Origin of the sequence: Streptomyces sp. MspMP-M5 (assembly GCF_000373585.1) — a bacterium.
Lineage (GTDB): Bacteria > Actinomycetota > Actinomycetes > Streptomycetales > Streptomycetaceae > Streptomyces.
Genome location: NZ_KB891882.1, coordinates 1 through 57182, shown reverse-complemented (window position 1 = coordinate 57182; position 57182 = coordinate 1). Strand labels below are relative to the sequence as shown.

The following is a 57182-nucleotide window of genomic DNA, read 5'->3' as shown; positions in this document are numbered from 1 at the left end:
GGCGACGGCGTGCGGGTTGCCCATGTTGACGTTGCGGGCCGGCCAGCTGCGTCCGCCGACCTCGACCACCACGCCGTCCTCGGGGAGCGCGGCGCGCCCCATGGCGACGGTGACGTCGCCGGACTTGGCGAGGTGCACCCGGAGCACCCCGGCGCGGGTGGCGACGGCCAGGTCGCCGGCCTCGACGAGCCGGGCGTGCAGGAGGTACCGGGCGAAGACCCGCAGGCCGTTGCCGCACATCTCGGCGATCGAGCCGTCGCCGTTGCGGTAGTCCATGAACCACTCGGCCTCGTCGGCCATCGCCCGCGCCTCCGGGTGCGCGGCGGACCGGACGACGTGCAGCAGTCCGTCGCCGCCCACTCCGGCGCGGCGGTCGCAGATCCGGGCGACGGCGGTCGCGGGCAGATCGAGCCGGCCGTCCGGGTCCGGGACGATCACGAAGTCGTTCTCGGTGCCGTGGCCCTTGAGGAAGGCGATGCGCTGCGTGGTCACTCCTGAATCCTACGGGGGAAGCGGAGCGTCGGCCCGGTCGGGGCCGTGCCCGGCAACGGGCGGGGAGCCGGGCCGGGCGAGGTGCCTCAGCGGAGGCGGGCCACCCGCCAGATGGCGAGTGCGGCGGGGACGGCGACCGCGCCGGCGTACAGGAGCACCACCCGCCAGCTGGGGCGGCGCCCGGAGCCGCGGGCCGGGAGGCCGGGCCAGGTGTGGCCGACCCGGCGGGCCGCCATCATGCCGGCGCCGGCCGCGCAGCAGCACAGCAGCAGGCCGAGCATGGCGATCACCGCGCCGCCGTCGGCGCCGAACTCGAAGGCCAGCGGGAAGGCGAACATCAGGGAGCCGAGGGCGGCCAGCGCCACGATGGGGGCGAGCTGCCACAGCCGCAGCCGACGGGGCGGGCGCAGGTCGCGGAAGGACTCGCCGCCCTCGGGTGCCGGGCCCGGCTCGGCGTCGGGGCCGTCCGAGGCGTCGAGGGTGGCGGGGTGGCCGTCGGGGATGCCGTCGTCGGACGCGTGCACGCGGTCGTGCGGTTCGTCGTGGGCGCCGTCCACGGCCGGGCCGTCCGTGGCCGGCGGCGGCGCCGCGGCGCCGTCCGCGTCCGGTTGCTGGGCTCGGTTGCGAGGGCCGGCCTCCATTGCCACGCGCCCTCCCCACTGCCAGATTGCACGCCTCGATCGAAGGTCGATGATGACACGCCCTCAGCGGCCCGGATGACGGCCGGAGCGTCCCGATGCCATGACGTGATCAGGCTGTGACCGGTCGTTCGAGCAACGCCAGTGCCAGGGCCGGGAGATCGGCCCGACGGTCGGCGGCACCGCTGAGCCAGTGGACCCGTGGGTCCCGGCGGAACCACGAGTCCTGACGGCGCGCGAAGCGCTTGGTGGCGCGCACCGTCTCGTCGCGCGCCGCCTGCTCCGTGCACTCCCCCGCCAGGTACGCCAGCACCTGCTGGTAGCCGAGCGCCCGGGAGGCGGTACGGCCCTCGCGCAGCCCCTCGGCCTCCAGCCGGCGCACCTCCTCGACCAGGCCGGCCTCCCACATCCGGTCGACCCGTACGGCGATCCGCTCGTCGAGTTCGGGGCGCTCGACGTCCACGCCGATCTGGAGGGTGTCGTAGACCGATTCGTGGCCGGGGAGGCTGGCGGTGAACGGGCGGCCGGTGAGCTCGATGACCTCCAGGGCGCGCACGATCCGGCGGCCGTTGCTCGCCAGGATGGCGCGGGCCGCGCCCGGGTCGGCGGCGGCGAGCCGGGCGTGCAGCGCGCCGCTGCCCAGCTCGGTGAGTTCGGCCTCCAGGCGGGCGCGGACGGCGGGGTCGGTGCCGGGGAACTCCAGGACGTCGAGGGCACCGCGGACGTAGAGGCCGGAGCCGCCGACCAGGACGGGGGTGCGGCCCTCGGCGAGCAGCCGGTCGATCTCGGCGCGGGCGAGCCGCTGGTACTCGGCGACGTTGGCCGCGCGGGTGACGTCCCAGATGTCGAGCAGGTGGTGCGGGACGCCCTGCCGCTCCTCGGGGGTGAGCTTGGCGGTGCCGATGTCCATGCCGCGGTAGAGCTGCATGGAGTCGGCGTTGATCACCTCGCCGTCCAGGTGCCGGGCGAGCGCGACGCCCAGATCGGACTTTCCGGCCGCGGTGGGGCCGACGACGGCGATGACCCGCGGTGCGGGGGCGACGGTGTTCACCCCGTCAGTCTCGCAAACCTCACGGTGCCATCTCGAACGAGCGACGTGACGAGGCACCCACGGCCTCGTTGCCTGTTGCGAGATCCCGAACGCCGGTGCGCTGCCGGGGCCCGTCGGGCGGCGCAAGCGGACGCTCCGGGCGACGAGGGATTTCGCCCACAAGAGGAGCGTAGGAGCAGTTATGGGCGTGTTTTCGCGGTTCCGTCGGCGCAAGTCCGACGTGGCGGAGGAGAGTGCCGCCGCGGCGGTGGCGGAGGCTGCGGCAGAGGAGGAATCGGGGGCGGACGAGGGCGCGGCCCCGGAGGCGGCGGGGTCCGCGGCCGAGACGCCGGCGGAGGCGGCGTCGCCCGCGACGGATGCCGACGCGGAGTCCACGGCGGCGGAAGAGGCCACGGAAACGGAGCAGGCGCCGGCGGACGGGGCGGCGGCCCCGTCCGGGGAAGGGGCGGCGGACGACCCGGCGGAGAGCTCCGGGGCGGCCGCCGAGGAGACGGAGCCGGGCCCCGCGCAGCCGGACGGCGCGGCGGCGGAGGCGGCCGCGGACGGCGATCCCGAGTCGGCGCCCGCCGCGGCACCGGCCGCGGACGCCGCCGCCGGGATCCCACGGCAGCAGGGCGCGGAGCGGGCGGTGGACAGCGACGCCGGGGACGGCGCGCGGAAGTAGCCGGTCCCCCGGCGACGGCGGCGGCGCGGCGGACGCGGGGTGCCACGGCTCCCCGTACCCGCCGCGCCGCGGCATGTCCGGTCGTACGCGGCCCGGCGGGGGGCCGCGTCGTGCGGCGGACTACGTCCAGGCCGCCACGGCGTAGCCGACGCCGTACGGGGCCTCCGCGCACAGCAGTTGGCCGCGCAGCCCGGCGCCCTCGGCGGCGCCCGCCAGGGTCTGCCAGCAGGCCCGGCCGGACACCAGCAGATCGGCGGCGAGCCGCTCGTCCAGGGCGGCCAGGGCGGCGGTGTCGGCGGCTCCCAGGGCGCGGGCCGCGGCGGCGTCGAACGGCTCGGCCCGCTCGTCGAAGTAGCCGGGCGCCTTGACCGAGCGGCGGGCGCTGCCGTCGCCGAGCACCAGCAGCGCCACCCGGGGCGCGGAACCGGCCAGTTCCCGGCCGTGCGCCCGGCAGTGGTCGCCGGACCGCCGCTCGGCCACCCCCAGTCCTTCCACGGGCGCGTCGGACCAGGTCGTACGGGACAGCAGCCAGGCGCCGACGGCCAGTGACGGCGGCAGCTGCGGCCCGGCCGCGGGCTCCGGCCCGGCGGCTCCCAGCGTCACGTCGAGGTCCACCCCGAAGCCGCGGAACGAGCCGGGGGCGCCCTGCGGGTACCGTCCCGCGCCGGCCTCGTCGGCCGGACCGAGGACCAACAGCCGGTCCGGGCGGGCCGCGGCGAGCACCCCGATCGCGTCCAGGCAGGCGGCGCGCACCGGGTCCAGCTCCGGTGCGGCGCCCGCGGCGACCTCGGGGACCAGCAGCGGCGGGCAGGGGCAGAGGGCGGCGGCAACGAGCATGCACGCAGCGTAACCCCAGGTCCGCGGGGCCGGTCCCCGGGCCGGAAGGGGTCAGTCGCAGCCGCAGCCGGGCGCGGCGGCGGCCGGCAGCGGCTCGGGGACGCCGATCTTCGGCAGGCCCAGCATGACGCCGGCCGGCTTGGCGGCCTCGGCGGCGGTGCGCTTCTCCCAGGCGTCGCCGGCACGGGTGCGGCGCACTCCGAGCACCGGGCCCTCGGCGAGGAGGTGGTGCGGGGCGGCGTAGGTGACCTCGACGGAGACCACGTCGCCGGGGCGCACCGGCTCGTCGGGCCTGGTGAAGTGGACCAGGCGGTTGTCGGCGGCGCGGCCGGAGAGCCGGTGGGTGGCGTCGTCCTTGCGGCCCTCGCCCTCCGCGACCATCAGCTCCAGGGTGCGGCCGACCTGCTTCTTGTTCTCCGCCCAGGAGATCTCCTCCTGGAGGGCGACCAGGCGCTCGTAGCGGGCCTGCACGACCTCCTTGGGGATCTGGCCGTCCATCTCGGCGGCCGGGGTGCCGGGCCGCTTGGAGTACTGGAACGTGAACGCCTGGGCGAACCGGGACTCGCGGACGACGTGCAGGGTCTGCTCGAAGTCCTCCTCCGTCTCGCCGGGGAAGCCGACGATGATGTCGGTGGTGATCGCCGCGTGCGGGATGGCGGCGCGGACCTTCTCGATGATGCCGAGGTAGCGCTCCTGGCGGTACGAGCGGCGCATCGCCTTCAGGACGGTGTCGGAGCCGGACTGCAGCGGCATGTGGAGCTGCGGCATCACGTTGGGCGTCTCGGCCATCGCCGCGATCACGTCGTCGGTGAAGTCGCGCGGGTGCGGGGAGGTGAAGCGGACCCGCTCCAGCCCGTCGATCTTCCCGCAGGCGCGCAGCAGCTTGCTGAACGCCTCGCGGTCGCCGATGTCGGAGCCGTAGGCGTTGACGTTCTGGCCGAGCAGGGTGATTTCGGAGACGCCCTCGGCGACCAGCGCCTCGACCTCGGCGAGGATGTCGCCGGGCCGGCGGTCCTTCTCCTTGCCGCGCAGCGCCGGGACGATGCAGAAGGTGCAGGTGTTGTTGCAGCCGACGGAGATGGAGACCCAGGCCGCGTATGCGCTCTCCCGGCGGGTCGGCAGCGTCGAGGGGAACGCCTCCAGGGATTCGGCGATCTCGACCTGTGCCTCCTCCTGGACGCGGGCGCGCTCCAGGAGGACCGGCAGCTTGCCGATGTTGTGCGTGCCGAAGACGACGTCCACCCAGGGCGCCTTCTTGACGATGGTGTCGCGGTCCTTCTGGGCCAGGCAGCCGCCGACCGCGATCTGCATGCCGGGGCGCCGGGCCTTGACCGGCGCGAGCCGGCCGAGGTTTCCGTACAGCCGGTTGTCGGCGTTCTCGCGCACCGCGCAGGTGTTGAAGACGACGACGTCGGCCTCGCCCTCGCCGGTGCCCTCCGGGGCCCGTACGTAGCCCGCGTCCTCCAACAGGCCCGAGAGCCGTTCGGAGTCATGGACGTTCATCTGGCACCCGTAGGTGCGCACCTCGTACGTTTTCACTTCGGCCCCTGCTCCGCCGGCCACGTCGTTACCGCTCACCCGTCCAGGGTAAGGGCTCCGGCGGGGGTGTCCGGCGGCCGTCCCCGCGGGCGGGGGCACGGCGGCGGGCGCGGGCTCAGGCCGCGGCGAAGCGGGCCCGCGGCTCGCCGTGCAGCCGGCCCGCCGGGAGCTTCCGGCCGAAGGCGACCAGCAGGAGGTCCTGGGCGGCGCCGCGCAGCGGGGCGCCGGTGCCGTAGGACCAGTCGAGGTCGTCGGCGTGCAGGGCGACGCCGTCGAGGGCCGCCCCGAAGAACTTCGCGCCGCGCGGGGTGATGCCGGCGAGCAGGACCCGCAGCCGGTCCTCGGGGACGCGGCGGTCCAGGCCGAGCGGTACCGCGATGTCGAGGCCGTGGACGACGTCGTGGCCCAGGGCCGATGCGAGGCCGCCGACCGGCGGGGTCCAGGGGTGGTGGGCGTTGTCCCGCAGGGCCGCGGCGAGGGCGGCCGGCGGGAGGGCGGTGGCGTCCCTGCGGGCGCACCGGTCGGTCATCCGGTGCAGGCTGCCGCGGGCCTTGAGCAGTTCGGCGGCGACCCTGGGCAGGGAGTAGCGGAAGCCCAGGGACATGTGGGCGGCCACCTCGCGGACCCGCCAGCCGGCGCACAGCGAGGGCGCGTCCCACTGCTCGGGCGTCAGGGCGTCCAGCATGTCGGCCAGCTCGCGGCGTTCGGCGGCGATCGCGGCGCGGAGGTCCATCGTTGCTCCCCTGTCCGGTCCGTCCCGGTGGACGGTCCGGTTCCAGGATCTTGACGGCGCGGCCATAAGTCCAAGAGTTTGGGCTTCTCGTCTCTAGAATTACTGGTTATGGAACTTCGGCAGCTCCAGTACTTCGTCGCGGTGGCCGAGGAGGCCAACTTCACCCGGGCCGCGGCCCGTCTCCACCTGGCCCAGCCGGGCATCAGCGCCCAGGTGCGGCATCTCGAACGGGAGCTGGGGCAGCCGTTGCTGGACCGCTCCGGCCGGTCGGTGACGCTGACGGAGGTGGGGGCGGCCGTGCTGCCGTACGCGCGGGCGGCGCTGGCGGCCGTCGAGGGCGTGCGGGAGACCGTGGCGGAGTTCACCGGGCTGTTGCGCGGACAGGTCACCCTCGGGCTGGTGTCGGGCGCCGACCCGGTGCGGGAGGAGGAGGCGGTGTCGCTGCTGGCGGACTTCCACGACGCCCATCCGCAGGTGGACATCGCGCTCACCGAGGACAGTTCGGAGCGGATGCTGGCCGCGTTGCAGTGCGGTGAGCTGGACATGGCGCTGCTCGGGACCGCCGAGGAGGAGCCGCCGGCGGGGCTGTCGTTCCAGATCGTGGTCGACGAACCGCTGGTCGCGGCGGTCGCGCCGGGCAGTCCGCTGCTGGCGGCCGCGGCCGGCGGGCAGATCCCGTTGACGGCGCTGCGCGACCTGCCGCTGATCAGCCTGCCGCGCGGCACCGGGATCCGCGGGGTGCTGGAACGCGTCTGTGCCGACGCCGGGTTCCGGCCGCGGATCGCCTTCGAGGCGGCCGCGCCGAAGCTGCTCGCGGGGCTGGCGGCGCGCGGCCTGGGCGTGGCGGTGGTCCCGGCGGCCGCCGCGGCGACGACCGGCGGGCTGCGGACGCTGGAGTTCCGCGGGGCGCGGCCGCGTGGCCGGATCGCGTTGGCCTGGCGGGCGGACGGACCGGCCGGCCCGGCGGCCCGGGCGCTGCTGGGGCGACTGCGGCGGGCCCTGGGAACGGCGGCCCGGGACGAGGGCCGGGCGGCTGCCGAGACGTGACCTCCCGGCCCCTCCCGTGGGCCCGGCCGGGCTGGCAGGATCCGGCCCATGGCGATACTCCCCCGTTCCGGCCGCGGCCGGGCGCTGACCGCGGCGGCCGCGGCGCTGGCCCTCGTCGGGCTGGCGCTGTGGTGTGTGCGGCCGGGCGGGGCCTCGGCACCCCAGGGGCGGGTGACGCTGGCGACCGGCGTGCCGACCGGGGTGTACGCGCTCTACGGGGAGCTGCTGAAGGAGGATCTCGCGCGGGATCTGCCGGGGGTCGACCTGCGGCTCCAGCGCAGCGAGGGCTCGATCGACAATCTGCGTCGACTGGCCACCGGGCGCGCGGATTTCACCATCGCCACGGCGGACGCGGTGGCCGCCTACCAGGCGCGGCACGAGGCCGGCGCGGACCGGCTGCGGGCCTGCGCCCGGCTCTACGACGACTACATGCAGCTGGTGGTGCCCAGGGGCTCCGCGGTGCGGTCGGCCCGCGACCTGCGGGGGCTGCGGGTGGGGGTCGGCGCGGACGGGTCGGGGGTCCAGCTGATCACCCGGCGGCTGATGGCGGCGGCGGGGCTGGACTTCGACACCGGCATCGTGCCGGTGCGGGTGGGCATCGACCGGATGCCGGGGATGCTGGAGCGCGGCGAGCTGGACGCGTTCTTCTGGTCGGGCGGGCTGCCGACGCTGGCGGTGCAGCGGCTGGCGCGGGCGTACCCCGTGCGGCTGGTACAGCTCGGGGACCTGATCCCGGCACTGCACCGGCAGGGCCGGCGGACGCGCTACTACCGGGCGGCGGTGATGCCCGCCGACGCCTATCCGCAGGTCCAGGACGGGCAGGCGGTGAAGACGATCGCGGTGGCGAACCTGCTGGTGACCACGGACCGGGAGGACGCGGGCCTGACGTTCGGGATCACCCGGACCGTCATCAACAGCCGGGACGCGATCGGGCACGTGGTGCACGCCGCGCAGAACGTGGACCTGCGGACGGCGGTGTTCACCGATCCGCTGCCGCTGCACGCCGGGGCCCGGGAGTACTACCTCTCGGTGAAGCAGTGAGGGGCGGGTGCGGTCGGCTGTTGCACGTTGCGCGACGGGCAACTCGGTGCAATGGGCGGGGCGATGGCGCGATTGCCTCGGTGCAATGCGCCGGAGTGTGCCGGACGGCACCGGGCACCGTGCCGAGCGCAATACCGCGTGCCGTGCCGAGCGCAATGTGCGCAATGCCGCGCGCGGGTCACGGTGCGCTGCGCGGCACGGAGACGGTGACCGTCAGGCCGTGCGGCGGGTGCGGTGCGTAGGCGATGGTCGCGCCGCCGGCCGCGAGCAGGGTGCGGGTGATCGACAGGCCGAGGCCGGAGCCGGAGACGTTCTGGTGGCGGCCGCTGCGCCAGAACCGGTCGCCGATCCGGGCCAGTTCGTCCTCGGCGAGCCCGGGGCCACGGTCGGCGACGGTGATCGTGACGCGTTCGCCGTCGGGGGCCACCGCGACCGTGACCGGCTGCCCGTCCGGGGTGAACTTCAGGGCGTTGTCGACCACCGCGTCCAGGGCGCTGGAGAGGGCGACCGGGTCGGCCCAGCCGGTGACCGCGGGGAGGCCCTCGTAGCCGAGGCGGACGCCCTTGTCCTCGGCCAGCGGGCGCCAGGCGTCGACGCGTTCGGCGGCCAGCGCGGCCACGTCGGTGAGCTGGAGGTCGGCCTCGGCGTGCTCGGCGAGCGCGAGGTCGAGGAGGTCGTCCAGGACCCGGGCGAGCCGTTTGCCCTCGGTGCGGACCGAGGCGATCTCCTCGTTGCCGTCGGGGAGTTCGAGGGCCAGCAGCTCGATCCGCAGCAGCAGCGCGGAGAGCGGGTTGCGCAGCTGGTGGGAGGCGTCGGCGACGAAGGCGCGCTGCTGCTCCAGGACGTCCTCGACGTGGTCGGCCATCTCGTTGAACGAGCGGGCCAGCCGCCGGAGTTCGGGCGGCCCGGCGGTGGCGGCGACCCGCGCGTTCATCCGGCCGGTGGCGATGTCGTGGCTGGCCGTATCGAGCACCCGGACCGGCCGCAGCACCCAGCCGGTGAGCCGGAACGCCGCCGCGACGGCGACCAGCATGGCCGCGCACTCGCCGGCCGCGATCAGCACCCAGCCGTGCAGGATGCGCGAACGCATCTGCCCGGTGGGCGAGTCGGTGACGACCACGGCGACCACGTCGCCGTCCCGGATGACGGGCGAGGCGACCGGGATGCGGCCGGTGTCGTCCCAGGGCCAGATCTGGTGCGGGTCGTGGCTGCGGCGGCCGGCGAGCGCCTCGCTGAACGCCTGGGCGCCCTCGCCGCCGGTGGGCACCGCCAGGTCCCGCGGGGCGGCGGCCATCGGGGTGCGGTCGCGGTAGAAGACGCCGGCCCGGATGCCGTAGAGCTCCTGGTAGCGGGCGAGTTCGGCCCGGAGGGCGGCCAGCCGCTCGTCCTCCTCGGGGGTCTTGCCGCCGTCGGCGGCGCCGGGGCGGGCGGTGACGAACTGGGCGAGGGAGGCGAACCGGGCGGCGTCGTCGATCCGGTCGACCACCACCCGCTGCTGCTCCACCCCGGCGGTGATGACGCCGAGCGGGAGGCCGAGCGCGAGCAGCACGCCGGCCATCAGGACGATGAGGAGCGGGAGGAGTCGGGTGCGCACGGGCCGGGCAGCCCGTCAGGGGGCCGGCGGGCGGGCGCCCGGGGCGGGGCCGCCGGCCGGGACGACCAGGCGGTAGCCGACGCCGCGGATCGTCTCGATCAGCGCCGGCATCCGCAGTTTGGCGCGGAGCGAGGCGATGTGGACCTCCAGGGTGCGGCCGGTGCCCTCCCAACTCGTCCGCCAGACCTCGCTGATGATCTGCTCCCGGCGGAAGACCACCCCGGGGCGCTGTGCGAGCAGGGCCAGCAGGTCGAACTCCTTGCGGGTGAGCGGGACCACCGTGCCGTCCACGGACACCTGGCGGGTGGGGAGTTCGACGGCGAGCGGCCCGAGCCGCAGCGGCTCCCGAGGCTCGCTCTCCTCGGCCGGCTGGTCGCCGCCGCCCCCGGCGGTGCCGGTGCGCCGGCTCACCGCATGGATACGGGCCAGCAGTTCACCGGTGTCGTAGGGCTTGACGACGTAGTCGTCGGCGCCGAGGTTGAGGCCGTGTATCCGGGAGCGGACGTCGGCGCGCGCGGTGACCATGATGACCGGGGTCGAGGAGACCTTGCGGATCCGGCCGCACACCTCGAAGCCGTCCTGGTCGGGCAGTCCGAGGTCGAGCAGCACCACGGCGAACGGCTCGGCGTCGTCGGGCAGCAGGGCCCGCAGCGCCTCCGCGCCGCTGCGGGCGTGCACGACGGTCAGGCCGTGCCGGGACAGCACCGCGGACAGGGCCGCGGCGACATGGTCGTCGTCCTCGACGAGCAGCAGTCTCATCCGGCCCCTCCTTCCGGTGCGCGCGTGTGGGCCACAGGGCATATACGGCGATGGGCGGCCCGCCCGTCAAGAGGCGGCCGCCTCCGGGCCGCCATCCGTTACCCACCCGGTACGCCCCGAAGGCATACCGTCGGTAACCACGCTCCGCACCGGACCGTCCGCCGCCTTCACCCTGAGTGTCCGTCCGCGGCCGGATCGTTATGCTCAATTCTCGCTCAGATGTGATGACGCTGGTCGCAGGCCGTCATTAGGGTCCTCCCAACCGAGGAGGACGGAGCTGTACGCCGATGAGCGAAGTACCGGTGACCAAGAACGCCGGGGGCGCTGCGCCCACGGGAGACCCGTTGGTCGTACTGGACAACGTGAACAAGCACTTCGGCGCGCTGCACGTGCTCCAGGACATCGACCTGACGATCCGGCGCGGCGAGGTGGTCGTGGTGATCGGGCCCTCCGGGTCCGGCAAGTCCACCCTCTGCCGCACCATCAACCGCCTGGAGACCATCGACAGCGGCAGCATCGGCATCGACGGCAGGCCGCTGCCGCAGGAGGGCCGTGAACTGGCCCGGCTGCGCGCCGACGTGGGCATGGTGTTCCAGTCCTTCAACCTCTTCGCGCACAAGACGGTCCTGGAGAACGTCGTGCTGGGCCAGACCAAGGTCCGCAGGACGGACCGGACGACCGCGGAGAAGAAGGCCCGTACGCTGCTCGACCGGGTCGGCGTCGGCGCCCAGGCGGAGAAGTACCCCGCACAGCTTTCCGGCGGCCAGCAGCAGCGGGTGGCGATCGCCCGCGCCCTGGCGATGGACCCGAAGGTGATGCTCTTCGACGAGCCGACCTCGGCACTGGACCCGGAGATGATCAACGAGGTGCTGGAGGTCATGCAGCAGCTCGCCCGGGACGGGATGACGATGGTCGTGGTCACCCACGAGATGGGGTTCGCGCGCTCCGCGGCGAACCGGGTGGTCTTCATGGCGGACGGCAGGATCATCGAAGAGGCCGAGCCGAACCAGTTCTTCAGCAATCCGCGCAGCGACCGGGCGAAGGACTTCCTGTCGAAGATCCTCCATCACTGAGGCCGCAGTTGGGCCACCATGTTTGCCAACACCTGTTGAACCAAAGGAAGTTGACCATGAGGATGCGTAAGACGGCTGCGGCGGGCGCGATGGTGCTCGCGCTGGCGGCGACGGCGACCGCGTGCGGGGGCCAGGCCGGTTCGGCGGGCGACAAGCAGCCCGGCAGCGATGTCTACAGCGGCGATTACACGGTCGCCAAGGATGTGAAGGTCGACTCGCCGACCCTGAAGAAGGCCCAGAAGGCCGGCCAGATCACCATCGGCGTCAAGGCCGACCAGCCGTTCCTGGGCTTCAAGGACCCGGCGACCAACAAGTACTCCGGCTTCGACATCGAGATCGCCAAGATGGTCGCCGCCGACCTGGGCTTCTCCGAGAAGCAGATCAAGTTCCAGACCATCGACTCCAACGTCCGTGAGACCGCCATCTCCAGAGGCCAGGTCGACTACTACGTCGGTACGTACACCATCAACGACGAGCGCAAGAAGCAGGTCAGCTTCGCGGGCCCGTACTACACCGCCGGCGCCGACCTGTTGGTGCGCCAGGACGACAAGGCCATCACCGGGCCGGACGCCCTCCAGGGCCGGAAGGTCTGCTCGATCGTCGGCTCCACCCCGCTCCAGGAGATCAAGAAGCCCAAGTACGGGGCGCACACCACCGAGCTGTCGAAGTACTCGGACTGCGTGAAGTCCCTGCTGGACGGGTCGGTCGACGCGGTCACCACCGACGACGCGATCCTCAAGGGCTACGCCGCCCAGCGGCCGGGCAAGCTCCGGGTCGCCGGCAAGCCGTTCACCAAGGAGCCCTACGGCGTCGGCCTCGCCAAGGACGACAAGGCCCTGCGCGACGCGATCACCACCGCGCTGGAGAACCACATCAAGAACGGCGACTACAAGAAGGCGTACGAGGGCACGCTCGGCAAGTCCGGCTCCGCCTACGTCGCCCCGGAGACGCCGCTGCCGCGCTACTGACGGCCCGCGCACGCACCGGACCGCGCCGCCCCGTACGCCCGCCGCGACGGGTGTACGGGGCGCGCTGTCTTCCGCACGCCCGCCGGCCCGCGCCCGCCGACTCGCGGGCGGCGCAGCGCAGTTGCCTGTTTTGCCGCGCCGTTGCCTGCCGTTCCGTGCCGCCCCCTGCCGTTTCCCGCCGCCGACCCGACCGCTACCGCGGAGACCCCATGAACGTACTCCTCGATTATCTGCCCGAGTTCCGGGACGGGTTCCTCGGAACCCTGGCGATCACCGCGTCCGCCGCGCTGCTCGCGCTGGTGCTCGGCGTGCTCATAGCCGGTTTCCGGGTCTCTCCGGTCCCGCCGCTGCGCGCCTTCGGCACGGCCTGGGTGACGGTGCTGCGCAACACGCCGCTGACGCTGCTGTTCCTGGTCGCCTTCTTCGTCGTGCCGCAGATCCTCTTCCAGGGCGCCAGCCCGTACGTCCTGGGCACGCTGGCGCTCGGCTTCTACACCTCCTCGTTCGTGTGCGAGGCGGTGCGGTCCGGCATCACCACCGTGCCGCTGGGCCAGGCGGAGGCGGCCCGCAGCCTGGGCATGACCTTCTCCCAGACACTGCGGCTGATCGTGCTGCCGCAGGCGGCCCGTACCGTGATCCCGCCGCTGAGCAGCATCATCATCGCGCTCACCAAGAACTCCGCGATCGCCGGCGCGTTCGGCTACGGCGAGCTGTTCAACGTCTCCAAGCTCCTCAACGACCGGGGCTACCCGATCGCCTGGATCTTCCTGTGGACGGCGCTGGCCTACCTCGTCATCACCTTCGCGGTCAGCGGCCTGTTCCGGCTGCTGGAGCGCCGGTTGGGGGTCGCCCGATGAACGGATGCGGCAACCGGGACACCAGGAACGACACATACGGACGGGCGCCGTGGCCGCGCACCGGCGGGACGGGACGAAGCGAGGTAGGGGCATGAGTGGCGCGAGCGTTCTCTACGACGTGCCGGGGCCGAGGGCGAGGGCCCGCAACCGCGTCTACAGCGTCCTCGGCGCGCTGGCGGTGCTGGGGCTGATCGCCTTCGCGGTCCTGCGGCTGGACGCCAAGGGCCAACTGGACCCGAAGGTCTGGGAGATCTTCAACTACGCCGGGGTGCGCACCAGCATCCGCGACGGCATCCTGACGACCCTTCAGGTCTTCGCGGTGGCGGCGGTGCTGTCGCTGGCGCTGGGCCTGCTGCTGACGGTCGCCCGGCTCTCCGACCACAAGCCGATCCGCTGGCTGGCCACCGGTTTCATCGAGCTGTTCCGCGCGGTGCCGCTGCTGATCACGATCTACGCGCTGTGGGTCGTCCTGCTCAGCAACCGCGACGCCCTGGGCCTGACCGGCAGCCAGCCGCAGTTCTGGGCGCTGGTCGCGGGGCTGACGGTCTACAACGGCGCGGTGCAGGCGGAGGTGTTGCGGGCCGGCATCAACGCCGTGCCCCGGGGCCAGCGGGAGGCCGCGTACGCGCTCGGCATGAGCAAGACGCAGGTGATGACGACCGTGCTGCTGCCGCAGGCGATCCGGGCGATGCTGCCCACGATCATCAGCCAGCTGGTGGTGACCCTGAAGGACACCTCGCTCGGCTACATCATCACCTTCGAGGAACTCCTCTACACCGCCCGCCTGATGAGCACCAACATCATCGTCAACGGGAACGACACCTACATCCCCGTCATCATCGTCGTCGGCAGCATCTACGTGGCGATGTGCCTGGCGTTGTCCGCGCTGGCCAACTGGATCGAGCGGCGCGGGCGCCGGGCCCGGACCGGCATCGGGGTGGCCCCGGCCGCCGAGCCGGTGGCCGCCGCGGACGCCGCGGAGAGCGCCGCGGCACCGGCCGGCACCAAGGACTGACGGCAGGTCCGGCCGCGCGCGGCCGGTACCGGACCGTCCGGAGGCGGTGGCAACGGCGCCACCGCCTCCGTCACTTGACGGCGGCGGCCGCAATGGGTTGCATACGCTGTGTGATCACGCACCGGCCCCCCTCTGCCCGTTCCCGCACGTCCCGTACGTACCGCCGGATCCGGGGAGCCGCCCCGTGGAGCCGGTGATCGTCGCCGGGGCCGGCCCGGTCGGTCTCGCGCTCGCCCTCGCCCTGACCCGGCACGGCGTGCCCGTCGTCGTCCTCGACGAGACCGGCGGCGAGGAGGAGGACCGGCCCGCCCGCACCGTCGTACTCCGCCCGGACACCGCGGCGTTCACCGCCCGGCTCGGCTGCGCGGACACCCTGGCGGGCGCCGGTGCCCGCTGGTCGGCGTGGCGCACCATGCGCCGCCGCCGGCTGCTGGAACGGGTCGCCTTCGCCGGCGCCCAGGACGGCGCGGAGGGTGCGGACGGCGCGGCCGCGGATGCGCCCCCGGTGCACCTCCCCCAGCACGCGCTGGCCCGCGCGCTGCGCGCCGCGCTGGCCGGCGAACCGCTCGCCCAGGTCGTCTCCGGCAGCCGGCTGGCCGCCGTCGAGCAGGACGAGAAGGGTGTCAGCGCCCAGACTCGCGGCGCCAACGGCACCTGGTGGCGCGGGAGTTACCTCGTCGGCTGCGACGGCCCGCGGTCCACCGTGCGCAAGCTGCTGGACATCCGCTTCCCCGGCCGCACCGCCGTCGAACGGCACGCGGTGGCCACGCTGCGCACCGAACTCCCCTGGCCCGGCGAGGCGCTGCTGCACCGCTCGCCGGCCCGGCACGGCGGCGGCCGGTTCAGCGAGGTCGCCGCCCGCCCGCTGCCCGGCGGGGTCTGGCGGCTGGACTGGCTGCTGCCCCCGGGGCGCGATCTGGTGACCCCGGACGCGCTGGTGGCCCGGATCCGCGACTCGCTGGCCGGCTGGGCGGCGGAGGCGGCGGCCGGGTCCGCCGGCGAGGGCGGCGCGCCGGCCGGACATGGCCACACCGGCCTGGTCCCGCCCTACGAACTCCTCGACACCGGCGTCCACACCGTCCACCACCGGCTGGCGCGGACCTGGCGGCGGGGCCGCGCCTTCCTCGCCGGCGACGCCGCCCATCTGCTGGGCGCGCTGGGCACCCAGGGCCTGGACGAGGGCCTGCGGGACGCCGAGAACCTCGCCTGGAAGCTGGGGCTGGCCTGGCACCACGGCGCCACCGACACCCTGCTGGACAGCTATCAGGCCGAGCGCCGGGCCGCGGTCGCCGCCCGGCTGCGGGCCGCCGACTCGGCGCTTCCGCTGCTCCGGGACGGTGGTGCGGTGCGCTGGCGGACGGTGCTGCCGGGGGCGGCGCGCGGGCGCAGCACCCTGCTGACCGACGGCCACCTGGGCCGCGGCCCGCTCGGCGCGCCCCCGTCCTATCCGCGGACACCGTTGGCGGCGCCCCCGGACCTGCCCGGCGGGACGGCGGTCGGCACCTTCCCGGGGGCACCGGTGGTGGACGTACCGGTGACCGCCTCCGACGGCGCGTCGGAGGGGCTGCGCGACCGGCTCGGCCGGGGGCTGCTGGTGGTGCTGGTGGCGCCCGGCACGGGGGTGTGGGACCAGCGGCACTGGCAGTCGGCGGGGCTGATGCCCCGTCTGACGGAGGCGGTGGCCGCGCTGCCGATGCGGGCGGAGGTCCTGGTCACCGAGGCGTATCCGGGCGCCGCGGCACACACCGTGCTGGTGGTACGGCCCGACGGCCATCTGGTCGCCGCGCTGTCCGGGGTGCGGCCGGACGAACTCGCCGCCTGCGCGGACGCGGTGCGCGGCGGGGCCGCGGCGGACCCGGCGGCCGGCCCGGCACCGGCACCGTGGCCGGTTGACCCTCCCGGAGACCCCGTGCTTGACTCCGAGGGTGACTGAACACAGCTCGCGGTTCTGGCGGAGGGTCCATCTGGACCTGCTCCGCTATGCGGGCTGCATGTGTCGTCCGTCCTGTTGATCCCCACCGCCCCGGCCGTGCTGCCGCGGTGGCCCTCCCCGCGCGGCAGTTGCCCGGTATCCGGCGGCCGCGCTCCGCACGATCACTCAGGACGGTTCCCGTGCCCGATGTACACACCCCTGCGCGGCCGCGTGCCCGCGCTCAGGACGGCGGCCCCGGCGCCGCCGAACTCCTCGACTTCGTCCGCCGTACCGCCGCCGACCGCGCGCTGGTCGCCGCGCTGCCGCTCGATCCGGAGGGCCGCACCTGGATCCGGCTCGACGGGCCGGGCGGCAGCGAGGCGTGGCTGATCGGCTGGCCGCCCGGCACCGGCACCGGCTGGCACGACCACGGCGGTTCGCGCGGTGCCTTCGCTGCGGCCGCCGGGGAGCTGACCGAGCAGTCGCTGGCCGCCGCGATTCCCACCGAGGGGTGGCGGACGCTGGAGCTCGCCGACGGTGTCGACCGGGAGCGCCGGCTGAGCGGTGGACGGGGCCGGGCGTTCGGCCCGCACCACGTCCATCAGGTGCTCAACCTCTCCCCCGACACCCATGCGGTGTCGGTGCACGCCTACTATCCGCCGCTGCCGCTGATGCGGCGCTACAGCCGCAGCGGGGCGGTGCTTCGGCTGGAAGAGGTCGAGCGACCGGAGGAGTGGTGATGCGCGGGCGGAACGAGCGCGGGCCGGGAAGCGGCGCGCCGCGCGAACGCGCGGGCGGGCGAAGCGAGTTCGCGGTATGAGCGCGATCGACGAGCTGCTGGCGCGGGCCCGGCGCGGGCTGAGCCGGGTGGGTCCGGCGGAGGCCGCGGCGCTCCAGGAAGCCGGCGGACTACTGGTGGACATCCGCTATGCGCTGCTGCGCGAACGCGACGGCACCATCCCCGGGGCGCTGATCGTCGAGCGCAACGAGCTGGAGTGGCGGCTCGATCCGACGGGTGAGCACCGCGCCCCCGAGGCGACCCACCACGCTCTGCCGGTCGTGGTGATCTGCAACGAGGGCTACGCCTCCAGCCTGGCGGCGGTCTCCCTGCACCAGCTGGGCCTGCACCGCGCGACCGACCTGATCGGCGGCTTCCAGGCATGGCGCGCGGCGGGGCTTCCGGTGGAGCGCTAGCACCTGTGCGGTGGGGTGACTGGAGCTGGCCGGTGGGGTGCTGAGGTCGCGGGGCAGGGTACGAGCCGGAGGCCCCGGGCTTGCCGCCCGCCGGGCCGTCAGGCGTCCGGTAGGTGGGAGTCCAGGATCTCCGGGTCCTCGCCCTCCTCTTCCAGGGCCTGGCGGACGACGCGGAGGGCGAGGCCCTCCGGGTAGCCCTTGCGGGCCAGCATGCCGGCCAGCCGGCGCAGCCGCTTGTCGCGGTCCAGGCCACGGGTGGTGCGCAGCTTGCGGTCGACCAGCTCGCGGGCGGTGGTCTCCTCCTGCTCCGGATCGAGGCGGCCGACGGCCTGGTCGATGACGGCGGAGTCCACCCCCTTGGTGCGGAGCTCCCGGGCCAGGGCGCGGCGGGCCAGGCCCCGGCCGTGGTGCCGGGACTCCACCCAGGCGTCGGCGAACGCCGCGTCGTCGATCAGCCCGACGTCCTCGAAGCGGGCGAGCACCTCGTCCGCCGCCTCGTCGGGGATGCCCCGCTCCCGCAGGGCGTCCGCGAGCTGCCGGCGGGTGCGCGGGCTCCCGGTGAGCAGGCGCAGGCAGATCGCCCGCGCCTGCTCCTCGGGCGTGCGCGGCGGTCCCGACCCGGCCCTCGACGGGCGGGAACCACCGCTGTCCCTGCGTGCGGCACCGTCCTCGGGGGCGGCGCCGCCCATGCGGCCGCTACGGTTCTCGGTGTCGCCGGCGGCGCCGTGGAAGCCCGCGCCGTCCGGCCATTCCGTTCGCCGTGTCATGGCGGATCAGCTCTTGGCCGCCGTGGCCTTGGCGCCCTTGGCGCTCTTGGTGGCGGCCGTCGGCGCGGCCTTGGCCGGCGCCTCCGCCGGGCCCGCGGCGTCCGCGTCGGGCTCCGCCGCGACGTCCGCCGGCTTCACGCCGATGCCCAGCTTCTCCTTGATCTTCTTCTCGATCTCGTTGGCGAGGTCGGGGTTGTCCTTGAGGAAGTTGCGGGCGTTCTCCTTGCCCTGGCCGAGCTGGTCGCCCTCGTAGGTGTACCAGGCGCCGGACTTGCGGATGAAGCCGTGGTCGACGCCCATGTCGATCAGGCCGCCCTCGCGGCTGATGCCCTGGCCGTAGAGGATGTCGAACTCGGCCTGCTTGAAGGGGGGCGCGACCTTGTTCTTGACGACCTTGCAGCGGGTGCGGTTGCCGACCGCCTCGGTGCCGTCCTTGAGGGTCTCGATCCGGCGGATGTCGATCCGGACGGAGGCGTAGAACTTCAGCGCGCGGCCACCGGTCGTGGTCTCCGGCGAGCCGAACATCACGCCGATCTTCTCGCGGAGCTGGTTGATGAAGATCGCGGTGGTCTTGGACTGGTTGAGCGCGCTGGTGATCTTGCGCAGGGCCTGGCTCATCAGACGGGCCTGGAGGCCGACGTGGGAGTCGCCCATCTCGCCCTCGATCTCGGCCCGCGGCACCAGGGCGGCGACGGAGTCGATCACGATGAGGTCCAGGGCGCCGGAGCGGACCAGCATGTCGACGATCTCCAGGGCCTGCTCGCCGTTGTCCGGCTGGGACAGGATGAGGTTGTCGATGTCGACGCCGAGCTTCTTCGCGTACTCGGGGTCGAGGGCGTGCTCGGCGTCCACGAACGCGACCTGGCCGCCGGCCTTCTGCGCGTTCGCCACCGCGTGCAGGGTCAGGGTGGTCTTACCGGAGGACTCCGGTCCGTAGATCTCCACGACCCGGCCGCGCGGCAGGCCGCCGACGCCGAGGGCGACGTCCAGCGCGGTCGAGCCGGTCGGGATGACCTCGATGGGCTCCCTCGACCGCTCGCCCATGCGCATGACCGCGCCCTTGCCGAATTGCCGTTCAATCTGTGCGAGCGCGGCGTCCAGCGCCTTCTCGCGGTCGGTGCCTGCCATGGGTTCCACCCGGTTTGCTTGAGTCGATCGCTTCACGTCCATGACGCTAACCCCTGCCACTGACAATGCGCCCGGACCCGGCTCCGGCCTGTGGATAACTCCGCGGACGGCCCGCCGTCTCCGCGAGCCGCAACCGCGTCAGGCAGCCGGCTCCCCCATAAGAATGGATGTTCGATTTTGGTGTCAAGCGCACCACCCACCCACATCGCGCCGCTCCTTGCCCGTGCCGACACACCGCCGAAGCCCGCCACCGGCAGCCGCGTGACGTGAGGGTGCGGCGGTCCAGGGGCGCAGACGCCCCCGTTACGGTCACTGGATGGAGAGCTGGGACGGGGACGGCGTACGCGCACGGATACGGGAGATGGCGGCACGGGATCCGGGGCGGGTGCGCTTCGGGGCGGACACGCACCGGTACGAGTTGGCGCCTCGGCTGCCGGAGGCGGAGATCCGGGCGTTCGAGGAATCCCATGGCATCGGTCTACCGGTGGAGTACCGGTCTTTCGTCGCCGAGGTGGGCGACGGCCCCGCCGGACCCTGCCATGGGTTGATGCCGTTGACCGTGCCCCGCCCGGAGGCCGACGAGGAGTGCGCCGTGGATACCGAGTGGCGGGAAGACCGGCTGCCGGGCCGGCCGGCCGAGCCGTTCCCTCTCACCGGACCTCTGCCCGGCCGGATCGGCGCACCGGCCGATGCGCTGACCCGGGGCACGCTCATGCTGGCCGAACAGGGCTGCGGCATGTTCATCCGGCTGATCCTGAACGGTCCGCGAGCCGGCCAGGTCTGGGGGCTCGATCCGGACTGGGGCGGCTTTGTACCGGTGAGCCCCGGCTTTCGCACCTGGTACACCGACTGGCTGGAGAGCCCCTGAACACGCGTCACGCCGGCCAGGCCGACCCGCCGCCCTTCGGCGTAGGCCGCATCACGAGCGAGTGATCCAGGTCACTCGAACTTGGTTGGCGCCACTCAAGATTCGGTGACACAGGACAGGCCCGGACGTTATCTGCCGTCCTGCCGCATCCCGCCCGTTCCGCCGCCGCGCCCCTCGGCCGGTACTCCGTCGAGCACACCGTCGGGTGCCCCGTCCACCGCGCCGTGCGCCGCACCGGCACCCGGCCCGCGGGTCGGCTCCCGTTCGCCGTCGCGGGCCGCGTCCCGGCTCTCGCCCGACGCCGGGTCCGGCTCGGGTGCCTCGGCCTCCTCCGGGCCTCCGCGTCGGCGGCGGACCCGGAAGCGGCCCCGCGGCTCCGCGGTGACCTCGTACCGCTTGACGTACGCGCCCAGGAACGCCTGCAGCGTCGCGGTGGCCGGGATCGCGATCAGTGCGCCGACCGCGCCCATCAGGGCCGTACCGGCGATCACCGAGCCGAACGCGACGGCGGGGTGGATGTCCACGGTCCTGGCGGTGATCCGCGGCTGAAGGAGGTAGTTCTCGAACTGCTGGTAGACCACGACGAAGCCGAAGACCCACAGCGCGTACCAGGGGTTGACGGTGAACGCGATCAGGATGGGCAGCGCGCCCGCCAGATACGTGCCGATCGTCGGGATGAACTGCGAGATCAGGCCGACCCATATGCCGAGCGCCGGGGCGTAGGGGACGCCCAGGATCTCCAGCAGGACGTAGTGCGCCACCCCGGAGATCAGCGCCATCAGGCCGCGGGAGTAGAGGTACCCGCCGGTCTTGGCGACGGCGATCTCCCAGGCGCGCAGCACCTCGGCCTGGCGGCGGGGCGGCAGCACCGAGCACAGCGCCCGTCGCAGCCGGGGACCGTCGGCGGCGAAGTAGAACGAGAACAGCGCGACCGTGAGGAGGTTGAACAGCCCGCCCAGCACCTGCGCGGAGACCGCCAGGACGTTGTTGGCGCTGTCCTGGACGTACTTCTGGAGCCAGTCGGAGTTCAGCAGGTTGTTCTGCACCTGGACCCGGGAGAGGTGGGTGTGGAAGGTGCTGTTGGTCCAGCTGATGACGGAGTCCAGGTACTGCGGGAACTCCTCGACCATGGTGGCGATCTGGCCGGCCACCATGGAGCCCAGCAGCGCGAAGAAGCCGACCGTGCCGACGAGTATCGCGAGGAACACCAGGCCGGTGGCGAGCCCGCGCCGCATGCCGCGGGCGGCCATCCAGTCCACGGCCGGCTCGACGGCCAGCGCCAGGAAGAACGCGATGAGGACGTTCAGCAGCAGGCCGATCAGCTGGTGGAACCCCCAGATGGCGAGCTGGAAGCAGGCCACCAGCGCCAGCGCGAGCACCATGGCACGCGGCAGCCAGCGCGGCATCCGCTCCGCGCGCAGGTCGGCGGGCCGGCCCCGCAGCGGGTCGTCGGGGCGGGGGCCGTCGTGGCTGCTGATCTCATCTGTCACGGACACGCTGCCAAGTGTCGCGCACCGCACCGACACCCGGCCCCGGCCCGCTCAGCGCTGGTGCTGCGGCACGTCCATCACCGCGCAGACCACCCGCCACACCTCTTTGGCGCTCCAGCCCGCCGCCAGCGCCTCGTGGACCGTACGGCCGCCGAGCTCCGACATCACGTGATCGCGGGCGAACGAGTCGGCGTAGCCCGCGCCGAAGTGGTCCGCCATCCGCTCCCAGAACACCGTCAACCGCATGATTCCCGCCTCGCACCCGCTCCGGCCTGCACGTCTCCCGGCCCGCGCCTCCCGCGCGAGCGCCCGGGAGGGCGTCCCGGCCCAGCTCCCTTCATACCGCCACGGCCGGACGAAAGGCCAGCGAGGACCGGGGCGGGCAAAGATCCGGGCGGACGGCCCCGGGCCGTGATGCCGGGCGTCGGCCCGCCCGGTCATCTGCCGTCCATCTGTCGTCCCGAGCCGGCCCGCCACACAGCGCGCCCCCGGTGACCGGATCCGATCGACGCCGAAACACTTGCTAAATTGCGCAATGATGCATTCGAATGTGCAACCGGCTCGGCACATTCGTCGTCTTCCCGGCCGGAACTGCCCTCTTCTGCCGCCGCGCAGCATGCCCCGTGACCGCCCCACCGGTCCGGCCCGTCCAAAGGATGCGAATGACAGGTCAGCGCACCGAAGCCCTCAACGGGCACGACGACCTGGCGCGGGTACCGGCCCGCCGCCGGGTACCGGGCCCCCGTCACCACGAGGACCGGCACCCGGGAGCGGACGGCATCGGGCCGGCACCCGGCCGCGGGCGGCGGGGGGTCCGGGCCGCCCTGGTGGCACTGGCTCTGACGGCCGCGGGTGCCGCGGTCGATACGGCGCTCGGCGGGCGGCCGGGCTGGGTGTGCGCGGTGGCGGCGGCGCTCGGCGCGATGCTGGCCGGAAAGGCGTGCACGCGGGCGGGCGCCTGGTGGCTGATATCCGCGCCGCCCCTGGTGGTGGCGGCGCTCACCGTGGTGTGCGAGCAGGTGGCAGGCACCACCACCGTCCAGGGCAAGGGCCTGACGACGACGGCGGTGCGCTGGGCCGTGGACGGGTTCCCGGCCATGGCGGCGGCCGAGGCGGCACTGATCGTGGTGCTGGCGATCCGGGGCATAGGGGCCGGCCGGCGCGGCGGCCGTAAGCGGAGCGGGAGGAACAGCGGTGCATGACGAGCACGGCCCCGACGGGCGGAGCGCCCGCGGAGCGGGTGGACGGGCGGCCGGCGGAACCGGTGGACGGGCCGCGCGCCGCCGGGCGGGCGACGGGCGCGCCGGACGGCGGCGCTCCCCCCTGGTCGTCGCCGGGCGGACCGCGCTCGCCCTCTCCTCGGCGCTGGTCCTCCTGGCCAGCGGGGTGTCCTGGGCGGCGTACAACTGGGTCAGCAGCGGGCTGACCACCTCCGACGCGCTCAACGCCATCGGCGGCAAGGACGCGCCCAAGCACCTGGACAACTCGGTCAACCTGCTGCTGATCGGCCTGGACTCGCGCAAGGACATGAACGGCAACGACCTGCCGCGGGAGTTCGTCAAGGATCAACTGCACGCCGGATCCAGCGACATCGGCTACTACAACACCAACACCCTGATCCTGATGCACATTCCGGCGGACGGCGGGAAGGTCACCGCGTTCTCCGTTCCGCGCGACGACTACGTGCAGACCTTCAACGGGGACGGCAGCTCCCAGGGGCACTTCAAGATCAAGGAGGCGTACGCCAACGCCTACACGGTCGCCCACGACAAGCTCTCCGCCCAAGGGGTCAAGGGTGCTGACCTGGAGAGCCGGAGCCGGGAGGCCGGCCGGGAGGCGACCCTGGCGACCGTCCAGAACTTCCTCCAGGTGCCGATCGACCACTTCGCCGAGGTCAATCTGCTGGGCTTCTACGACATCGCCAAGGTGCTCCAGCCGATCGAGGTGTGCCTGAAGCACCCGGTCAAGGACCGCTATTCGGGCGCCGACTTCCCGGCCGGGCACCAACAGCTCGACCCCAAGCAGGCGCTGGCGTTCGTCCGGCAGCGGCACGGCCTGGACGGCGGTGACCTGGACCGGACCCACCGCCAGCAGGCGTTCATCTCCTCGGTGACCCACAAGCTGAAGAGCCAGGGGGTCTTCACGGACCTGGGCAAGCTCCAGGGGCTGCTCGACGTGGTGAAGAAGGACCTGGTCATCGACAGCAAGTTCGACGTCCTGGACTTCGCCCAGCAGGCCACCAACCTGACCGGCGGGAACGTGGTGTTCCACACCCTGCCGATCGCCGGGTTCGCCACCCGCAACCGCGAGTCCGTCAATCTTGTGGACGAGGCGAAGATCCGGTCCCTCGTGCAGTCGCTGATCGGCGAGAAGTCCGGTTCCGGGGGCGGCTCGGGCGACGGCACGCCGTCGCCGGCCACGAAGGCCGCCCCGGCGACCGTGGACGTGCTCAACGGGTCGGGCGGGACGAAGAAGGGGGCGGCGGCCGAGGAGCTCAAGGCGCTGACCGGCCTCGGCTACACCGCGGGCAGCACGGGCAACGCCGCGCTCCGGCAGCGGACCACGGTCCTCTACGGGTCCGGTGCCCGGGAGGCCGCCCAGCAGATCGCCGACCGTCTGCACACCGCGACGCCGGTCTCCTCGGCCTCGGTGCCCGCCGGACGCGTCCAGGTCATCCTCGGCACCGACTTCACGGCCCCGCCCGCCGCCGGGGCGAACACCCCGCCGGCGAAGCCCGCGGACGAGCCCGCATCGGGCAGTTCTCCGTCGTCCGCCCCGTCCGACAACGCCTTCGCCGGCGACTCCGTCAAGGAGGGCGGCATCCCCTGCGTCAACTGACGCCCGGAGAGCCGCCGGTGGCACCGGTGACCGCCGGACCCCCCGGCCGTCACCGGGACACCGCCGGCACCGGCGGCCGTACGGGCCGGGGGCGCGCCGCCTAGACTGGCCCGACCGGGGGCGACGAACGGGGAGAGCCGCAGTGGTGGAGAGCATCGAGGGCGCGGGGCAGGGAACGGGCGCGGTGGCCGACCCGTCCCCCGAGGTGCTGGCCGAGGCGGCCGCCCTGTTCGGGCTGCTGGCCTCGCCCCCGCGGCTGCACATCGTCTGGGCGCTGGCCCAGGGCGAGAGCGACGTCAGCGGACTGGCCGAACGCGTCGGCGGCGCCCTGCCCGCCATCAGCCAGCACCTGTCCAAACTCAAACTGGCCGGCCTGGTCCGCTCCCGCCGCGAGGGCCGCCGGGTCGTCTACGTCGTCGACGACCCGGGCACCGTGGCGATGATGCGCACCCTCGTCGACCAGCTCACCGCCCGCGAGGCGTACACCGCGCCGGCCGGGCTCCGCCGCCTGGGCGGCTGAGCGGCGGCCGCGCGCCGGAGCGGCGGACGCCGGAAGGAGCGAGAGATGGCGGAATCCCGGGTGCGGTGGCGGTGGTTGGTGCTGCCCGGCGCCGCCCTGGCGCTCTGGGCCATGACGCATACGGGCCGGCACACCGACCCGGGCGCCGCGCCGGGCCCGTCCCCCACGTCGTCCGCCACTGCCTCCGCCACACGGGGCGCTGCCCCGTCCGCGTCGCCCGGTGGTGGTGACCCGGCGCCGCGGGCGGACGGGACCTACGACCCGGCCGACTGCGCCGCCGCGGTGCGCAAGTACGCGGCGGCCGCCGGCATCCACCCCAGGTTGCTGATGGCGATCCTCTACAACGAGGCGTACAAGCCGCACGACCCGGCACTGGAGCGGGCCTGGCAGCGCTACAAGCCCGACGCCGCGTTCGGGATCGCCAACATGCACCGGGCCGCCTTCGACGAGGTCAAGCGCGGCCGGGACTTCGCCGGGCGGTCGTGGGAGGAGTTGCCCGACGACCGGAACCTCGCCGTGGAGGCGGCCGCGTGGTACCTCCACGACCTGGACCGCCGGCTGCCGTCGGACCGGCCCGCCCGGCTCTCGCGCGACGACCTGCTGGCCCTGGGTTACAACGCCGGCGCCGGCAACATGCTCGCCTTCGCCCGCGGCACCGCGCCGGGCGCGCAGGCCGGCTCCTACCTGGACCGGCTGCACGACAACTGGGACCGGGCCGGGCGGGCCGTCGCCATGTGACAGAACCGCAGAACGGTGACAGAACGGCGACAGGATGGCGTCAGGACACGGTGCCGGTGCCCTCTTGACGCCCTCTCAGCCGCATACTTCAAGCATTGCGCAAGGCAGGGAACCTTGCCGGTTTCCTCGGCGTTGTAGCCCACGGACGCCTGATGCCGGGAACGTTATGGAGGAGCTCATGGGCGTGGCCCTGACCAAGGGCGGCAATGTGTCGCTCAGCAAACAGGCCCCGGGTCTGACCGCCGTCCGGGTGGGGCTGGGCTGGCAGGTCGCAGCCACCGCGGGGACCGGCCACGACCTGGACGCCAGCGCGCTGCTGTGCGGCGCGTCCGGCGCGGTCCTCTCCGACCAGCACTTCGTCTTCTTCAACAACCTCACCAGCCCCGACGGCTCGGTGCGGCACTCCGGGAGCCGCCCCACCGGCGAGGACCGGGAGCAGATCGAGGTGGATCTGGCGGCGGTCCCCGCGGAGGTCGCCAAGATCGTCTTCCCGGTCTCGATCTACGAGGCCGAGCAGCGCCGGCAGAATTTCGGCCAGCTCGGCAGCGCCTACATCCGCGTGGTCGACCAGGCCGGCGGCGCCGAGCTGGCCCGTTTCGACCTCTCCGGCCAGGCCGCCACCGAGACCGCCATGGTCTTCGGCGAGCTGTACCGCCACGGCACGGACTGGAAGTTCCGCGCCATCGGCCAGGGCTACGCCTCCGGGCTCGCCGGCATCGCGCAGGACTACGGCGTCGACGTACTGCGCGCCGACCCGGCCCCCACAGCACCCACCGGCCGCACCGCCCCGCCGGCACCGCCCACGCCCACGGCGACATCCGTGGCCGTGGCGTCCGCCGCCGGAGCGGCCCCGTCCGGATCGGGCCCCACCTCGGCCACCTCACCGCAACCGACAGGAAGTTCCGACATGACCTGCTTCTTCGACCCCAACCACGGCCCCGGGATGACGCCCGTGATGTGGTCCCCGCAGTGGGGCGTGCCGCGGCAGATCCAGACCTGCGGCGGCTGCGCGCAGCGGGTGCAGACCACCACACCGCCCTTCTACACCCCGGCTCAGGCCGGCTATCCGCAGCCGACCCAGCAGGGGTACCCGCAGCAGGCGCAGGCGGGCTATCCCCAGCAGGGCTACCCGCAGCAGCCCCAGCAGGGCGGCGGCCGGCGCTTCGGCACCGGTGCGCTGATCGGCGCCGGTGCCGCCGGCCTGGTGGGCGGCGCGCTGCTGAACGAGGCGTTCGACGACGACGAGCCCGAGGTGGTCGTCAACAACTACTACGAGGGCGACGACTACTGACGGCCCGCCGCACGGCGTGACCGCCCTCGCGCCCGGCCGCGCCCCGTGGCGTCCGGCCGGGCGCCGACGCGCGCGGGCTACCGCGGCGCGATCCGCACCACCCCGGTGACGGTGCCCTGCCACCACACCCCGCCGGCCGTGGCGTTGCCCGCCATCTGCAAGGTGTCGAAGAGGAAGCCGGTCCCCAGGCGGCGCCGGCCCGCCACCCGGCCGGTCCCCGCGTCCACGGCCAGGAAGTCGTAGCGGTCCAGGATGCCGATGCGCGCCGGGTCGAGGATCCCGGTGCGCTCGACGGTGTAGAGCATGCCGTCCGCGACCGACAGCTTGGGCACCGCCGCCGAGCGGATCCCGGCGTTCCAACGGATCGCGCAGCCGCTGCCGTCAGGGGCGATGTCGACCCGAGTGAGTCCGCCGCCGAACGGCGCGTCCGCGGGCTCGGCGGGGCCCGCGCCGTCCGGCACCGCCGGGTACGGATAGCCGTAGGTGCTCGCGACGTACACGCTGTTGCCGGCCCCGATGGGCGAGTTCTCGGTGCCGCTCCCGTTGGGGTCGAGGACCGGGATGCGGCACACGATGCGGTCGTCCTCGGTGGCCACCACGATGAGGTGCTCCTGAGGGGCGGCGTTGTCGGTGATGGCCAGGTATTCCGAGCCGGTGCGCGGCCCGAAGAACGTCGGGGTGGCCCCCGTCCCATGGCTGAGCTGCCCCGGTTTGCGGGCCGGCCCGCGGTCGTAGGCCCGCCGCCACACCACCCGCGGCGTCCCGTCCGCGCCCGTGCGCAGCAGGTACAGCGCGTGGTCGGTGGCCACCGCGGCGCCCTCGGGCGCGGTGGAGAGGGAGTTGGCCACCGCCTCGCCGAGGGCCGCGGTCCGCACCGTCCCCGTCGTGGTGTCCACGGTGCCGACACGGCCGTGCGCGGTCGCGAACCACACCCGCCCCCGCCAGTCTGGCGAGAGCCCGACCACGCCGTCCCCGGAGGGCACGGCACCGGTCAGCGGCGTCCGCTCGACGGTCTTCAGTTCCCAGCCGCCGCCCGGCGTCCGGACGTGGGCGATCCGCAGCAGCGTACCGGAGCCGTCGGCGACCACGAGCCGGTCCCGCTCGTCCAGATAGCTGTATATGCCGCCCAGTACACCGGACTTGACGAGTTTCAGCTCGGCCAGCGGGGCGCCGGTCGCCGGATCGAGGAGACGGACGTGCGGCGCCCGGTCGAAGATGCCGGTGCAGACGGCCACCGGATAGCCGTCCCGGCCGGCCAGCACGGTCGGGCAGGCGGACCGCAGCGGAGTGCGGTGGACGGCGACCGCACCGGTCCCCGGGCCGCGGCGGGGCGTGGTGTCCGAGGAGGCGGTGTCGCCGTGCATGGCCCCGGCCCCGCCTGCGGCGAGGTACGGGTTGGCGGGCGGGGCGGCGGCCCGCGCGGGCCCCGCCGTGCCGAGGACGACGGCCAGGGCGGCGGCGAGCGCGAGGACGCGGGTGCTGCGCAGGGGCATGGATGGGCTCCAGGGGTCGGGAAGGGGGAGGGTGCACACCGTCGGCCGGTGGCGTCGGCGGCGCGGGCGGGACCGGCGCCCATGCGGGCCGCACGGGACGGCGTCGGCAGTACGGGACGGCGGCTCGCCAACCACCTGATCGGGACGGCGGGTTGGCGCCCGCCCCGATGGCCGACGCCGGGACCACCGGCGTCCGGGGCGACTGGGGTGACCGGACCGGCTCCCGTATCGCGGGCGGTGGCCGGGCGCAGTGGTCCGGCTGAGGCCGGGACGAACACGACCGAAAGGGACGAACGGGTCAGAGTCGGCGGCCCGCCGGACGACACACCGCGGAGGCGAGCCGTGCGAGGTCCAGGAACAGGCGCCGGTGCAGCGGGAGTTGACTCCTCACGCGCGGCATTGCAGCATGCGCGCCGCGAACCCGCAATCCCCGTCCACCCCTGGAGACGCCCGCGCGACCGGCCGCGGAGATCGTCAACCGCATGACTCCAGGGTCCCGCCCTGGGAGGGCACCGGGCCCGGTGCCCGTACCGCAGCGGGATCTGCCCCCTACGGTCGGGCCATGGCCGAAAATGCAAGCCCCCCAGCGACCCCTCTGGCGCGCGCCGAGCACTTCGTCTGGCTGACCGCCCGGTTGCTGGAGCAGCGCCTCTTCGCGTACCACTTCCTCGGCGGCGGCGCGGACCCGGTCGAGACCGCGCTCACCGCGTACCGCAACGACGACGACGGCTACGGCCACGCCCTGGAACCCGACCTGCGCGGCCCGGTCAGCCAGCCGCTGCACACCGCGCACGCGCTGAAGGTCCTGGACCGCATCGGGCGGTGCGACGGCCGCCGGGTGGAGCGGATCTGCCGCTACCTGACGCGGATCTCGACCCCGGACGGGGCGCTGCCGGCGGTGCACCCCTCCTTGCGCGGCTACCCGGCCGCGCCCTGGATCCCCGTGGTGGACGCCCCGCCCAGCGCGCTGCTGGCGACCGGCCCGGTGGTGGGGCTGCTGCACCGCAACCAGGTATGGCACGCCTGGCTGTTCCGGGCCACGGACTACTGCTGGGCGACCGTGGAGTCCCTGGAGCGGACCCATCCCTACGAGGCCGCGGCGGCGGTGGCGTTCCTGGATGGTGCCCCGGACCGGCCGCGCGCGGCCGCGGCGGCGCGGCGGCTGGGCCGGCTGGTACGGGAGCAGGGGCTGGTCGTACTGGACCCGGAGCGGGCGGACGAGGCCGCGGTACCGCAGGGGTACGCCCCCGGGGAGCACCACTTCGCCTACGACTTCGCGGCCGCGCCCGATTCACTGGCCCGCGGCTGGTTCACCGACCAGGAGATGGACCGGGCCCTGGACCACCTCGTCGCGCTCCAGGGGGAGGACGGCGGATGGCCCGTCAACTGGCGCCTCTGGGCGCCCGGTACGGAGCTGGAGGGCCGCCCGATGGTCACCTTGGAGGCGCTGCTGACACTCCGGGCATACGGGCGGCCACTGGGCTGACGGGCGGGTGACCGCGCCGCCGGCCCCGCGGCGGCCCGTCGAAGCGGTCACCCGCCCAGGGCACGCACCCCCGCGGTGACGGCCACCGCGACGGCGACTATCAGCAGGAACGGGGCGCGCAGCAGCAGCGCCACGACGACGGCGGCGACCCCGGCGGCCTTGGCGTCCAGCATCAGGTGCCGGCCGTCGCTGAAGGTCTGCTGGGCGGTCAGCGCGGCCAGCAGGGCCACCGGGAGCAGCGCGGCCAGCCGCTTGACGAGGGGGCGTTCCAGGACGCCAGCGGGCGCCGACAGGCCGAGGAATTTGACCAGGTAGCAGCCGACGGCGGTGACGCCGATCGAGATCCAGATGTTCATGCCCGGTCCTCCCCCGCAGTGGCGCGGTCCGCGTCGGCCCGCTCCTGTGGCGACGGCCCGGCGGGGGCCGTCTCCCGTGGGGCGGACGTCCGCCGCCTCCGCCCCTGGACGGCGAGGACCGCGGGCGCGGCGAGCGCCGCGAGCAGCACCGGCACGCCCGCCGGCAGGACCGGCAGCGTCACCATGAGCAGCAGTACGGCGAGGCCGGCCGTGCACCGTTCCACGGCGGTCCGCAGCATCGGCGCGAGCAGCGCCACGAAGACCGCGGGGACGGCCGCGTCCAGGCCCCAGGCGGCGGTGTCGCCGAGCGCCCGGGCCCCCAGGGCGCCGACGAGCGTCGTGAGGTTCCACAGGACGTACAGCGACAGACCGGTGACGGTGAAGCCCAGCCGCGCGCTGCGTCGGCCGGGCTGGGCCAGGGTGACGGCGGCGGTCTCGTCGATGACCCAGTGGGCGGCCAGCGGCCGGGCCGCGCCCCGGTAGCCGAGGACGGCGGAGAGCCGCAGCCCGTAGAAGGCGTTGCGGACGCCCAGGAAGAGGGCGCCGGCCGCGGCGGTGAACGGGTTGCCGCCCGCGGCGAGCGCGCCCACCAGGGCGAACTGTGAGGCCCCGGTGAAGACCAGGAGGCTCAGGGCACCGCTCTGCCACAGGGAGAGCCCGGCGCCGGCGGCCGTCACACCGAAGGCGAAGCCGGACAGCCCCACGGCGACGCCGACGCCGAGCGCGTCCCGGATGACGGCGGCGTCGGGCCGCTCCGCCACGGGCGGTGGTTCGCCATGGGCCCCGGTGCCTGGTCGTTCCACGGCGCGGACCCGGGCGGTGCGTATCTCCGCGCGCTGTACGGGATCGGTCCCCGCCGCCACGGGCACGGGGTGCGCTGTCTCTGCGGTCGCTGCGCTGTCTGCGTGTTCTGCCACGCCCCGGAGGCTAGGAGGCGGCCTCCCCCACGGTCTTGTACGTTCTTGCGCCCGCCGCGCGCTCCCGCCGGTACGCGCCCGGCGGCACCCCGACGATCCGGGTGAAGTGCCGGTTCAGGTGCGGCTGGTCGGTGAACCCGACCGACACGGCCGCCTCGGAGGGCGGGGTGCCGGCCTCCAGGAGCAGCCGCGCCCGCCGCACCCGGGCGTCGGTGAGCCAGGTGTGCGGCGGCATCCCGTACACGGCCCGGAAGGCCCGCAGCAGCGCGAACGGCCCGGTACCCAGCTCCGAGGCGAGTTCCTCCAGGGTGGGCGGATCGGCCATCCGCTCCTCCAGGACGGTGCGGGCCCGGGCGGCGGTACGGGCGCCCGCCGACGGGGCGACGCGGGACGGCAGCGCGCCCCCATGGCCGCGCAGCAGACGGGCCACGACGCCGCGCAGCAGGCTGTCGGCGGCCAGCGTGTTGCCGGCCTCGGCGGCCCGGTGGACACCGGCGATCAGCCGGGCGACGCCGGGCTCGTCGGCGACGGTCCGGACGAAGCCCGCGGTGCCGCGCAGCCCGGTGGTCTCCCGGGCGATCCCGGCGACGAGTTCCGCAGAGGGGTAGAGCGTGGCGTAGGCCCAGCCCTCGGGGGCGCCGGCCTGTGCAGTGTGCGGCACCTCCGGATTGATCATCACGATGGCGCCGGGGCCCGCCCGGACGACACCGTCCCGCAGGCCGATCGCCTCGATCCCGGAGGTGACCGCGCACAGCACATAGCCGTCGTGGGCGTGGCGCGGGAAGGAGTGCCGGACGTAGCGGGCGCGCAGCAGGTCGAGGCCGGGCAGCCCGGGGTGGTGCCAGTGGCGCGCCCACTCGTCGCGGGCCCGCGGCGCGGTCCGCGCACCCTCCGCGTCGATCATGGCCATGCCCTCATTGTGCGGGTGCCGGGCGGCCGGGCGGCGGGGCGTCCGCACCCTGGACGGCCGCGGGGCCGGTCCGCGGCGCGGCTCCGGCCGGCTCCGGACCGATTGTCAGTGGTCCGGTGCACGATGGGGAACATGACCGAGGCAGCGCTCGATTCGTTCTCGCCCGCGACCCGCGGCTGGTTCGCCGGGGCGTTCAGCGCGCCCACCGCCGCGCAGGAGGGCGCCTGGCGGGCCATCGCCGCGGGCTCCGACGTCCTGGTGGTGGCGCCGACGGGCTCCGGCAAGACGCTGGCCGCGTTCCTGGCGTCGCTGGACGCGCTGGCGAGCACCCCGCCGCCGGCCGAGCCCAAGAAGCGCTGCCGGGTGCTGTACGTCTCGCCCCTGAAGGCCCTCGCGGTCGACGTGGAGCGGAATCTGCGCAGCCCGCTGACGGGGATCCGCCAGGAGTCGGTCCGCCTCGGGCTGCCGGAGCCGGACCTCCGCGTCGCCATCCGCTCCGGCGACACCCCGGCCGCCGAGCGCCGCGCGCTGGCCACCCGCCCGCCGGACATCCTCATCACCACGCCCGAGTCGCTGTTCCTGATGCTGACCTCCGCCGCCCGGGAGGCGCTGGCCGGCGTCGAGACAGTCATCCTGGACGAGGTGCACGCGGTCGCCGGCACCAAGCGCGGCGCCCATCTGGCGCTGTCCCTGGAGCGGCTAGACGAGCTGCTCGACCGCCCGGCACGCCGGATCGGGCTCTCCGCGACGGTCCGCCCGGTGGCGGAGGTGGCGCGCTATCTGTCGCCGCGGCGCCGGGTGGAGATCGTCCAGCCGCCTTCCGGCAAGCGGTTCGACCTCTCGGTGGTCGTCCCGGTGGAGGACATGGGAAAGCTCGGCAGCGCCCCCGTCCAGGAGGGCGAGACGGGCGAGAAGCCGTCCATCTGGCCGCAGGTCGAGGAGCGGATCGCCGATCTCGTCCAGGCCCACCGCTCCACGATCGTCTTCGCCAACTCCCGCCGCCTCGCCGAGCGTTTGTGCAACCGCCTCAACGAGATCGCCTACGAGCGCGCCATGGGCGAGCCGCTTCCGGAGCACCACTCTCCCGCCGAGCTGATGGCCGAGGCCGGCGCTGCCAGGGGCGCCCCGCCGCTGCTGGCCCGCGCCCACCACGGCTCGGTGTCCAAGGAGCAGCGGGCCCTTGTGGAGGAGGATCTCAAGGCCGGCCGGCTGCCGGCGGTGGTCGCCACGTCCAGTCTGGAGCTGGGCATCGACATGGGCGCCGTCGACCTGGTCGTCCAGGTGGAGTCGCCGCCGTCGGTGGCCTCCGGTCTCCAGCGGGTGGGCCGGGCCGGCCACCAGGTCGGCGCGGTGTCCAAGGGCATCGTCTTCCCCAAGTACCGCGGCGATCTGGTGCAGGCCGCGGTGGTCACCGAACGGATGCGCTCGGGCGCCATCGAGGCGCTGCGGGTGCCCGCCAATCCGCTGGACGTGCTGGCCCAACAGCTGGTCGCGATGGCCGCGTTGGACACCTGGGACGTCGAGGAGATGCTCGCGGTGGTCCGCCGGGCGGCCCCGTTCACCGCGCTCCCGGAGTCCGCCTTCACCGCCGTGCTGGACATGCTCGCCGGGCGCTATCCGTCCGACGCCTTCGCCGAGCTGCGCCCGCGCCTGGTCTGGGACCGCGTCGCGCAGACCGTCACCGGCCGCCCCGGTGCCCAGCGGCTGGCCGTCACGTCCGGCGGCACGATCCCGGACCGCGGGCTGTTCGGCGTCTTCCTCGCCGGCGAGAGCTCCGCCAAGGGCGGCGGGAGACGGGTCGGAGAGCTCGACGAGGAGATGGTCTACGAATCCCGCGTGGGCGACGTCTTCACCCTCGGCACGACGTCCTGGCGCATCGAGGACATCACCCGCGACCGCGTCCTGGTCACCCCCGCCCCCGGGGTGCCCGGCCGGCTGCCGTTCTGGAAGGGCGACCAGCTCGGCCGCCCGCTCGAACTGGGCCGCGCGCTGGGCGCGTTCCTCCGGGAGATCGGTGCGCTCTCCCCCGGGGACGCCGGCGCCCGGCTCACAGCCGCCGGGCTCGACGGCCGGGCGGTCTCCAACGTCCTGGCCTATCTCGCCGAGCAGCGCCAGTCCTGCGGCCATGTCCCGGACGACCGCACCATCGTCGTCGAGCGCTTCCGGGACGAGCTGGGCGACTGGCGCGTCGTCATCCACTCCCCCTTCGGCGCGCAGGTGCACGCCCCCTGGGCACTGGCCCTGGGCGCCCGCCTCGCCGAGCGCTACGGCCTGGACGCCCAGGTGATGCACGCCGACGACGGCATCGTGCTGCGGCTCCCGGACGCCGACCTGATGGGCCTGGACCTCCTCGACGGCGACGGCGGCTTCGGCGCCGCGGACCGCGCGGAGTACGACCCCGAGCAGTCCCCGGTGGGCGCCGCCGACGTGGTCTTCGAGCACGGCGAGGTCGACCAGCTCGTCACGGACCAGGTCGGCGGCTCCGCGCTGTTCGCCTCCCGTTTCCGGGAGTGCGCGGCCCGTGCCCTGCTGCTGCCCCGCCGCAGCCCCGGCAAGCGCACCCCGCTGTGGCAGCAGCGCCAGCGCGCCGCCCAACTCCTCCAGGTGGCCAGTGAGTTCGGCTCGTTCCCGATCGTCCTGGAGGCGGTCCGCGAGTGCCTCCAGGACGTCTTCGACGTCCCCGGTCTGACGGAGCTGATGGCCGACATCGAGGCCCGCCGGGTCCGCCTGGTGGAGGTCACGACCCCGGAGCCGTCCCCGTTCGCCCGCTCCCTGCTCTTCGGCTATGTCGCCCAGTTCCTCTACGAGGGCGACTCCCCGCTCGCCGAGCGCCGCGCCGCCGCGCTGTCCCTGGACTCCCGGCTGCTGGCCGAGCTGCTGGGCCGGGCCGAGCTGCGCGAGCTGCTGGACGCCCGGGTGCTGGCGGAGCTGGAGGCCGAGCTGCAGTGGCGCACCGAGGACCGCCGCGTCAAGGACGTCGAGGGCGTCGCCGACGTCCTGCGGCTGCTCGGGCCGCTGACCGACGCCGAGCTGGCCGAGCGCGGCGCGGAGCCGGCCTGGGCCGCGGAGCTGGCCGCCGCCCGGCGCGCCATCCGGGTGCGGATCGCCGGCGCCGAGCACTGGGCCGCCGTCGAAGACGCCGGCCGGCTCCGGGACGCCCTGGGCACCGCACTCCCGGTCGGCGTCCCCGAGTCGTTCACCGAACCGGTCAAGGACCCGCTGGGCGATCTGCTGTCCCGTTATGCCCGCACCCACGGCCCGTTCACCTCCGAGCAGGCCGCCGCCCGCTTCGGCCTCGGCACCGCCGTCACCGACGGCGCCCTGCACCGCCTGGCCGCCGCCGGCCGTCTCGTCCAGGGCGAGTTCCACCCGGAGGGCATCGGCCAGGAATGGTGCGACGCCCAGGTGCTGCGCCGGCTGCGCCGCCGCTCGCTGGCCGCGCTGCGCGAGGAGCTGGAGCCGGTGCCGCCCGCCGCGCTGGCCGCCTTCCTCCCCCAGTGGCAGCACGTCGGCGCGCCGCGCCCGGCACCGGCCGCCGGTGCGCCCGCGCCACCGGTCGCCGCCTCCGCCTCCGGACTGCGCGGCATCGACGGCCTGGTCCGCGCCGTCGAGCAGCTCCAGGGCGCCCCGGTGCCGGCCTCCGCCCTGGAGAAGCTGATCCTGCCGTCCCGGGTCGGCGGCTACACCCCGGCCCTGCTGGACGAGCTGACCGCCACCGGCGAGGTGCTCTGGGCCGGCGCCGGCGCGCTGCCCGGCAAGGACGGCTGGCTCTCCCTCCATCTCGCCGACGCCGCGCCGCTGCTGCTCCCGCCCCCGCTGCCCCTGGAGCTCTCCGCGCTGCACGAGTCGCTGCTCGCCGCCCTCGCCCCCGGGTACGGCCTGTTCTTCCGGCAGATCGCCGACCAGGTCCGCGCCACCACCCACCCGGACGCCACCGATCCGCAGCTCGCCGACGCCCTGTGGGAGCTGGCCTGGTCGGGCCGGCTCACCAACGACACCCTGGCCCCGCTGCGCGCCCTGCTGGGCTCGGGCCGTACCGCGGGCTCCACGGCCCACCGCGCCCGCCGCGCCGTCCCCCGGGGCCGGTACGGCACGCTGACCGCGGCCGCCCGCCCCACGGCCTCCCGCTCCGGCCCGCCGACGGTCGGCGGCCGCTGGTCGCTGCTGCCCGCCCCCGAGCCCGATCCGACCCACCGCGCCCACGCCCTGGCCCGTACGCTCCTGGACCGGCACGGCATCGTCACCCGCGGCGCGGTCGCCGCCGAGGGGGTCGCCGGCGGCTTCTCCGCCGCGTATCGCGTGCTGTCCGTCTTCGAGGAGTCCGGGCAGGCCCGCCGTGGCTATGTCGTCGAGGGGCTGGGCGCCGCCCAGTTCGCGATGGACGGCGCGGTGGACCGGCTGCGCGCGATCAGTACCCAGCGCGAGCGCGGCGCCGACGCCCCGTTCCCGGAGGGCGGCCCGGGGCAGCCCCGCCGCGGCGGGCCACCGCGCGCCCTGGTCCTTGCCGCCGCCGACCCTGCCAACGCCTACGGCGCCGCCCTGTCCTGGCCCGAGCCGCCCGAGGGGGCCACCCACAAACCGGGCCGCAAGGCGGGCTCCCTGGTCGTCCTGGTCGACGGCGAGCTGGCGCTCTATCTGGAGCGCGGCGGCAAGACCCTGCTGATATGGCCCCTGAGCCCCGACCCTGCCGAGGCCGCCGCCGACGCCCGTCTCCGCTCCGCCGTGGAAGCCCTCACCGACGCCGCCCGGGCCGGCGCCGTCGGCACCCTCACCACCGAGCGCATCAACGGCACCGCCGCCCTCACCTCCCCCTTCGCGCCGGTCCTGGAGGCCGCGGGCTTCCACCCGACACCTAGGGGCCTGCGGCTGCGCGGCTGACCCAGGCAGCGGCGGGCACCGGTCCGGGACGAGCAGGGCCGGGTCGGGCACGCCCGCCCGGCGTCCGGCGCTCGGCGCCCGCCACCACCCGCCGGTGCATGATGGCCCCATGCCCGAAGGCGACACCGTCTGGCGGCTGGCGCAGCGTCTCGACCAGGCGCTGGCCGGCAGCCCGCTGACCCGCTGCGACCTGCGCGTCCCCCGTCTGGCCACGGTGGACCTCACCGGCCGCACGGTGCTCGCGGTGGTGCCCCGCGGCAAGCATCTGCTCACCCGCTTCGAGGGTGGCCTCACGCTCCACTCCCATCTGCGGATGGACGGCGCGTGGAAGATCTACGCCCCGGCCGAGCGCTGGCGCGGCGGCCCCGCGCACCAGATCCGGGCGGTCCTCGGCACCGCCGCGCACACCGCCGTCGGCTACCGCCTCCCGGTCCTGGAACTCCTGCGCACCGCCGACGAGTCCCGGGCCACCGGCCATCTCGGCCCCGATCTGCTGGGCCCGGACTGGGATCCCGCGGAGGCTCTGCGCCGGCTGCTCGCCGTGCCCGAACGGCCCCTCGGCGAGGCCCTGCTCGACCAGCGCAACCTCGCCGGCATCGGCAATGTCTACAAATCCGAGCTGTGCTTCCTGCTCGGCGCCTCCCCCTGGCTCCCGGTCGGCCGCCTCACCGCCCCCGAGCGCGCCCCGGCGCTCGCCAGAAAGCTCCTGGAGGCCAACAAGAACCGCCCCGCCCGGATCACCACTCCGTGGGGGTACCGCCCACGCCCGTTCGAGGGCAGTGGGGGAGCCCGCCCCGACCGCCGGCTGTGGGTCTACGGCCGCGCCGGCCGCCCCTGTCTGCGCTGCGGCACCCCCGTCCGTACCGCCGACCAGGACCCCACCGCCGAGGAACGCATCACCTACTGGTGCCCGACCTGCCAGCCGCCCCCACCGGCGGCACCGCCCTCCCCCTCACCGTGACCCCACCAGGCACTCCCCCACCCACCAGAAACCCCCGTCACTCACGCCCGCCCCGCTCCGCCCCCTCCCCCGACCGGCGACGCCGCCACACCTCGACGAGCCGCCCCGGCGCACTCCCCCACCACGCCTCGACCAGCCGCGCCTCCACGGCCGCCGGCACACCACCGCGCCCCGCACCGCGGCCCCGCGCGCCCTCGCGCCGCCCGTTCCACGGAACGCAGTGCACCGGCAGCAGACTGAGCCCCCAGCCGGCCGCGGCCACCGCGCCCTCCACCGGACCCGCTGACCCCGGCCACAGGACCAGCCGGCACACCGCCCACCACCACAGACCCGCGACGAACGCCGCGGATATCCACCGTCCCGGCACGGGCCTCGGACGCCTCGCCATGCCTGCCTCCTCGGGCCGACGCTAGACCGGGCCCGCCGCCCGGCGGCAGGGGCGCACCGGCGCACGCCCGGCGCGTGCGGTGCGCTCCGGTATCCCGGGCGGCGGGCCCGGTCGGCGACCGGTCACCGCGTCGCGGTCACGGTCAGTGGGCCTCGGCCTGGAACATCCAGTGGTGCTTCTCCAGATCGGCGGTGAGGCCGATGAGGAGGTCCTGGGAGACCGGGTCGGGCTCGTCGGTGGCGGCGATCCGCTCCCGCATCCGCCCGATGATCGCGCCGAGCGCGTCCACCATCGCGCGGACGACGTCGCCGTCCTTGACCCAGCCGTCGGGCGCCTCGCTGATGCCGCTGGTCTTGGCGACCGTCGCGCACCGGCCGTCCGGCGTGACCCCGATCGCCGAGGCCCGCTCGGCCACCGTGTCGGCGTGCTGCCGTGCGGAGGCGACGACGTCGTCGAGCTGGAGGTGGACGGAGCGGAAGCGCGGACCGACGACGTTCCAGTGCACCTGCTTGGCGACCAGGGAGAGATCCACCAGGTCGACCAGGGCGCCCTGGAGGGCGTTGCCGACGACGGTACGGGCTTCATCGGAGAGCGTGCTTGTGACCACAGACATCCAGATACTCCCTTTCAGGCGCATTGAGGATATTCGGGCGAATATTCCGATTTAGCCCCATGGTACGGGCCGGGGCTTCTCGCCGAGCAGCCGGAAAGCCGCCGGCCGGGCACCTGCCCGGCGGCCGAAGGGCATACGGCAAGCCCCGGCGGGGCTGCTGCCCGCCGGGGCTTCACGTATGCGTGGTCTGCGGTGTCAGGCCGCGACGACATCCACGACGTCGGCCGGGGACTTGATGGTCACGCGCTCCTCCGGCACACCGGCCAGGGACGTGACGGACACCGAATTGAGCTTCGGCCGGACCGGTGCCGGCACCGTGTCGGTCGCGGCCGCGGACGCGGCCAGCTCGGCGAGCGCCAGCTCGTCGCTGACCTCCCGCATCAGCTCGGACATGCGCACATCCAGCGCGTCGCAGATCGCCGAGAGCAGCTCGGAGGACGCCTCCTTCTGGCCCCTCTCGACCTCGGACAAGTAGCCGAGCGACACCCGGGCGGAGGACGAGACCTCGCGCAGGGTGCGGCCTTGGCGCTGACGCTGTCGGCGCAGCACGTCACCCAGCAGGCGACGAAGCAGAATCATCGCTGGCTCCCTCCTCGGACCTCGGATGCGGATCCTTCTCGCCCCACCGTACCGCCTCGGGCCGCAGCCGTGCCGGGAGCGAGTACGTGTTCACTCAGGGCTGCAAACATCAATTCCCCCCGTGTTGTTCCGTATCCTGTGCCCGCACATTTTCTGTGAGTTCGCTCAACAGCAGTGCGAGCACGGCGTGCACGCTGTCCCGGCGGATCCGGTCGCGGTCCCCCGCCAGCATCAGCCGCCGCACCTGCCCCGCGCCGTCCGGGCCCTGGACGGCGACGTAGACGGTGCCCACCGGCTGCCCGTCCTGCGGCTCGGGCCCGGCCACGCCCGTGGTGGCGATGCCCCAGTCCGCGCCGAGCACCCGCCGCACGCCGCCGGCCATCTGCCGCGCGACCTCGCCGTCCACGGCCCCGCGGTCGGCCAGCAGCGCGCCGTCCACCCCGAGCAGCTCCCGCTTGACGTCGGTGGCGTACGCGGTGACCGCCCCGCGCACCACCCGCGAGGCCCCGGGGACCGCGGTCAGCTCGCCCGCGACCAGCCCGCCGGTGAGCGACTCCGCCACCGCCAGGCTCTGCCGCCGCCCGGCGAGCACCTCCAGTGCCCCGGCCGCCGCAGACCCCGGCGCGTTCACCGGGCGTCGTCCCCGTCGGACCGTTCGGCGCGCTCCCGGGCCGCTCCGGCCCGGCGCAGCACCACGGCCTGCCGGACGTAGTCGAGCCCGGTAGCCACGGTCAGCACCACCGCCACCGCCATCACCCACCAGCGGAAGGTGGCCAGCGGCCCGTTCAGCACCAGGACGTACATGCCCACCGCGACGCCCTGCGCCAATGTCTTGATCTTGCCGCCCCGACTGGCCGGAATCACTCCGTGCTTGATCACCCAGAACCGCATCAGGGTGATGCCCAGCTCCCGGAAGAGGATCAGGCCCGTGACCCACCAGGGCAGATCCCCCAGTACCGACAGACAGATCAGCGCGGCCCCCATGATCGCCTTGTCGGCGATCGGATCGGCGATCTTGCCGAAGTCGGTGACCAGGTTGTACGTGCGCGCCAGATGGCCGTCGAAGACGTCGGTGATCATGGCGATGGCGAAGGCCGCCCAGGCGAACGACCGCCAGGCCGGACTCGTCCCGCCGCCGTGCATCAGCAGCAGCACGAACGCCGGGACCAGCAGCAGCCGCAGCATCGTCAGGACGTTGGCGATGTTCCACAGCCCGGCCTGCCGGACGGCCGGCGCGGTGCACGGCCTCCCGGCGGCGGAAGCCGAGGCCCCGCTCATCTGCCCGCCTCCTCGGTACACCCCGTACCGTCCACCGACAGCACCTCCGCCACGAGGTCCACGCCCTCGCTCGCGACCACCTTTGCTTCGACCATACGACCGGGCCGCAGCTCCTGGCCGGTCGTGAGCAGCGTGACCCCGTCGGTCTCCGGCGCCTGGTGCGCGGCCCGGCCGACGATCCCGTCGTCCTCGTCGTCGATCCGGTCCACCAGCACCCGGACCGTCTCCCCGACCCGCTCGGCCGCCCGCTGCGCGGTCAGCTCCTCGGCCAGCCGGGACACCCGGTCCAGCCGCTCGGCGACCACCTCGGGATCGACCTTGCCGTCGTAGCCGGCGGCCTCGGTGCCGTCCTCGTCGGAGTAGCCGAAGACGCCGATGGCGTCCAGCCGGGCCGCGCCGAGGAAGCGCTCCAGCTCCGCCAGGTCGCTCTCGGACTCGCCGGGGAAGCCGACGATGAAGTTGGAGCGCGCCCCGGCCTGGGGCGCCTTGGTGCGGATGGTCTCCAGCAGCTCCAGGAAGCGGTCGGTGTCGCCGAACCGCCGCATCGCGCGCAGCACGCCCGGCGCAGAGTGCTGGAAGGACAGGTCGAAGTAGGGCGCCACCTTGTCGGTGCCGGTCAGCACGTCGATCAGGCCGGGCCGCATCTCGGCGGGCTGGAGGTAGCTGACCCGGATCCGCTCGATGCCGTCGACCGCGGCCAGCTCCGGCAGCAGCGTCTCCAGCAGCCGGATGTCGCCGAGGTCCTTGCCGTAGGAGGTGTTGTTCTCGGAGACCAGCATGATCTCCTTGACGCCCTGCTCGGCCAGCCAGCGGGTCTCGCCGAGCACGTCGGAGGGCCGGCGGGAGATGAACGAGCCGCGGAAGGACGGGATCGCGCAGAACGAGCAGCGCCGGTCGCAGCCTGAGGCCAGCTTCACCGAGGCCACCGGCTCGTTGCCCAGCCGGCGGCGGAGCGGCGACCGCGGCCCGGAGGCCGGCGCGACGCCCGCGGGCAGGTCCTGGGGCGGGGCCGCCGGCTCCTCGGCGGCCTCCTGGGCGTGGCCGGGCAGCGCGACGCCGGCGGCGCCCTGGCGCTCGGCCGGGCTGATCGGCAGCAGCTTGCGGCGGTCGCGCGGGGTGTGCGAGGCGTGGATGCCGCCGCTGAGGATCGTCTGGAGCCGGTCGGAGATGTCGGCGTAGTCGTCGAAGCCGAGCACCCCGTCCGCTTCGGGCAGCGCCTCGGCCAGCTCCTTGCCGTAGCGCTCGGCCATGCAGCCGACCGCGACGACGGCCTGGGTGCGGCCGTCCCCCTCCCGGGCCGCGGCCTTCAGATCGTTGGCCTCCAGCAGGGCGTCGACGGAGTCCTTCTTGGCGGCCTCGACGAAGCCGCAGGTGTTGACGACGGCGACATCCGCGTCGGTGGCGTCCTCGACGAGCTCCCAGCCGTCCGCTGCCAAGCGGCCTGCGAGCTCCTCCGAGTCCACCTCGTTACGGGCGCAGCCAAGGGTGACAAGGGCGACGGTACGGCGTTCGGGCATGGGGCTCAGCCTACTTCGTCCCGGACACCCCCATGGCGTGCAGGTCTCCGCCGCCCGCCCCAGGGGTCCCGGGGGCGGGCGGCGGAGAGCTGCCGGGCACCGGTCCTCAGCCGGCCTGCGGGTCTCCCGGCGTGTAGCTCAACCGCTCCACCGAGCCCTCGTCGCCGACCTTCTTGACCTCCTTGCCGTTGACGTACAGCTGTACGGCACCGGCGTTGCCGACGACGAGGTCGATCCGCTTCTTGTCGGTGAACGTCTTCGACTCCCCCTGCTTGAGCAGCCCGTCCTGCAGGAGCGTGCCGTCGGCGTCCTTGGCGGAGATCCAGCTCTGCCCGTCCTTGGCGGTCACCTTGATCGTGACCTTGTCCTTGGGCAGCCCGGCGATGGCGCTGTCGGAGGGTGCCGGCTGGGGAGGCTGCGGGGCCCGGGGGTGGATGGTGCGGGCCGGCCCCGGCTTGTCGGCCTTGGCGGTGTCGGAGGCGATCGGGCCGCCCTCGTGCTTGCTGCCGCTGCTGAAGAACGTGAAGCCGGCGAAGCCGATCACCGCGACGATGGCGGCGACCATCGCGGCGGTCCAGTTGGGGCGGCGGGGCTCCGACCGGATCCGCTCCGCCTCGAAGAGCGGGGCGGCGACGGTCGGCGAGGGCCGGCCGCCGTGGTCGGCGTCGTAACGTTCGATCAGGGGCCCGGGGTCGAGGGAGACGGCGCGGGCGAGCGTTCTGATGTGGCCGCGGGCATAGACGTCGCCGCCGCACCGCGAGAAGTCGTCCTGCTCGATGGACTGCACGATCGGGATCCGCACCCGCGTCGCCGTACTGACCTCTTCGACGGTCAGTCCCGTGCCGATGCGGGCCTGCTGGAGGGCTCGACCGACCGACGGCCGGTCCGGACCGGGAGAAGGCCGGTCCTCTTCGACGGAAGGCCGGTCCTCTTCGGGGGAGTTGGGGGAGTTGCCGATGGACACGGGGGCGCCTTTCGAGCGTGTAGCCACCTGCTGGAAGTTCAGTCTAGGGGTGTTGCGAAAGGGTCGGGCAAGCGGGAGAGCCGGGTTTGTACGCCATCAGAACGCCCCTCGGCGCTGCCTCGGGGCCGGAGGCCGGAGCTGCCTCCCCGCCTCCCTCAACTTGACGGACCGCCGAGGGAAACGGTTGCCTCCTCGCACGCACGGGACGGCCCGTACGTGCGTGCTACTGGTTAGCCTCCCCCCGGATCAGCGCCAGCACTCCGTCCAATTCATCGGGCTTGACCAACACGTCCCGCGCCTTGGAGCCCTCGCTCGGCCCGACGACGTTCCGCGACTCCATCAGGTCCATCAGCCGGCCCGCCTTGGCGAACCCCACCCGCAGCTTGCGCTGCAGCATCGACGTCGACCCGAACTGGGTGGAGACCACCAGCTCCGCCGCCTGGCACAGCAGGTCGAGGTCGTCGCCGATGTCCTCGTCGATCTCCTTCTTCCTGGCGGAGCCGACGGTGACGTCGTCCCGGAAGACGGGCGCCATCTGGTCCTTGCAGTGCTGGACGACGGCGGCCACCTCCTCCTCGGTGACGAACGCGCCCTGCATGCGGACCGGCTTGTTCGCCCCCATCGGCAGGAACAGCCCGTCGCCCTTGCCGATCAGCTTCTCGGCGCCCGGCTGGTCGAGGATGACCCGGCTGTCGGCCAGCGAGGAGGTCGCGAACGCCAGCCGGGACGGCACATTGGCCTTGATCAGGCCGGTGACGACGTCGACCGAGGGCCGCTGGGTCGCCAGCACCAGGTGGATACCGGCCGCCCGGGCCAGCTGCGTGATGCGGACGATGGCGTCCTCGACGTCCCGCGGCGCCACCATCATCAGGTCCGCCAGCTCGTCGACGATCACCAGCAGATACGGGTACGGGGCCAGCTCCCGCTCGCTGCCCTCGGGCGTCTTGAGCTTGCCGGTACGGACCGCCTCGTTGAAGTCGTCGATGTGGCGGTAGCCGAACGCCGCGAGGTCGTCGTAGCGCAGGTCCATCTCGCGCACCACCCACTGCAACGCCTCGGCCGCCCGCTTGGGGTTGGTGATGATCGGCGTGATCAGGTGCGGAATGCCCTCGTAGGCCGTCAGCTCGACGCGCTTGGGGTCGACCAGCACCATCCGGACGTCCTCGGGGGTGGCGCGCATCATGACCGAGGTGATCAGGCAGTTGATGCACGACGACTTGCCCGAGCCGGTCGCGCCCGCGACCAGGACGTGCGGCATCTTCGCGATGTTCGCCATCACATAGCCGCCCTCGACGTCCTTGCCGAGCGCGACCAGCATCGGGTGGTCGTCCTCGGCGGCGTCCGCGAGGCGCAGCACGTCCCCGACGTTGACCATCTCGCGGTCGGTGTTCGGAATCTCGATGCCGACCGCGGACTTGCCGGGGATCGGCGAGATGATCCGCACGTCCGGGGAGGCCACCGCGTACGCGATGTTCTTGGCCAGCGCCGTGATCTTCTCGACCTTCACCGCGGGGCCCAGCTCGACCTCGTAGCGGGTGACCGTCGGGCCGCGGGTGAAGCCGGTGACCGCGGCGTCGACCTTGAACTCGGTGAAGACGTTCGTCAGCGACTCCACTATGGCGTCGTTGGCGGCGCTCCGCGCCTTGCCCGGCCCGCCCCGGGTGAGCAGGTCCAGCGAGGGCAGCCCGTAGGTGATGTCGCCGGCGAGCTGGAGCTGCTCGGCGCGCGGCGGCAGCTCGCCGGACGGTTCCGGCGCGGCCTTGGTGAGGTCCGGCACCGACGACTTGGTGAGGTCGGGCACCTTCGAGAGGCGCTCGGCGCCGCTGCCCGCCGCGGACGGCTCCGCGCCGCGGGCCGGCGGCACCGCGCCGCTCTGCTCGCCCGTATCCTCACCGCGCTCCCGGCGCTCCCCGATGCCGCCGCTGAGTTCGGCGACCAGCGGCGAGGGCTGGACGCCGTGCAGCACCGCGCCGTCCAGCGCCGCGGCGGCCGCGGCGGCCACGTCCACGGCGTCCATCGGCCGGTCGGCGGGCCGCTCCGGGCCCCGCCGCGGCGGCCGCCGCCTGGCGAGCGCGGCCTCCTCCAGCGCGTCCGGTTCGCCGTCGGCCGCCGCGGCGGCGCGACGCGGCCGGCGGGCCGGCTGCTCGCGCCACTCCGCGGCGTACTCCGCCTCGTCGTACTCGTCGGCGGTCTCCTCCGCGCCCTCCAGCAGGCCGAGCCGCACGCCGAGGGCCCGCAGCCGCTGCGGGATGGCGTTCACCGGCGTCGCGGTCACCACCAGCAGCCCGAAGACGGTCAGCAGCACCAGCAGCGCCACCGCCAGGGTCTGGCCGACGGTGAAGATCAGCGGTTTGGACGCCGCCCAGCCGACATAGCCACCGGCGTCCTGTATGGCGGCGAGCCCGTCGTCCCGCCCCGGGGACCCGCAGGCCATCGCCACCTGCCCGAGCACGCCGACCACCAGCGCCGAGAGCCCGATGACGATCCGGCCGTTGGCCTCCGGCCGCTCCGGATGCCGGATGAGCCGGATCGCGATGCCGCCGAGCAGTATCGGGACGACCAGGTCGAGCCGGCCGAATGCGCCGGTGACCAGCAACTCGACGAGATTGCCGACCGGACCGGACAGATTGGACCAGGTGCCGGCCGCGACGACCAGGGCCAGGCCGAGCAGCAGCAGCGCCAGCCCGTCCTTGCGGTGCGCCGGATCGAGGTTCTTGGCGCCGCGGCCGAAACTGCGGAACACCGCGCCGATGCCGTGCGCGGCACCGAGCCAGCAGGCCCGCGCCACGCGGTACACGCCGCCGGTCGGCGACGGCGCCGACCTGGCCGCGGCCTTCTTGGCGGGCGCCTTGCGCGCCGGGGCCTTCTTGGCGGCCGCGGTCTTCTTGGCCGGCGGCCGCTTCGCGGGCGTCTTCTTGGCGGCGGTCTTCTTCGCGGCGCCCCCGGACTGTCCGGCGCGCGGCTTCGAGGGGCCCGCCGTGCGCTGGGTTCCCTTGCCGGACGTACGTGAGGCCATGCCGACGAGATTACAGGCGCCGGCGCGCACGGCACGAGCGCGCGGCGCTTCACCCATTCGTGTCGCGCGCCGGACTCATGAGAGGCCGTCAGACGGCCCCGGACGCCCCGTCAGCCGGTGGGCGCCCCGGCCCCCGGCTCCAGGGCGTCCAGCGCCCGCCGCAGGCCGGTGAGTTTGCGCTCCAGATGCGCGGCGGTGGCCACCGCCGCGGCGTCCGCGGACTCGTCGAGCTGTTTGGAGAGCGCCTCGGCCTGCTCCTCGACGGCGGCCAGCCGCGCGGAGAGCTCGGCGAGCAGCCCGGCGGACTCCTTGGTCTCGCCGACGGCCTGCCGGCCGCCGTCCAGTTGCAGCCGCAGCAGCGCCGCCTGCTCGCGCAGTTGGCAGTTCTTCATGTACAGGTCGACGAAGACCGAGACCTTGGCGCGCAGCACCCACGGGTCGAACGGCTTGGAGATGTAGTCGACCGCGCCCGCCGCGTAGCCGCGGAAGGTGTGGTGCGGGCCGTGGTTGATCGCGGTGAGGAAGATGATCGGGATGTCGCGGGTGCGCTCCCGCCGTTTGATGTGCGCGGCGGTCTCGAAACCGTCCATCCCCGGCATCTGCACATCGAGCAGAATCACCGCGAAGTCGTCGGTGAGCAGTGCCTTGAGCGCTTCCTCCCCGGACGATGCCCGCACCAGTGTCTGATCGAGCGCGGAGAGGATCGCCTCCAGCGCCAGCAGATTCTCCGGCCGGTCATCGACCAGGAGGATCTTGGCCTTCTGCACCATGGCCCGTCCTCCTCGCCCCGGCATCGAACCGGACGCCGCCCCAGGGGACGGCTCCGTCACGCCGCCCGTCCTTGTGCCGGTCATGGTAGCTGCACCCCGCCTGTCGCCACACCCTGTCACCGCGATGTCACTGTGCACGTAGCAGAAACGCAGCGAGAGACGAGAAGGTTCCCCGAATCCCGCGGTTCCACACGTCCACGGCCACACTCAGTCAGCACGCGGTGATCCTCTTCCGGATCCCCATACTGGACGCCCACCGGACGCCCCGTCACCTCTGCCGCATCCAGTGCTCCATGACCGACAGCAGATGGTCGGTGTCCACCGGCTTGGTCACGTAGTCCGACGCCCCGGCGTCGATGCTCTTCTCCCGGTCGCCCTTCATCGCCTTCGCGGTCAGCGCGATGATGGGCAGCCCGGCGAACTGCGGCATCCGCCGGATCGCGGCCGTGGTCGCGTAACCGTCCATCTCCGGCATCATGATGTCCATCAGGACCAGCACGATATCGTCGTGCTGCTCCAGCACCTCGATGCCCTCCCGGCCGTTCTCCGCGTACAGCACCGACAGGCCGTGCTGCTCCAGGACGCTGGTGAGCGCGAAGACGTTGCGGATGTCGTCGTCGACGATCAGCACCTTCTCGCCGTGGAAGCCGCCCTCGAAGCCCGGGTCGACGAGGTCCTGCCCGTTGCCGAGCCAGGACTCGTCCGGCTGGTGGCCCGCCGCGGCCGGCGGCTGCGGCGCACCGGCCGCCGCGGACGGCGCCTGGCCGGGCAGCGCGAGCCGCCGCGCCGCGCCCGAAACCGCCCGCCGCCGGCGCCGGTTGAGGCTGCCGCCGGCCCCCGTCTCACGCGCCGGCTCCTCGCCCTCGACGTGCCCGGTCTCGACCTCGCGCGCCTCCGCGTCCATCGCCAGCCCGCCGGCGACCAGCTGCGGATAGCCCTGCGGCGGCAGCCCGCCGGGGTTGTGCGGCAGGTACAGCGTGAACGTCGAGCCGCGGTTGGGCTCGCTCTGGACGTGGATCTCGCCGCCCAGCAGCCGTGCGATCTCCCGGCTGATGGACAGGCCCAGGCCCGTACCGCCGTACTTGCGGCTGGTGGTCCCGTCGGCCTGCTTGAACGCCTCGAAGATGACCCGCATCTTGCTCGGCGCGATGCCGATACCGGTGTCGGTCACCGAGAAGGCGATCATGTCGGCGTCCGGGTCGCGCAGCGAGCCGTGCTCCAGCAGCTGCTCACGGATGGCCACCGGGACGTCCTCCCCGGCCGGCCGGATCACCAGCTCGACCGCACCGCTGTCGGTGAACTTCACCGCGTTGGACAGGAGGTTGCGCAGTACCTGGAGGAGCCGCTGCTCGTCGGTGTGGAGCGTCGCGGGCAGCTCCGGGGAGACCCGTACGGAGAAGTCGAGCCCCTTCTCGGCCGTCAGCGGCCGGAACGTCGCCTCGACGTAGTCGACGAGCTGGACCAGCGCGATCCGGGTCGGGCTGACGTCCATCTTGCCGGCCTCCACCTTGGACAGGTCGAGGATGTCGTTGATCAGCTGGAGCAGGTCGGAACCGGCGCCGTGGATGGTCTCGGAGAACTCCACCTGCTTCGGGGAGAGGTTCCCCTCGGCGTTGTCGGCCAGCAGCTTGGCGAGGATCAGCAGCGAGTTCAGCGGCGTGCGCAGCTCGTGCGACATGTTCGCCAGGAACTCCGACTTGTAGCGCATGGAGACCGCGAGCTGCTCGGCACGCTCCTCCAGGACCTGCCGGGCCTCCTCGATCTCGGTGTTCTTCACCTCGATGTCGCGGTTCTGCGCCCGCAGCTGCTCGGCCTTCTCCTCCAGTTCGGAGTTGGACAGCTCCAGCGCCTTCTGCCGGCTCTCCAACTCCGCGGAGCGCTCCCGCAGTTGCTCGGTCAGCTCCTGCGACTGCCCCAGCAGCACCTCGGTCTTGGTGTTGACCGAGATGGTGTTGACGCTCGTCGCGATCATCTCGGCGATCTGGCTGAGGAAGTCCTTCTGGATCTGGGTGAACGGCTGGAAGGACGCCAGCTCGATGACGCCGAGGACCTTGTCCTCGAAGAGCACCGGCAGCACGATGATGTTGGCCGGCGGCGCCTCCCCCAGCCCCGAGGCGATCTTGAGGTAGCCGGAGGGCACGTTCTCCACCAGGATCGTGCGGCCCTCCTCGGCCGCCGTCCCGATCAGCGTCTCCCCGGGCCGGAACGTCGTCGGCATCTCCCCCATGGAGTAGCCGTACGAGCCCATCAGCCGCAGCTCGTACCCGCCGTCGCCGTCGGTGCCGATCTCCTGCACGTCGGGCCGCGCGGCGAGGAAGAACGCCCCGTGCTGCGCGGAGACCGCGGGCGAGAGCTCGCTCATGATGAGCGTGGCGACGTCCTTGAGGTCGCGCCGACCCTGCATCAGACCGGAGATCCGGGCGAGGTTGCCCTTCAGCCAGTCCTGTTCCTCGTTGGCGAGGGTGGTCTCCCGGAGCGTGGAGATCATGGTGTTGATGTTGTCCTGGAGCTCCAGGATCTCGCCGGCCGCGTCCACGTCGATGCGGACGTTGTGGTCGCCGAGGGTCACCGCGGCGGCGACCGCGGCGATGGCCCGGACCTGCCGGGTGAGGTTCCCGGCCATCTCGTTCACCGACTCCGTCAGGTCCTTCCAGGTGCCGGCCACGCCGCGCACCTGCGCCTGACCGCCCAGCTGGCCCTCCGTGCCCACCTCGCGGGCCACCCTGGTGACCTGCTCGGCGAACGACGACAGCTGGTCGACCATCGTGTTGATGGTGGTCTTCAGCGCCAGGATCTCGCCCCGCGCGTCGATGTCGATCTTCTTGGTCAGGTCGCCCTTGGCGATGGCGGTGGTGACCATGGCGATGTTGCGGACCTGGCCGGTGAGGTTGTTGGCCATGGAGTTCACCGACTCGGTGAGGTCCTTCCACGTGCCGGCGACACCGGGCACCCGGGCCTGGCCGCCCAGGATGCCGTCGGTGCCCACCTCACGGGCCACCCGGGTCACCTCGTCGGCGAACGACGAGAGCGTGGTCACCATGGTGTTGACGGTGTCGGCCAGCTGCGCGACCTCGCCGCGCGCCTCGACCGTCACCTTCTTCGTCAGGTCGCCGTTGGCGACCGCCGCCGAGACCTGCGAGATGTTCCGCACCTGGATGGTCAGGTTGTTGGCCATCAGGTTGACGTTGTCGCTGAGGTCCTTCCAGATCCCGGTGACGCCCGGAACCCGTGCCTGGCCGCCGAGTTGGCCCTCCGTACCGACCTCGCGGGCCACCCGCGTCACCTGCTCCGCGAACAGCGACAGCTGGTCGACCATGGTGTTCACGGTCGTGACGAGTTCGAGGATCTCGCCCTTGGCGTCGACGGTGATCTTCTTGGAGAGGTCGCCGCGGGCCACCGCGGTCGTCACCTCGCCGATGTTGCGCACCTGCGACGTCAGGTTGTTGGCCATGAAGTTGACGGACTGGGTGAGGTCCTTCCACGTACCGCTGACGCCCTGGACCTCGGCCTGGCCGCCCAGGATGCCCTCGGTGCCGACCTCCCTGGCGACCCGGGTGACCTCCTCGGCGAACGAGGAGAGCTGGTCCACCATGGTGTTGAGGGTGTTCTTGAGCTCCAGGATCTCGCCGCGCGCGTCCACGTCGATCTTCTGCGACAGGTCGCCCCGCGCCACCGCCGTCGCGACCTGCGCGATGTTGCGGACCTGGGCGGTGAGGTTGCCGGCCATGCCGTTCACCGAGTCTGTCAGATCACGCCAGACACCGGCGACGCCCGGCACCTGCGCCTGACCGCCCAGCCGGCCCTCCGTGCCGACCTCCCGGGCGACCCGGGTCACCTGCTCGGCGAAGGCGGAGAGCTGGTCGACCATCGTGTTGATGGTGTTCTTGAGCTCCAGGATCTCGCCGCGCGCATCGACGTCGATCTTCTGCGACAGGTCGCCCCGCGCCACCGCCGTCGTCACCTGGGCGATCTGCCGCACCTGCGAGGTGAGGTTGCCCGCCATGAAGTTGACGGAGTCGGTCAGTTCCTTCCAGGTGCCGCTGACGCCGTCCACCCGCGCCTGGCCGCCCAGCCGGCCCTCGGTGCCCACGTCCCTGGCCATGCGGGTGACCTGGTCGGCGAACGACGACAGCTGGTCCACCATGGTGTTCACGGTGTTCTTCAGCTGGAGCATCTCGCCGGAGACGTCCACGGTGACCTTCTGCGAGAGGTCGCCGTTGGCCACCGCCGTCGTCACCTGGGCGATGTTGCGCACCTGCCCGGTGAGGTTGCGGAAGGCGGTGTTGACGGAGTCGGTGAGGTCCTTCCAGGTGCCGGCCGCGCCCGGTACGGCGGCCTGGCCGCCCAGTTCGCCCTCGACGCCGATCTCCCGCGCCACCCGCGTCACTTCGGCACCGAACGACGAGAGCTGGTCCACCATCGTGTTGACGGTGTTCTTCAACTCCAGCATCTCGCCGGCCACATCGACGGTGACCTTCTGCGAAAGGTCGCCGTTGGCCACCGCCGTCGTCACCTGGGCGATGTCCCGGACCTGCCCGGTGAGGTTGCGGAAGGCGTTGTTCACCGAGTCGGTGAGGTCCTTCCACGTACCCGCGGCGCCCGGCACCTGCGCCTGGCCGCCGAGCTGGCCCTCGGCCCCGACCTCGTTGGCCACCCGCGTCACCTCGTCGGCGAAGGTGCGCAGGGTCTCGGTCATGGTGTTGATGGTCTCGGCCAGCTGCGCCACCTCGCCGCGGGCGCTGACCGTGACCTTCTGCGACAGGTCGCCGTTGGCGACCGCGGTGGTCACCTGGGCGATCCCGCGCACCTGCGCGGTCAGATTGCCCGCCATGAGGTTGACGGAGTCGGTCAGGTCCTTCCACACCCCGGCCACGCCGGGGACCTGGGCCTGGCCGCCCAGCTCCCCTTCGGTGCCGACCTCGCGTGCGACCCGGGTCACCTCGGAGGCGAACGAGGACAGCTGGTCCACCATCGTGTTGACGGTGTTCTTCAGCTCCAGCATCTCGCCGGCGACATGGACGGTCACCTTGCGCGACAGATCGCCCTTGGCCACGGCCGTGGTGACGAGAGCGATGTCACGTACCTGCGCGGTCAGCCGGGACGCCATCGTATTGACGGAATCCGTGAGGTCCTTCCACGAACCGGACATTCCGCGCACCCGCGCCTGGCCGCCGAGCTTGCCCTCCGTACCGACCTCGCTGGCCACCCTGGTGACCTCGTCGGTGAAGGCGGAGAGCTGGTCCACCAGACCGTTGACGGTCCGGCCGACCTTCAGGAATTCACCCCTCAGAGGATGCTCCGAAGAGCTGTCCGAACTCCGCGACCGCAGGTCCATCCGCTGCTCAAGGTCGCCCTCGGAGACCGCGGACAGCACCCGCCCCACCTCGGAGACCGGCCGCACCAGATCGTCGACCAGGGCGTTGGACGCCTCGATGGCCGCGGCCCAGGAGCCCTCGGCCGCGCCGACCTCCAGCCGCTCGGTGAGCTTTCCCTCACGTCCGACGACCCGGCGCACCCGCGCCAGCTCGCCCGTCAGATGCAGATTGCGGTCGGCGACCTCGTTGAAGACCGCCGCGATCTCCGACATGACGCCTTCGCCGGAAACCGTCAACCGCTTGCGGAAGTTCCCGTCCCGCATGGCGACGAGCGCGGCGAGCAGCCGATTCAGCGCAGCTGTATCGACCTCAGTCGTCCCATTACTCCGGGATCGTCCGCCTTTTGCGCGCGTGCTTGCGCCCCGCGCGACTGCGCCAGACTCCACCGTGTCCCTCCCGCAGGGTCGACTGTTCTCTCCGGGCTCTCTCTTCATGCTTGCCCAGTGTTTCACCACGGCTCAACCAGGCCATAACAGTTCGGCAGCATCGCACACCGTCCCGATGCACGATTGGGGCGAAAGACACGTGACCGGCATCCCCGGGCCCGGCGAAGGTAAGTAACCTGGCATACGGCTGTCCACCCGACCCGGTGTTTCCCTACGGGCGGTGGTGCGAGCACGACAGGTATTCGGAGGGGCACCGCGACCATGGGGGAGCAGATCACCGACACACGCATGAGGAGACCAGTGATCACCGCGCGGGCCGCCGCCACCTTCGAGCCGGTCGGGCGCTCCGTCGCCACAGCCCGCGCCTTCGTCCGCGACACCCTCCAGGGCTGGGGCTGCGCCGACATCGTCGACGACGCCGTGGTCCTCACCAGCGAACTGGTCACCAATGCCGTGGTGCACGCCGGCACCGCCGCCGACGTCCTGTGCCTGCGCACCGACGGCGGCGTCCGGATCTCCGTCGCCGACCGCTACCCCGAGCGCGAGATCCCCCTCCAGAGCACCGGCCAGGCCATGGTCCACCCCGACCGCGAGGGCGGCCGCGGCCTGCTCCTGTGCGGCGCGCTGGCCGCCCGCTGGGGCGTGGAGTACACCGCCGCCCAGAAGCACGTCTGGTTCCACCTCGAACTCCCCGAGCGCCCGGCCGGCACCCGCTCCGCCGGCCCCGCCCTCCCCGTGGACGCCCTCCCGGTCACCGACACCCGGGTCCGGGTCGCGGTGATCCAGGTCGACCGCGGCGGCGGCGTCACGTTCTGGAACGAGGACGCCCAGGGCCTCTTCGGCTACGACCCCGAGCAGGTCATCGGCAAACCCCTCACCGACTTCGCCGCCTGGCCGCACACCCCCGGCACCGGCACCGGCATCGCCGAGGCGCTCCAGCTCTCCCGCTGGGAGGGCTCCTACGGCATAAGGGACGCCGACGGCCGCGTCGTCCCCGTCTACGCCTCCCACCTGCGCGTCCGCGACACCGACGGCGAGGCGTCCACCGTCTGCCTGCTCGTCCGCGACCACGAGCGCGCCGTCCTCCAGAGCCCCCAGCGCCCGCCCGCCACCGACGCCACCCCCACGCACGAGGGCCGCCCCGCCGACCCCTTCGAGGTCTTCATCGGCTCCCCCGCCCCCGACGACCTCGACGGCCTCCTCCAGCGCACCGTCGAACGCGCCCGCGACATGCTCGACGGCGACGCCGCCTACCTCCTCCTCGCCACCGACGACGAGACCGAGCTGGAGGTCCGCGCCTCGACGGGCCTGCCCTCCGCCCGCCAGCGGTTCGCCCGCGTCCCCGTCGAGGCCGGCTCCGGACGCTACGGCTCCGCCCGGATGCCCGCCGTCCACGAGGACCTCACCGCCGTCCCCGGCGCCGTCCCGCTGCTGTCCGGCACGGGCATGCGCTCGGTCGTCACCGTCCCGCTCAAGGTCGAGGGCCGGCTCACCGGCTCGCTGGGCGTCGCCGCCGAGAGCCCCGCCCGCTACACCAACGAAGAGGCCCTGCGCCTCCAGTTCGCCGCCGACCGCATCGCCCTCGCCGTCGAACGGGCCCGCCTCACCGAGCTGGAGAAGCTCCGCCGCGGCTCCCTCTCCTTCCTCGTCGAGGCGTCCGACCTCCTGGCCGGCACCCTCGACCGCGACCAGACCCTGGCCCTGATGGCCCAGATGACGGTCCCCACGCTCGCCACCTGGTGCGCCGTCTACACCGTCGCCGACCAGGCGTCCGAACCCGAACTCTCCTACGTCCTCCACGAGGACGAGGACCGCATCGACGGCCTCAAGACCCTCCTGCAGAGGGTCGATCCGCCCGAACCGGTCCCCACCCCCGGCGCCCGCGTCTGGACCGCCCCCGCCGACGCCGCCCACGACGCGGCGCTGCGCACCTCCCTGCGCAGCCTCGGCCTGGAGGAGTCCGCCCGCCCGTCCAAGGGGCCCGGCGCCACTCTCGCCACCGCCGCCGCGGTCGGCGGCGAGACCGTCGTCCTCCCCCTGGTCGCCCGCAACCGCGTCATCGGCATGCTCACCCTCGGCAAGCCCACCGAGGAGCACTTCCGCCAGGAGATCCTCGAACTCGCCGAGGACCTCTCCCGACGCGCCGCCCTCGCCCTGGACAACTCCCGCCTCTACAGCGAGCGCACCGCCATCAGCCAGTCCCTCCAGCGCAGCCTGCTGCCCCCGGAACTCCCCGACATCCCCGGCGTCGAGGCCGAGGTCATCTACCGCGCGGCCGGCGAGGGCAACGAGGTCGGCGGCGACTTCTACGACCTCTTCCCCATCCGGGACGGCGCCTACGGCTTCGCCATCGGCGACGTCTGCGGCACCGGCCCCGAGGCCGCCGCCGTCACGGGCCTGGCCCGCCACGCCCTCCGCCTCCTCGCCCGCGAGGGCTTCGGCGGCCCCGCCGTCCTGGAGCGGCTCAACGCCGCCATCCTCGACGAGGGCGCCCGCAGCCGCTTCCTGACGCTCCTTTACGGCGAGTTGTGGCCCCAGGACGACGGCAGCGCCCTGCTGAAGGTGGTCTGCGCCGGGCACCCGCTCCCGCTCCGCCTCCGCCAGGACGGCTCGGTCGAGCCGGCCGCCGAACCCCAGCCCCTCCTCGGCGTCATGGACGACCTGGAACTCTACGAACAGACCGTCACCCTCGACCCCGGCGACGTCCTGCTGTGCGTCACCGACGGCGTCACCGAACGCCGCGAGGGCACCCGCATGCTCGGCGACGACGGCCTCACCGACGTCCTGACGACGTGTACGGGCCTGACCGCCGGCGCCGTCGCCGCCCGCGTCCTGCGCGCCGTGGAACGCTTCGCCGCCGAACCAGCCTCCGACGACATGGCCATCCTCGCCCTCCGCGTCCCCGAAATCCCCGCCGCCTAGGGCCTTCAGGGCCGGGCGGCGGGGCCCACCCGCCCTTTCCCGCACTCCCGCAAACGAAAAAGTCCCCCACCGGTCGGTGAGGGACTTTCCCTTATCTGAGCCCCAATACGGAATCGAACCGTAGACCTTCTCCTTACCATGGAGACGCTCTGCCGACTGAGCTATTGGGGCCGGCAACGAGATAAATACTACCCCACTCCCGCGCCATTTCCGAACCGGACGCACCCGCTCAGAAAGCCGGCTGAAGCAATCCGCCCAGCGCATTGCAGGCCCCCGCCATCCGCTGCACCTCGCGCCGCGTCATCCCGGCCTCGACCGGCAACGCCAACGTCTCGTCGACCGCCCGCTCGGTCTCCGGCAGAAAGACGTCCCGCCGCAACCCCGGCATCCGGTAGACCGGCGTCTGCACCGGCACCCGGCACCCAACTCCCTTGCCCCGCAAGGCCCGTGCGAAGGCATCCCGGTCCGGCCGCCCGTTTCCCGGCACCCGCACCACATACCGCTCATAGGTGTGCCCGGCTGCAGGCACCGGCGTCCGTACGCCCCGCAACCGCCCGTCCAGATACCGGGCATGCTCCCCCCGCAGCTCCGCCCCCTCCGGCCGCGCCCCCGGCTCCTCCTCGACCAGCACCAACAACCCGTACCGCCGGCCGACTTCGCGGATCCACGCCACCTCTGCCGGCCGCCCGAACCGATGCACCGCCACCACGGCGGCGGTCCGGCCGTTCACCGCGTCCGCCACCGCCGCCGGATCCAGGCAGTAACTGTCGGCATCCACATCGGCGAACACCGGCACCGCCCCCAACTCCACCACGGCAGAGGCGACTTCGGCGTTGCCGTAAGCCGGCACCACCACCTCGTCACCCGCACGAACACCGGCCGACCTGAGCGTTCCCACTGTCCCCATGCCGCGGAGCATGTCCAGGACAGTTGAACGTCACGTTACGCCCAACACCTCATCCCCCGAACAAAAAAGCTCCGGTCCCTGAACCAGAAGGTTCAGGGACCGGAGCTGAATGATAGTTCGGCGGCGTCCTACTCTCCCACAGGGTCCCCCCTGCAGTACCATCGGCGCTGAAAGGCTTAGCTTCCGGGTTCGGAATGTAACCGGGCGTTTCCCTAACGCTATAACCACCGAAACACTATGAAACTTTAGAACAACCGTTGGTCTGTTCATGGCTTCAGAACCAACACAGTGGACGCGAGCAACTGAGGACAAGCCCTCGGCCTATTAGTACCAGTCAACTCCACACCTTACGATGCTTCCATATCTGGCCTATCAACCCAGTCATCTACTGGGAGCCTTACCCCATCAAGTG

The 57182-nt window shown here is 73.4% G+C and carries 47 protein-coding genes, 1 tRNA gene, 2 rRNA genes and 1 pseudogene (1 of these 51 running past the window's edge); 21 read left to right on the top strand and 30 right to left on the bottom strand.

All coding sequences use genetic code 11. The features are described 5' to 3' along the window. The 3 genes from dapF to miaA all read right to left on the bottom strand — a co-directional run. Nucleotides 1–492 carry the 5' portion of a diaminopimelate epimerase gene (gene dapF / locus B073_RS0111485; RefSeq protein ID WP_018538240.1) on the bottom strand. The gene continues 384 nt to the left of window position 1, outside the view, so 492 of the gene's 876 nt are visible here — the first part of the coding sequence; its start codon is at nt 490–492; its stop codon lies beyond the left edge, outside the window. An 86-nt stretch (nt 493–578) separates the two neighbouring features. Then, nucleotides 579–1133: a hypothetical protein gene (locus B073_RS0111480; protein WP_018538239.1), complete on the bottom strand. Its 555-nt coding sequence runs from the start codon at nt 1131–1133 to the stop codon at nt 579–581. 109 nt (nt 1134–1242) lie between these two features. After that, entirely contained in the window at nt 1243–2181 is a 939-nt protein-coding gene (gene miaA / locus B073_RS0111475) for a tRNA (adenosine(37)-N6)-dimethylallyltransferase MiaA (RefSeq protein WP_018538238.1), read from the bottom strand. Between the two features lie 181 nt (nt 2182–2362). Here miaA and B073_RS39800 point away from each other — a divergent pair, with 181 nt between their 5' ends. Then, nucleotides 2363–2845 (top strand): hypothetical protein, encoded by a 483-nt coding sequence (locus B073_RS39800; protein ID WP_018538237.1) that lies wholly within the window; start codon nt 2363–2365, stop codon nt 2843–2845. 120 nt (nt 2846–2965) lie between these two features. Here B073_RS39800 and B073_RS0111465 read toward each other — a convergent pair whose 3' ends face one another. The 3 genes from B073_RS0111465 to B073_RS0111455 all read right to left on the bottom strand — a co-directional run bounded on the left by B073_RS0111465 (nt 2966) and on the right by B073_RS0111455 (nt 5954). Further along, nucleotides 2966–3682 carry a class III extradiol dioxygenase subunit B-like domain-containing protein gene (locus B073_RS0111465; protein WP_018538236.1) on the bottom strand — a complete coding sequence of 239 codons (717 nt, stop codon included), beginning with the start codon at nt 3680–3682 and terminating at the stop codon, nt 2966–2968. Between the two features lie 51 nt (nt 3683–3733). Further along, a complete protein-coding gene (gene miaB / locus B073_RS0111460; protein WP_267881397.1) occupies nt 3734–5260 on the bottom strand; it encodes a tRNA (N6-isopentenyl adenosine(37)-C2)-methylthiotransferase MiaB in 1527 nt (508 codons plus the stop codon). Between the two features lie 76 nt (nt 5261–5336). Further along, entirely contained in the window at nt 5337–5954 is a 618-nt protein-coding gene (locus tag B073_RS0111455) for a maleylpyruvate isomerase family mycothiol-dependent enzyme (RefSeq protein WP_018538234.1), read from the bottom strand. A 108-nt stretch (nt 5955–6062) separates the two neighbouring features. On the opposite strand from B073_RS0111455, the gene B073_RS0111450 reads away from it, so the two are divergent. Then, the gene (locus B073_RS0111450; RefSeq protein ID WP_018538233.1) at nt 6063–7001 is read left to right on the top strand and encodes a LysR family transcriptional regulator; all 939 of its coding nucleotides are present in this window, start codon (nt 6063–6065) and stop codon (nt 6999–7001) included. 48 nt (nt 7002–7049) lie between these two features. Beyond that, the gene (locus B073_RS0111445; RefSeq protein ID WP_018538232.1) at nt 7050–8042 is read left to right on the top strand and encodes a TAXI family TRAP transporter solute-binding subunit; all 993 of its coding nucleotides are present in this window, start codon (nt 7050–7052) and stop codon (nt 8040–8042) included. Between the two features lie 178 nt (nt 8043–8220). Here the strand turns inward: B073_RS0111445 and B073_RS0111440 are convergent, their stop codons facing one another. Both B073_RS0111440 and B073_RS0111435 read right to left on the bottom strand, forming a co-directional pair. Then, a complete protein-coding gene (locus B073_RS0111440) occupies nt 8221–9636 on the bottom strand; it encodes a sensor histidine kinase (RefSeq protein ID WP_018538231.1) in 1416 nt (471 codons plus the stop codon). Between the two features lie 15 nt (nt 9637–9651). Continuing rightward, a complete protein-coding gene (locus tag B073_RS0111435) occupies nt 9652–10395 on the bottom strand; it encodes a response regulator transcription factor (protein WP_018538230.1) in 744 nt (247 codons plus the stop codon). 287 nt (nt 10396–10682) lie between these two features. On the opposite strand from B073_RS0111435, the gene B073_RS0111430 reads away from it, so the two are divergent. The 8 genes from B073_RS0111430 to B073_RS0111400 all read left to right on the top strand — a co-directional run bounded on the left by B073_RS0111430 (nt 10683) and on the right by B073_RS0111400 (nt 17414). After that, nucleotides 10683–11468, top strand: a complete 786-nt coding sequence (locus B073_RS0111430; protein WP_018538229.1) for an amino acid ABC transporter ATP-binding protein — start codon at nt 10683–10685, stop codon at nt 11466–11468. 56 nt (nt 11469–11524) lie between these two features. Then, entirely contained in the window at nt 11525–12436 is a 912-nt protein-coding gene (locus B073_RS0111425) for a glutamate ABC transporter substrate-binding protein (protein WP_026247272.1), read from the top strand. Between the two features lie 209 nt (nt 12437–12645). Then, a complete protein-coding gene (locus B073_RS0111420) occupies nt 12646–13293 on the top strand; it encodes an amino acid ABC transporter permease (protein WP_018538227.1) in 648 nt (215 codons plus the stop codon). 91 nt (nt 13294–13384) lie between these two features. After that, nucleotides 13385–14308, top strand: coding sequence for an amino acid ABC transporter permease (locus B073_RS0111415; protein WP_018538226.1), 924 nt, complete (start codon nt 13385–13387; stop codon nt 14306–14308). Nucleotides 14309–14492: 184 nt separating this feature from the next. Beyond that, a complete protein-coding gene (locus B073_RS0111410) occupies nt 14493–16241 on the top strand; it encodes an FAD-dependent monooxygenase (RefSeq protein WP_018538225.1) in 1749 nt (582 codons plus the stop codon). Next, on the top strand, nt 16234–16320 hold the full coding sequence (locus tag B073_RS49025) for a putative leader peptide (protein WP_324608789.1): 87 nt from the start codon (nt 16234–16236) through the stop codon (nt 16318–16320). The genes B073_RS0111410 and B073_RS49025 overlap by 8 nt, the downstream gene beginning before the upstream one ends. Nucleotides 16321–16420: 100 nt before the next feature. After that, nucleotides 16421–16960 carry a cysteine dioxygenase gene (locus B073_RS0111405; RefSeq protein WP_018538224.1) on the top strand — a complete coding sequence of 180 codons (540 nt, stop codon included), beginning with the start codon at nt 16421–16423 and terminating at the stop codon, nt 16958–16960. 76 nt (nt 16961–17036) lie between these two features. Then, nucleotides 17037–17414, top strand: a complete 378-nt coding sequence (locus B073_RS0111400; protein WP_018538223.1) for a rhodanese-like domain-containing protein — start codon at nt 17037–17039, stop codon at nt 17412–17414. Between the two features lie 98 nt (nt 17415–17512). Here B073_RS0111400 and recX read toward each other — a convergent pair whose 3' ends face one another. Beyond that, nucleotides 17513–18181, bottom strand: a complete 669-nt coding sequence (gene recX, locus B073_RS0111395) for a recombination regulator RecX (RefSeq protein WP_018538222.1) — start codon at nt 18179–18181, stop codon at nt 17513–17515. Between the two features lie 6 nt (nt 18182–18187). Continuing rightward, nucleotides 18188–19309 (bottom strand): recombinase RecA, encoded by a 1122-nt coding sequence (gene recA / locus B073_RS0111390; protein ID WP_018538221.1) that lies wholly within the window; start codon nt 19307–19309, stop codon nt 18188–18190. Nucleotides 19310–19625: 316 nt separating this feature from the next. Here recA and B073_RS0111385 point away from each other — a divergent pair, with 316 nt between their 5' ends. Continuing rightward, a complete protein-coding gene (locus B073_RS0111385; protein ID WP_026247271.1) occupies nt 19626–20177 on the top strand; it encodes an SMI1/KNR4 family protein in 552 nt (183 codons plus the stop codon). A gap of 128 nt (nt 20178–20305) precedes the next feature. On the opposite strand, the gene B073_RS0111380 is transcribed toward B073_RS0111385, so the two are convergent. After that, entirely contained in the window at nt 20306–21583 is a 1278-nt protein-coding gene (locus B073_RS0111380) for an AI-2E family transporter (RefSeq protein ID WP_037811493.1), read from the bottom strand. A 135-nt stretch (nt 21584–21718) separates the two neighbouring features. Next, nucleotides 21719–21913, bottom strand: a complete 195-nt coding sequence (locus tag B073_RS0111375; protein ID WP_018538218.1) for a DUF3046 domain-containing protein — start codon at nt 21911–21913, stop codon at nt 21719–21721. Nucleotides 21914–22329: 416 nt separating this feature from the next. Between B073_RS0111375 and B073_RS0111370 the strand changes: the two genes are divergently transcribed. The 5 genes and pseudogenes from B073_RS0111370 to B073_RS47750 form a co-directional block, all read left to right on the top strand. Continuing rightward, the gene (locus B073_RS0111370) at nt 22330–22869 is read left to right on the top strand and encodes a DUF6542 domain-containing protein (protein ID WP_018538217.1); all 540 of its coding nucleotides are present in this window, start codon (nt 22330–22332) and stop codon (nt 22867–22869) included. Continuing rightward, on the top strand, nt 22862–24505 hold the full coding sequence (locus B073_RS0111365) for an LCP family protein (protein ID WP_018538216.1): 1644 nt from the start codon (nt 22862–22864) through the stop codon (nt 24503–24505). Before B073_RS0111370 ends, B073_RS0111365 begins: the two co-directional genes overlap by 8 nt. Before the next feature lie 142 nt (nt 24506–24647). After that, the gene (locus tag B073_RS0111360) at nt 24648–25025 is read left to right on the top strand and encodes an ArsR/SmtB family transcription factor (RefSeq protein WP_018538215.1); all 378 of its coding nucleotides are present in this window, start codon (nt 24648–24650) and stop codon (nt 25023–25025) included. 45 nt (nt 25026–25070) lie between these two features. Next, a complete protein-coding gene (locus B073_RS0111355; protein ID WP_018538214.1) occupies nt 25071–25763 on the top strand; it encodes a hypothetical protein in 693 nt (230 codons plus the stop codon). A gap of 178 nt (nt 25764–25941) precedes the next feature. Continuing rightward, nucleotides 25942–26505: pseudogene (locus tag B073_RS47750) on the top strand (TerD family protein); the annotation flags it as partial. Between the two features lie 626 nt (nt 26506–27131). Here the strand turns inward: B073_RS47750 and B073_RS0111345 are convergent. Continuing rightward, nucleotides 27132–28547, bottom strand: coding sequence for a hypothetical protein (locus tag B073_RS0111345; protein WP_018538212.1), 1416 nt, complete (start codon nt 28545–28547; stop codon nt 27132–27134). Nucleotides 28548–29109: 562 nt separating this feature from the next. On the opposite strand from B073_RS0111345, the gene B073_RS0111335 reads away from it, so the two are divergent. Beyond that, a complete protein-coding gene (locus tag B073_RS0111335; protein WP_018538210.1) occupies nt 29110–30033 on the top strand; it encodes a hypothetical protein in 924 nt (307 codons plus the stop codon). A gap of 47 nt (nt 30034–30080) precedes the next feature. Here B073_RS0111335 and B073_RS0111330 read toward each other — a convergent pair whose 3' ends face one another. The 3 genes from B073_RS0111330 to B073_RS0111320 all read right to left on the bottom strand — a co-directional run bounded on the left by B073_RS0111330 (nt 30081) and on the right by B073_RS0111320 (nt 32216). After that, nucleotides 30081–30389, bottom strand: coding sequence for an AzlD domain-containing protein (locus B073_RS0111330; RefSeq protein WP_018538209.1), 309 nt, complete (start codon nt 30387–30389; stop codon nt 30081–30083). Then, nucleotides 30386–31192, bottom strand: coding sequence for an AzlC family ABC transporter permease (locus B073_RS0111325; protein ID WP_051093987.1), 807 nt, complete (start codon nt 31190–31192; stop codon nt 30386–30388). The genes B073_RS0111330 and B073_RS0111325 overlap by 4 nt, the downstream gene beginning before the upstream one ends. A gap of 124 nt (nt 31193–31316) precedes the next feature. Next, complete coding sequence (locus tag B073_RS0111320) at nt 31317–32216, bottom strand: AraC family transcriptional regulator (RefSeq protein WP_018538207.1); 900 nt, start codon at nt 32214–32216, stop codon at nt 31317–31319. Nucleotides 32217–32348: 132 nt separating this feature from the next. Here B073_RS0111320 and B073_RS0111315 point away from each other — a divergent pair, with 132 nt between their 5' ends. Further along, a complete protein-coding gene (locus B073_RS0111315) occupies nt 32349–37094 on the top strand; it encodes an ATP-dependent helicase (RefSeq protein ID WP_018538206.1) in 4746 nt (1581 codons plus the stop codon). 109 nt (nt 37095–37203) lie between these two features. Continuing rightward, nucleotides 37204–38055, top strand: coding sequence for an Fpg/Nei family DNA glycosylase (locus B073_RS0111310; RefSeq protein ID WP_018538205.1), 852 nt, complete (start codon nt 37204–37206; stop codon nt 38053–38055). 37 nt (nt 38056–38092) lie between these two features. On the opposite strand, the gene B073_RS43260 is transcribed toward B073_RS0111310, so the two are convergent. The 10 genes from B073_RS43260 to B073_RS0111260 all read right to left on the bottom strand — a co-directional run bounded on the left by B073_RS43260 (nt 38093) and on the right by B073_RS0111260 (nt 52941). Then, entirely contained in the window at nt 38093–38443 is a 351-nt protein-coding gene (locus B073_RS43260) for a hypothetical protein (protein WP_018538204.1), read from the bottom strand. 142 nt (nt 38444–38585) lie between these two features. After that, complete coding sequence (locus B073_RS0111300) at nt 38586–39056, bottom strand: Dps family protein (protein WP_018538203.1); 471 nt, start codon at nt 39054–39056, stop codon at nt 38586–38588. Between the two features lie 195 nt (nt 39057–39251). Then, nucleotides 39252–39635 carry a helix-turn-helix domain-containing protein gene (locus B073_RS0111295; RefSeq protein ID WP_016571084.1) on the bottom strand — a complete coding sequence of 128 codons (384 nt, stop codon included), beginning with the start codon at nt 39633–39635 and terminating at the stop codon, nt 39252–39254. Between the two features lie 109 nt (nt 39636–39744). Then, nucleotides 39745–40266, bottom strand: coding sequence for a CinA family protein (locus B073_RS0111290; RefSeq protein WP_018538202.1), 522 nt, complete (start codon nt 40264–40266; stop codon nt 39745–39747). After that, on the bottom strand, nt 40263–40913 hold the full coding sequence (gene pgsA / locus B073_RS0111285; RefSeq protein WP_018538201.1) for a CDP-diacylglycerol--glycerol-3-phosphate 3-phosphatidyltransferase: 651 nt from the start codon (nt 40911–40913) through the stop codon (nt 40263–40265). The genes B073_RS0111290 and pgsA overlap by 4 nt, the downstream gene beginning before the upstream one ends. Next, on the bottom strand, nt 40910–42430 hold the full coding sequence (rimO, locus tag B073_RS0111280; protein WP_018538200.1) for a 30S ribosomal protein S12 methylthiotransferase RimO: 1521 nt from the start codon (nt 42428–42430) through the stop codon (nt 40910–40912). The genes pgsA and rimO overlap by 4 nt, the downstream gene beginning before the upstream one ends. Nucleotides 42431–42536: 106 nt before the next feature. Continuing rightward, nucleotides 42537–43394, bottom strand: a complete 858-nt coding sequence (locus B073_RS0111275) for a helix-turn-helix domain-containing protein (protein WP_018538199.1) — start codon at nt 43392–43394, stop codon at nt 42537–42539. A 223-nt stretch (nt 43395–43617) separates the two neighbouring features. Beyond that, entirely contained in the window at nt 43618–46410 is a 2793-nt protein-coding gene (locus tag B073_RS0111270) for a DNA translocase FtsK (protein ID WP_037811485.1), read from the bottom strand. A gap of 110 nt (nt 46411–46520) precedes the next feature. Then, a complete protein-coding gene (locus B073_RS0111265; RefSeq protein WP_018538197.1) occupies nt 46521–47180 on the bottom strand; it encodes a response regulator in 660 nt (219 codons plus the stop codon). 268 nt (nt 47181–47448) lie between these two features. Then, the gene (locus B073_RS0111260) at nt 47449–52941 is read right to left on the bottom strand and encodes a HAMP domain-containing protein (protein ID WP_026247268.1); all 5493 of its coding nucleotides are present in this window, start codon (nt 52939–52941) and stop codon (nt 47449–47451) included. A 261-nt stretch (nt 52942–53202) separates the two neighbouring features. On the opposite strand from B073_RS0111260, the gene B073_RS0111255 reads away from it, so the two are divergent. After that, nucleotides 53203–55863 carry a SpoIIE family protein phosphatase gene (locus B073_RS0111255; RefSeq protein ID WP_037811478.1) on the top strand — a complete coding sequence of 887 codons (2661 nt, stop codon included), beginning with the start codon at nt 53203–53205 and terminating at the stop codon, nt 55861–55863. A gap of 98 nt (nt 55864–55961) precedes the next feature. On the opposite strand, the gene B073_RS0111250 is transcribed toward B073_RS0111255, so the two are convergent. The 4 genes from B073_RS0111250 to B073_RS0111235 all read right to left on the bottom strand — a co-directional run. Then, nucleotides 55962–56034 (bottom strand) — tRNA-Thr (locus B073_RS0111250). A 58-nt stretch (nt 56035–56092) separates the two neighbouring features. Continuing rightward, nucleotides 56093–56770 carry a DegT/DnrJ/EryC1/StrS family aminotransferase gene (locus tag B073_RS0111245; protein ID WP_026247267.1) on the bottom strand — a complete coding sequence of 226 codons (678 nt, stop codon included), beginning with the start codon at nt 56768–56770 and terminating at the stop codon, nt 56093–56095. Nucleotides 56771–56885: 115 nt separating this feature from the next. Further along, nucleotides 56886–57002, bottom strand: a 5S ribosomal RNA gene (gene rrf / locus B073_RS0111240). Between the two features lie 72 nt (nt 57003–57074). Next, nucleotides 57075–57182, bottom strand: a 23S ribosomal RNA gene (locus tag B073_RS0111235); the annotation flags it as partial.

Coding starts and splice junctions, on each gene's coding strand:
- B073_RS0111355 (WP_018538214.1), top strand. CDS start 25,071: ATGGCGGAATCCCGGGTGCGGTGGCGGTGGTTGGTGCTGCCCGGCGCC.
- B073_RS0111445 (WP_018538232.1), top strand. CDS start 7,050: ATGGCGATACTCCCCCGTTCCGGCCGCGGCCGGGCGCTGACCGCGGCG.
- B073_RS0111385 (WP_026247271.1), top strand. CDS start 19,626: ATGGAGAGCTGGGACGGGGACGGCGTACGCGCACGGATACGGGAGATG.
- B073_RS0111480 (WP_018538239.1), bottom strand. CDS start 1,133: ATGGAGGCCGGCCCTCGCAACCGAGCCCAGCAACCGGACGCGGACGGC.
- B073_RS0111465 (WP_018538236.1), bottom strand. CDS start 3,682: ATGCTCGTTGCCGCCGCCCTCTGCCCCTGCCCGCCGCTGCTGGTCCCC.
- B073_RS0111380 (WP_037811493.1), bottom strand. CDS start 21,583: ATGCCGCGCTGGCTGCCGCGTGCCATGGTGCTCGCGCTGGCGCTGGTG.
- B073_RS0111330 (WP_018538209.1), bottom strand. CDS start 30,389: ATGAACATCTGGATCTCGATCGGCGTCACCGCCGTCGGCTGCTACCTG.
- B073_RS0111425 (WP_026247272.1), top strand. CDS start 11,525: ATGAGGATGCGTAAGACGGCTGCGGCGGGCGCGATGGTGCTCGCGCTG.
- recX (WP_018538222.1), bottom strand. CDS start 18,181: ATGACACGGCGAACGGAATGGCCGGACGGCGCGGGCTTCCACGGCGCC.
- B073_RS39800 (WP_018538237.1), top strand. CDS start 2,363: ATGGGCGTGTTTTCGCGGTTCCGTCGGCGCAAGTCCGACGTGGCGGAG.
- B073_RS0111245 (WP_026247267.1), bottom strand. CDS start 56,770: ATGGGGACAGTGGGAACGCTCAGGTCGGCCGGTGTTCGTGCGGGTGAC.
- B073_RS0111400 (WP_018538223.1), top strand. CDS start 17,037: ATGAGCGCGATCGACGAGCTGCTGGCGCGGGCCCGGCGCGGGCTGAGC.
- rimO (WP_018538200.1), bottom strand. CDS start 42,430: ATGCCCGAACGCCGTACCGTCGCCCTTGTCACCCTTGGCTGCGCCCGT.
- B073_RS0111415 (WP_018538226.1), top strand. CDS start 13,385: ATGAGTGGCGCGAGCGTTCTCTACGACGTGCCGGGGCCGAGGGCGAGG.
- B073_RS0111430 (WP_018538229.1), top strand. CDS start 10,683: ATGAGCGAAGTACCGGTGACCAAGAACGCCGGGGGCGCTGCGCCCACG.
- recA (WP_018538221.1), bottom strand. CDS start 19,309: ATGGCAGGCACCGACCGCGAGAAGGCGCTGGACGCCGCGCTCGCACAG.
- B073_RS0111435 (WP_018538230.1), bottom strand. CDS start 10,395: ATGAGACTGCTGCTCGTCGAGGACGACGACCATGTCGCCGCGGCCCTG.
- B073_RS43260 (WP_018538204.1), bottom strand. CDS start 38,443: ATGGCGAGGCGTCCGAGGCCCGTGCCGGGACGGTGGATATCCGCGGCG.
- B073_RS0111270 (WP_037811485.1), bottom strand. CDS start 46,410: ATGGCCTCACGTACGTCCGGCAAGGGAACCCAGCGCACGGCGGGCCCC.
- B073_RS0111265 (WP_018538197.1), bottom strand. CDS start 47,180: ATGGTGCAGAAGGCCAAGATCCTCCTGGTCGATGACCGGCCGGAGAAT.
- B073_RS0111315 (WP_018538206.1), top strand. CDS start 32,349: ATGACCGAGGCAGCGCTCGATTCGTTCTCGCCCGCGACCCGCGGCTGG.
- B073_RS0111370 (WP_018538217.1), top strand. CDS start 22,330: ATGACAGGTCAGCGCACCGAAGCCCTCAACGGGCACGACGACCTGGCG.
- B073_RS0111375 (WP_018538218.1), bottom strand. CDS start 21,913: ATGCGGTTGACGGTGTTCTGGGAGCGGATGGCGGACCACTTCGGCGCG.
- B073_RS0111450 (WP_018538233.1), top strand. CDS start 6,063: ATGGAACTTCGGCAGCTCCAGTACTTCGTCGCGGTGGCCGAGGAGGCC.
- B073_RS0111255 (WP_037811478.1), top strand. CDS start 53,203: ATGGGGGAGCAGATCACCGACACACGCATGAGGAGACCAGTGATCACC.
- B073_RS0111310 (WP_018538205.1), top strand. CDS start 37,204: ATGCCCGAAGGCGACACCGTCTGGCGGCTGGCGCAGCGTCTCGACCAG.
- B073_RS0111420 (WP_018538227.1), top strand. CDS start 12,646: ATGAACGTACTCCTCGATTATCTGCCCGAGTTCCGGGACGGGTTCCTC.
- B073_RS0111300 (WP_018538203.1), bottom strand. CDS start 39,056: ATGTCTGTGGTCACAAGCACGCTCTCCGATGAAGCCCGTACCGTCGTC.
- B073_RS0111295 (WP_016571084.1), bottom strand. CDS start 39,635: ATGATTCTGCTTCGTCGCCTGCTGGGTGACGTGCTGCGCCGACAGCGT.
- B073_RS0111335 (WP_018538210.1), top strand. CDS start 29,110: ATGGCCGAAAATGCAAGCCCCCCAGCGACCCCTCTGGCGCGCGCCGAG.
- B073_RS0111320 (WP_018538207.1), bottom strand. CDS start 32,216: ATGGCCATGATCGACGCGGAGGGTGCGCGGACCGCGCCGCGGGCCCGC.
- pgsA (WP_018538201.1), bottom strand. CDS start 40,913: ATGAGCGGGGCCTCGGCTTCCGCCGCCGGGAGGCCGTGCACCGCGCCG.
- B073_RS0111345 (WP_018538212.1), bottom strand. CDS start 28,547: ATGCCCCTGCGCAGCACCCGCGTCCTCGCGCTCGCCGCCGCCCTGGCC.
- B073_RS0111455 (WP_018538234.1), bottom strand. CDS start 5,954: ATGGACCTCCGCGCCGCGATCGCCGCCGAACGCCGCGAGCTGGCCGAC.